49 protein-coding genes (1 of these 49 running past the window's edge) are annotated in these 57,671 nt (G+C 55.5%); 28 read left to right on the plus strand and 21 right to left on the minus strand.

What is annotated here, in order from left to right:
* Nucleotides 1-154: 154 nt before the first annotated feature.
* The 4 genes from dnaA to gyrB all read left to right on the plus strand — a co-directional run bounded on the left by dnaA (nucleotide 155) and on the right by gyrB (nucleotide 6,833).
* The gene (gene dnaA, locus CSC3H3_RS00005) at nucleotides 155-1,648 is read left to right on the plus strand and encodes a chromosomal replication initiator protein DnaA (RefSeq protein ID WP_215907535.1); all 1,494 of its coding nucleotides are present in this window, start codon (nucleotides 155-157) and stop codon (nucleotides 1,646-1,648) included.
* A gap of 360 nt (nucleotides 1,649-2,008) precedes the next feature.
* A complete protein-coding gene (gene dnaN / locus CSC3H3_RS00010) occupies nucleotides 2,009-3,127 on the plus strand; it encodes a DNA polymerase III subunit beta (protein ID WP_101267606.1) in 1,119 nt (372 codons plus the stop codon).
* Nucleotides 3,128-3,189: 62 nt separating this feature from the next.
* Nucleotides 3,190-4,347: a DNA replication/repair protein RecF gene (recF, locus tag CSC3H3_RS00015; protein WP_101282894.1), complete on the plus strand. Its 1,158-nt coding sequence runs from the start codon at nucleotides 3,190-3,192 to the stop codon at nucleotides 4,345-4,347.
* Between the two features lie 26 nt (nucleotides 4,348-4,373).
* The gene (gyrB, locus tag CSC3H3_RS00020) at nucleotides 4,374-6,833 is read left to right on the plus strand and encodes a DNA topoisomerase (ATP-hydrolyzing) subunit B (RefSeq protein WP_101282896.1); all 2,460 of its coding nucleotides are present in this window, start codon (nucleotides 4,374-4,376) and stop codon (nucleotides 6,831-6,833) included.
* A gap of 64 nt (nucleotides 6,834-6,897) precedes the next feature.
* On the opposite strand, the gene CSC3H3_RS00025 is transcribed toward gyrB, so the two are convergent.
* On the minus strand, nucleotides 6,898-8,562 hold the full coding sequence (locus CSC3H3_RS00025) for a thiamine pyrophosphate-binding protein (protein ID WP_101282898.1): 1,665 nt from the start codon (nucleotides 8,560-8,562) through the stop codon (nucleotides 6,898-6,900).
* A 59-nt stretch (nucleotides 8,563-8,621) separates the two neighbouring features.
* A complete protein-coding gene (locus CSC3H3_RS00030; protein ID WP_157831774.1) occupies nucleotides 8,622-9,356 on the minus strand; it encodes a FadR/GntR family transcriptional regulator in 735 nt (244 codons plus the stop codon).
* A gap of 199 nt (nucleotides 9,357-9,555) precedes the next feature.
* Between CSC3H3_RS00030 and CSC3H3_RS00035 the strand changes: the two genes are divergently transcribed.
* The 5 genes from CSC3H3_RS00035 to CSC3H3_RS00055 all read left to right on the plus strand — a co-directional run bounded on the left by CSC3H3_RS00035 (nucleotide 9,556) and on the right by CSC3H3_RS00055 (nucleotide 13,789).
* Nucleotides 9,556-10,467 carry an NAD(P)-dependent oxidoreductase gene (locus CSC3H3_RS00035; RefSeq protein WP_101282902.1) on the plus strand — a complete coding sequence of 304 codons (912 nt, stop codon included), beginning with the start codon at nucleotides 9,556-9,558 and terminating at the stop codon, nucleotides 10,465-10,467.
* 89 nt (nucleotides 10,468-10,556) lie between these two features.
* Entirely contained in the window at nucleotides 10,557-11,549 is a 993-nt protein-coding gene (locus CSC3H3_RS00040) for a TRAP transporter substrate-binding protein (RefSeq protein WP_215907536.1), read from the plus strand.
* 100 nt (nucleotides 11,550-11,649) lie between these two features.
* Nucleotides 11,650-12,942 (plus strand): TRAP transporter large permease, encoded by a 1,293-nt coding sequence (locus CSC3H3_RS00045; RefSeq protein ID WP_101267590.1) that lies wholly within the window; start codon nucleotides 11,650-11,652, stop codon nucleotides 12,940-12,942.
* Nucleotides 12,939-13,442 (plus strand): TRAP transporter small permease, encoded by a 504-nt coding sequence (locus CSC3H3_RS00050; protein WP_101267588.1) that lies wholly within the window; start codon nucleotides 12,939-12,941, stop codon nucleotides 13,440-13,442. Before CSC3H3_RS00045 ends, CSC3H3_RS00050 begins: the two co-directional genes overlap by 4 nt.
* 26 nt (nucleotides 13,443-13,468) lie before the next feature.
* Nucleotides 13,469-13,789, plus strand: a complete 321-nt coding sequence (locus tag CSC3H3_RS00055) for an NIPSNAP family protein (RefSeq protein WP_101267584.1) — start codon at nucleotides 13,469-13,471, stop codon at nucleotides 13,787-13,789.
* Between the two features lie 140 nt (nucleotides 13,790-13,929).
* Here CSC3H3_RS00055 and CSC3H3_RS00060 read toward each other — a convergent pair whose 3' ends face one another.
* Both CSC3H3_RS00060 and CSC3H3_RS00065 read right to left on the minus strand, forming a co-directional pair.
* On the minus strand, nucleotides 13,930-14,688 hold the full coding sequence (locus CSC3H3_RS00060) for an SDR family oxidoreductase (RefSeq protein WP_101282904.1): 759 nt from the start codon (nucleotides 14,686-14,688) through the stop codon (nucleotides 13,930-13,932).
* A gap of 92 nt (nucleotides 14,689-14,780) precedes the next feature.
* Complete coding sequence (locus CSC3H3_RS00065) at nucleotides 14,781-15,584, minus strand: SDR family NAD(P)-dependent oxidoreductase (RefSeq protein ID WP_101282906.1); 804 nt, start codon at nucleotides 15,582-15,584, stop codon at nucleotides 14,781-14,783.
* A gap of 188 nt (nucleotides 15,585-15,772) precedes the next feature.
* On the opposite strand from CSC3H3_RS00065, the gene CSC3H3_RS00070 reads away from it, so the two are divergent.
* Nucleotides 15,773-16,729: a GlxA family transcriptional regulator gene (locus tag CSC3H3_RS00070; protein ID WP_101282908.1), complete on the plus strand. Its 957-nt coding sequence runs from the start codon at nucleotides 15,773-15,775 to the stop codon at nucleotides 16,727-16,729.
* A 120-nt stretch (nucleotides 16,730-16,849) separates the two neighbouring features.
* Here CSC3H3_RS00070 and CSC3H3_RS00075 read toward each other — a convergent pair whose 3' ends face one another.
* Nucleotides 16,850-18,040: an arabinose transporter gene (locus tag CSC3H3_RS00075; RefSeq protein WP_245881209.1), complete on the minus strand. Its 1,191-nt coding sequence runs from the start codon at nucleotides 18,038-18,040 to the stop codon at nucleotides 16,850-16,852.
* A 273-nt stretch (nucleotides 18,041-18,313) separates the two neighbouring features.
* On the minus strand, nucleotides 18,314-18,988 hold the full coding sequence (locus CSC3H3_RS00080; RefSeq protein ID WP_215907537.1) for an O-methyltransferase: 675 nt from the start codon (nucleotides 18,986-18,988) through the stop codon (nucleotides 18,314-18,316).
* A 93-nt stretch (nucleotides 18,989-19,081) separates the two neighbouring features.
* Between CSC3H3_RS00080 and CSC3H3_RS00085 the strand changes: the two genes are divergently transcribed.
* From CSC3H3_RS00085 to CSC3H3_RS00095, 3 genes are all read left to right on the plus strand, one after another.
* On the plus strand, nucleotides 19,082-19,726 hold the full coding sequence (locus CSC3H3_RS00085) for a TetR/AcrR family transcriptional regulator (RefSeq protein WP_101282912.1): 645 nt from the start codon (nucleotides 19,082-19,084) through the stop codon (nucleotides 19,724-19,726).
* Nucleotides 19,727-19,870: 144 nt separating this feature from the next.
* A complete protein-coding gene (locus tag CSC3H3_RS00090; protein WP_101282914.1) occupies nucleotides 19,871-21,805 on the plus strand; it encodes a transglycosylase domain-containing protein in 1,935 nt (644 codons plus the stop codon).
* A gap of 482 nt (nucleotides 21,806-22,287) precedes the next feature.
* Entirely contained in the window at nucleotides 22,288-24,294 is a 2,007-nt protein-coding gene (locus CSC3H3_RS00095; RefSeq protein WP_245881210.1) for a transglycosylase domain-containing protein, read from the plus strand.
* Between the two features lie 222 nt (nucleotides 24,295-24,516).
* Here CSC3H3_RS00095 and argE read toward each other — a convergent pair whose 3' ends face one another.
* Genes argE through CSC3H3_RS00115 form a run of 4 tightly spaced genes read right to left on the minus strand, consistent with a single transcriptional unit; the run spans nucleotide 24,517 to nucleotide 28,777 of the window.
* Nucleotides 24,517-25,701, minus strand: a complete 1,185-nt coding sequence (argE, locus tag CSC3H3_RS00100; RefSeq protein ID WP_101282918.1) for an acetylornithine deacetylase — start codon at nucleotides 25,699-25,701, stop codon at nucleotides 24,517-24,519.
* A gap of 23 nt (nucleotides 25,702-25,724) precedes the next feature.
* Entirely contained in the window at nucleotides 25,725-27,215 is a 1,491-nt protein-coding gene (locus tag CSC3H3_RS00105) for a tripartite tricarboxylate transporter permease (RefSeq protein WP_101267567.1), read from the minus strand.
* Between the two features lie 12 nt (nucleotides 27,216-27,227).
* The gene (locus CSC3H3_RS00110) at nucleotides 27,228-27,752 is read right to left on the minus strand and encodes a tripartite tricarboxylate transporter TctB family protein (protein WP_101267565.1); all 525 of its coding nucleotides are present in this window, start codon (nucleotides 27,750-27,752) and stop codon (nucleotides 27,228-27,230) included.
* 35 nt (nucleotides 27,753-27,787) lie between these two features.
* Entirely contained in the window at nucleotides 27,788-28,777 is a 990-nt protein-coding gene (locus CSC3H3_RS00115) for a Bug family tripartite tricarboxylate transporter substrate binding protein (protein WP_101267686.1), read from the minus strand.
* A gap of 148 nt (nucleotides 28,778-28,925) precedes the next feature.
* Between CSC3H3_RS00115 and CSC3H3_RS00120 the strand changes: the two genes are divergently transcribed.
* On the plus strand, nucleotides 28,926-29,831 hold the full coding sequence (locus tag CSC3H3_RS00120; RefSeq protein ID WP_101267563.1) for a LysR family transcriptional regulator: 906 nt from the start codon (nucleotides 28,926-28,928) through the stop codon (nucleotides 29,829-29,831).
* A 16-nt stretch (nucleotides 29,832-29,847) separates the two neighbouring features.
* Here CSC3H3_RS00120 and CSC3H3_RS00125 read toward each other — a convergent pair whose 3' ends face one another.
* Both CSC3H3_RS00125 and CSC3H3_RS00130 read right to left on the minus strand, forming a co-directional pair.
* Nucleotides 29,848-30,582, minus strand: coding sequence for a LysE family translocator (locus CSC3H3_RS00125; protein ID WP_245881211.1), 735 nt, complete (start codon nucleotides 30,580-30,582; stop codon nucleotides 29,848-29,850).
* Nucleotides 30,583-30,602: 20 nt separating this feature from the next.
* Nucleotides 30,603-31,319 (minus strand): M48 family metallopeptidase, encoded by a 717-nt coding sequence (locus CSC3H3_RS00130; protein ID WP_101267558.1) that lies wholly within the window; start codon nucleotides 31,317-31,319, stop codon nucleotides 30,603-30,605.
* 257 nt (nucleotides 31,320-31,576) lie between these two features.
* Here CSC3H3_RS00130 and CSC3H3_RS00135 point away from each other — a divergent pair, with 257 nt between their 5' ends.
* The 5 genes from CSC3H3_RS00135 (at nucleotide 31,577) to CSC3H3_RS00155 (ending at nucleotide 37,476) form a co-directional block, all read left to right on the plus strand.
* Complete coding sequence (locus CSC3H3_RS00135) at nucleotides 31,577-32,797, plus strand: argininosuccinate synthase (RefSeq protein WP_101267555.1); 1,221 nt, start codon at nucleotides 31,577-31,579, stop codon at nucleotides 32,795-32,797.
* A gap of 81 nt (nucleotides 32,798-32,878) precedes the next feature.
* On the plus strand, nucleotides 32,879-33,619 hold the full coding sequence (gene truA, locus CSC3H3_RS00140) for a tRNA pseudouridine(38-40) synthase TruA (protein ID WP_101282922.1): 741 nt from the start codon (nucleotides 32,879-32,881) through the stop codon (nucleotides 33,617-33,619).
* A gap of 258 nt (nucleotides 33,620-33,877) precedes the next feature.
* On the plus strand, nucleotides 33,878-35,581 hold the full coding sequence (locus CSC3H3_RS00145) for a methyl-accepting chemotaxis protein (RefSeq protein ID WP_101282924.1): 1,704 nt from the start codon (nucleotides 33,878-33,880) through the stop codon (nucleotides 35,579-35,581).
* A 192-nt stretch (nucleotides 35,582-35,773) separates the two neighbouring features.
* Nucleotides 35,774-36,739, plus strand: coding sequence for an SPFH domain-containing protein (locus tag CSC3H3_RS00150; RefSeq protein WP_101282926.1), 966 nt, complete (start codon nucleotides 35,774-35,776; stop codon nucleotides 36,737-36,739).
* A gap of 257 nt (nucleotides 36,740-36,996) precedes the next feature.
* On the plus strand, nucleotides 36,997-37,476 hold the full coding sequence (locus CSC3H3_RS00155; protein ID WP_101282928.1) for an NfeD family protein: 480 nt from the start codon (nucleotides 36,997-36,999) through the stop codon (nucleotides 37,474-37,476).
* 112 nt (nucleotides 37,477-37,588) lie between these two features.
* Here the strand turns inward: CSC3H3_RS00155 and CSC3H3_RS00160 are convergent, their stop codons facing one another.
* From CSC3H3_RS00160 to CSC3H3_RS00180, 5 genes are all read right to left on the minus strand, one after another.
* Nucleotides 37,589-38,314, minus strand: a complete 726-nt coding sequence (locus CSC3H3_RS00160) for an LrgB family protein (RefSeq protein WP_101267544.1) — start codon at nucleotides 38,312-38,314, stop codon at nucleotides 37,589-37,591.
* On the minus strand, nucleotides 38,314-38,691 hold the full coding sequence (locus tag CSC3H3_RS00165) for a CidA/LrgA family protein (RefSeq protein WP_101282930.1): 378 nt from the start codon (nucleotides 38,689-38,691) through the stop codon (nucleotides 38,314-38,316). Before CSC3H3_RS00165 ends, CSC3H3_RS00160 begins: the two co-directional genes overlap by 1 nt.
* Before the next feature lie 210 nt (nucleotides 38,692-38,901).
* The gene (locus CSC3H3_RS00170; RefSeq protein ID WP_101282932.1) at nucleotides 38,902-40,083 is read right to left on the minus strand and encodes a DUF3500 domain-containing protein; all 1,182 of its coding nucleotides are present in this window, start codon (nucleotides 40,081-40,083) and stop codon (nucleotides 38,902-38,904) included.
* Between the two features lie 355 nt (nucleotides 40,084-40,438).
* A complete protein-coding gene (arsC, locus tag CSC3H3_RS00175) occupies nucleotides 40,439-40,774 on the minus strand; it encodes an arsenate reductase (glutaredoxin) (RefSeq protein ID WP_101286028.1) in 336 nt (111 codons plus the stop codon).
* Between the two features lie 109 nt (nucleotides 40,775-40,883).
* Nucleotides 40,884-41,615: a regulatory protein RecX gene (locus CSC3H3_RS00180; RefSeq protein ID WP_101282934.1), complete on the minus strand. Its 732-nt coding sequence runs from the start codon at nucleotides 41,613-41,615 to the stop codon at nucleotides 40,884-40,886.
* An 84-nt stretch (nucleotides 41,616-41,699) separates the two neighbouring features.
* Between CSC3H3_RS00180 and CSC3H3_RS00185 the strand changes: the two genes are divergently transcribed.
* The 9 genes from CSC3H3_RS00185 (at nucleotide 41,700) to CSC3H3_RS00225 (ending at nucleotide 50,506) form a co-directional block, all read left to right on the plus strand.
* The gene (locus CSC3H3_RS00185) at nucleotides 41,700-42,494 is read left to right on the plus strand and encodes an ABC transporter permease (RefSeq protein ID WP_165791855.1); all 795 of its coding nucleotides are present in this window, start codon (nucleotides 41,700-41,702) and stop codon (nucleotides 42,492-42,494) included.
* A gap of 218 nt (nucleotides 42,495-42,712) precedes the next feature.
* Nucleotides 42,713-43,885, plus strand: coding sequence for an aspartate aminotransferase family protein (locus tag CSC3H3_RS00190; RefSeq protein WP_302476020.1), 1,173 nt, complete (start codon nucleotides 42,713-42,715; stop codon nucleotides 43,883-43,885).
* A gap of 11 nt (nucleotides 43,886-43,896) precedes the next feature.
* Nucleotides 43,897-44,814 (plus strand): ornithine carbamoyltransferase, encoded by a 918-nt coding sequence (argF, locus tag CSC3H3_RS00195; protein ID WP_101267529.1) that lies wholly within the window; start codon nucleotides 43,897-43,899, stop codon nucleotides 44,812-44,814.
* 95 nt (nucleotides 44,815-44,909) lie between these two features.
* Nucleotides 44,910-45,878: an Hsp33 family molecular chaperone HslO gene (hslO, locus tag CSC3H3_RS00200; protein ID WP_101282936.1), complete on the plus strand. Its 969-nt coding sequence runs from the start codon at nucleotides 44,910-44,912 to the stop codon at nucleotides 45,876-45,878.
* Between the two features lie 148 nt (nucleotides 45,879-46,026).
* Nucleotides 46,027-46,623, plus strand: a complete 597-nt coding sequence (locus CSC3H3_RS00205; protein WP_101267524.1) for a hypothetical protein — start codon at nucleotides 46,027-46,029, stop codon at nucleotides 46,621-46,623.
* Between the two features lie 278 nt (nucleotides 46,624-46,901).
* Nucleotides 46,902-47,405, plus strand: coding sequence for a DUF305 domain-containing protein (locus CSC3H3_RS00210; protein WP_101282938.1), 504 nt, complete (start codon nucleotides 46,902-46,904; stop codon nucleotides 47,403-47,405).
* A 155-nt stretch (nucleotides 47,406-47,560) separates the two neighbouring features.
* Complete coding sequence (locus tag CSC3H3_RS00215; protein ID WP_101282940.1) at nucleotides 47,561-49,021, plus strand: YncE family protein; 1,461 nt, start codon at nucleotides 47,561-47,563, stop codon at nucleotides 49,019-49,021.
* Nucleotides 49,022-49,040: 19 nt separating this feature from the next.
* Nucleotides 49,041-49,688, plus strand: a complete 648-nt coding sequence (locus CSC3H3_RS00220) for a sigma-70 family RNA polymerase sigma factor (RefSeq protein WP_245881212.1) — start codon at nucleotides 49,041-49,043, stop codon at nucleotides 49,686-49,688.
* Nucleotides 49,685-50,506 (plus strand): anti-sigma factor family protein, encoded by an 822-nt coding sequence (locus CSC3H3_RS00225; RefSeq protein ID WP_101282942.1) that lies wholly within the window; start codon nucleotides 49,685-49,687, stop codon nucleotides 50,504-50,506. The genes CSC3H3_RS00220 and CSC3H3_RS00225 overlap by 4 nt, the downstream gene beginning before the upstream one ends.
* 88 nt (nucleotides 50,507-50,594) lie before the next feature.
* Here CSC3H3_RS00225 and CSC3H3_RS00230 read toward each other — a convergent pair whose 3' ends face one another.
* The 4 genes from CSC3H3_RS00230 to acs form a co-directional block, all read right to left on the minus strand.
* Nucleotides 50,595-51,449 (minus strand): universal stress protein, encoded by an 855-nt coding sequence (locus CSC3H3_RS00230; RefSeq protein ID WP_101282944.1) that lies wholly within the window; start codon nucleotides 51,447-51,449, stop codon nucleotides 50,595-50,597.
* Between the two features lie 17 nt (nucleotides 51,450-51,466).
* Nucleotides 51,467-52,957, minus strand: a complete 1,491-nt coding sequence (locus tag CSC3H3_RS00235; RefSeq protein ID WP_101282946.1) for a SulP family inorganic anion transporter — start codon at nucleotides 52,955-52,957, stop codon at nucleotides 51,467-51,469.
* 403 nt (nucleotides 52,958-53,360) lie between these two features.
* Complete coding sequence (locus CSC3H3_RS00240; protein WP_101282948.1) at nucleotides 53,361-55,496, minus strand: methyl-accepting chemotaxis protein; 2,136 nt, start codon at nucleotides 55,494-55,496, stop codon at nucleotides 53,361-53,363.
* Nucleotides 55,497-55,915: 419 nt separating this feature from the next.
* Nucleotides 55,916-57,671, minus strand: partial view of an acetate--CoA ligase gene (gene acs / locus CSC3H3_RS00245; protein ID WP_101282950.1) — the 3' portion only. It continues 188 nt past the right edge of the window; only the last 1,756 of its 1,944 coding nucleotides appear in the window; the start codon falls outside the window, past its right edge — the gene reads right to left on this strand; the stop codon is at nucleotides 55,916-55,918.

Raw genomic sequence — 57,671 nt, forward strand, 5'->3', positions numbered from 1 at the left:
TTGTCTTGTCACCGGGTCACGGTGCCGGGTTTTAGGTTAACAGCGGGGAAAGGTCTTGAAAGTGCAGCATGCCGTAAGGGGAGCGCAGTTTGATGCCGGGAACTCTGATGAGGGAACGCCCGGACGCCAGCAGGCAGCACTCGAAGATCATGTAATGACGACCTGGAAGATTGTTCGCGAAAAACTGCGCAGTGAATTTGGCGCAACGGCATATCGTTACTGGCTGGATCCGGTTGCCTTGATTACGGTCGAGGCGGGGGTTGCCCGTCTGGGTGCGCCCAACCGTGCCATGCGTGACTGGGTGTCACAGCATTACCTGGACCGTATCCAGGCCTTTTGGCATGCCGAAGATCCCAATGTTCATTTTGTTGAAGTGGTGGTTGCTGCCCCGGATTCCGCATCCGACTCCGGCGCTGGTTCTGCCGCGCGGCCGGCGGTTTCTGCCGGGGGGAATCATACCCCTTCCTATAATGAACCGGCCAAACAGAACCCGCGTTACACCGCCGATAATTACGATGCACCGGGCAGCCGCAAGGCGCCGTGCCATCCTGCCCCGGTTTCAACCGGGTTTCAGACGGCTTCTGCTGCCGGGCGGGGTGCCATTGGCAGCATGTCTGATGATGGTATCAGTGCGGCACTTGATCCGCGTTACACATTCGATAATTTCGTCATCGGCAAGCCGAACGAATTTGCATATGCCGCTGCCCGCCGTTTGGCCGAGGCCGAGTCTGTCCCGTTTAATCCGCTGTTTTTGTATGGTGGCGTTGGTTTGGGTAAAACCCACCTGATGCACGCCATTGCTTGGCATATCCGCCGGACCCAGCCGCACCGCACGGTGATCTATCTGTCGGCTGAAAAGTTCATGTACCGGTTTATCCGGGCGCTGCGCGATAAAAACACCGTCGATTTCAAAGACCAGTTCCGTTCGGTCGATGTGCTGATGGTCGATGACGTGCAGTTCATTTCCGGCAAGGATTCCACCCAGGAAGAATTCTTCCACACCTTCAATGCGCTGGTGGATCAGGGGCGGCAGATCATTGTTTCGGCGGATAAATCACCGTCTGACCTTGAAGATATCGAAGAACGCCTGCGGTCGCGCCTTGGTTCGGGCCTGGTGGCGGATATCCATGCCACCACCTATGAACTGCGTCTGGGCATTCTCGAATCCAAGGCCGAGCGCCAGCGTGTTGAGCTGCCGCAGCGGGTGATGGAATTTCTGGCCCACAAGATCACGGCGAACGTTCGTGAACTTGAAGGGGCGCTGAACCGTGTGATCGCGCATTCTCAGCTTGTTGGTCGCGAGATTGGCCTGGAAATGGTGCAGGACGTTTTGCACGATGTGCTGCGCGCATCCGAACGCCGTGTGACCATCGAGGAAATTCAGAAACGCGTTGCCGAGCATTTCAACATCAAGGTTTCGGACATGCATTCGGCCCGCCGGGCCCGTGCAGTTGCCCGTCCGCGCCAGGTGGCAATGTATCTGTCCAAGCAGCTGACCACCCATTCACTGCCGGAAATCGGCCGTAAATTTGGCGGGCGTGACCACACCACCGTCATGCATGCGGTGCGCAAGGTGGAAGAACTGCATAAAACCGATCCGTCCCTGTCCGAGGATATCGATCTGCTGCGCCGTATGCTCGAAAGCTGAGGCATCATCGGCCATGTGAATTCCCAAAACGGCGATTGCCCCGCACCGGGTTGGTCGCCGTTTTCATTTGTGCCATTGCCGATGGATTTTTGTCGCCCTGACAGGTGCCAATGGCCGGGTGTGTGGTGCAAAAACAGTGATTTTGGCGCTGAAAACCGCAGAAAACCGGGGCTGTGATTTCGGGGCAATTTTAATGGCTCGACTCCGTTCATTCGCTTGGTTTTTTGCGCTAAAAATCCTTCGGTTTTGGGGCTGCCATGTTATAATGCGGCCAACCCAGCCAAAAGGGGTGGGGGTAAGTCGAAAAAATGAATAAAAATCAATTCATTATATAACTGCAGACAGACGGATAGGACGGGCATGAAGCTGACCATCGAACGCGCGGCTCTGTTAAAATCTCTCACACATGTTCAAAGTGTGGTCGAACGGCGCAACACCATTCCGATTCTGTCCAATATCCTGCTGCGGGCCGAAGAAAATACCCTGTCGCTCACCGCAACCGATATGGACCTGGAAGTCATCGAAACCACCACGGCGGAAGTTTCCGAAGCCGGTGCAACGACGACGCCTGCGCATACGCTCTATGAAATCGTGCGTAAACTGCCTGAAGGCTCCCAGGTGCAGATCGTGCTGGAACCTGGTGCAGGCCGCCTGACCCTGTCGGCTGGCCGTTCAAAATTTAACCTCGCGGTTCTGCCGGTTGATGATTTCCCGGTCATGTCGGGTGGTGACCTTCCGGTCAGCTTTGGTCTGGCAGCAGCAGAATTGCGCGGCCTGATCGACCGTGCCGAATTTGCCATTTCCACGGAAGAAACCCGTTATTACCTGAACGGTATTTACTTCCATGCGGCTGATGCCGAAGGCACCAAGATTTTGCGCGCGGTTGCCACCGATGGCCACCGTCTGGCCCGCATCGAAGCCCCGCTGCCCGATGGCGCGGAAAACATGCCGGGCGTGATTGTGCCGCGCAAAACCGTTGGTGAATTGCGCAAGCTGATCGATGAAACCGGCGAAGCCGTTGATATCGCCATGTCGGATACCAAAATCCGCTTTGGTTTTGGCAAGGCCGTTCTGACCTCCAAGCTGATCGACGGCACCTTCCCGGATTACGAACGAGTTATTCCGGCGGGCAATGACAAAAGCCTGGATCTGGAATGCAAGCCGTTTGCCGATGCGGTTGACCGTGTTTCGGCCATTTCGATTGAAAAGTCCCGTGCGGTCAAAGTTGTCATTTCCGGCAATACCCTGACCCTGTCGGCTTCCAGCCCGGAACATGGAACGGCATCTGAAGAACTCGAAATCAATTACGATTCGGATGATATCGAAATCGGTTTCAACTCCCGCTACCTTCTCGACATTGCCAAGCAGGTCAAGGGCGATACCCTTAATCTTCTGATGTCTGATGGCCAGTCGCCGACCATTCTGCGCGATACCGATGATCTGTCGGCATTGTATGTCCTGATGCCAATGCGCGTCTGACCCGCGATTTCCTTGTTGTGGCTTTCCTTGCCCATAATCATGACATGCAAGACGGTGCGATGATGAGCAACCGTCTTGCAGTTTCCCGTCTCGACCTTGGCGATTTTCGCTGTTACGACCGGCTGCGCCTTGATATCGAAGCCGGACCGGTGGTTTTGACCGGGCCAAACGGGGCCGGGAAAACCAACCTTCTGGAGGCGGTATCGTTGTTGGCGCCGGGAACCGGGTTGCGGCGGGCGAAACTGGGGGAAATCAGCCGTAATGTACCGGCCACCGATGATGGCACCCTGCGGGCTTGGGCGGTTAGTGCGCAGCTTGATACCCCCGATGGGCAATATCAGGTTGGATCGGGGCTGGACCCGCTGGCGTTGCGCCAGGGACGTGAACGCCGTGCCGTCAAGATTGATGGCGAAGCCCAGCGCGGGCAGGCGGCCCTTGGCCGGGTTTGTGCAGCGGTTTGGTTGACACCGCAAATGGACCGCCTGTTTTTGGATGGGCCATCGGCGCGCCGGCGTTTTCTGGATCGGCTGGTGTACGGGCTAGACCCGGAACATAGCAGCCGTGTCGCTGCCTTCGAGCATGGCCTGCGCAGCCGCGCCAAGCTTTTGAAGGCGGGCAAGGCCGATGATAAATGGTTAAACGCCATCGAGGATTCGATGGTACGCCACGGCATTGCCGTTGTGGTCGCCCGGGCCGATTTGCTCGAACGTCTGGTACGGGCCGGGACAATGGCAGTCGGGGCATTTCCGGCGGCGCGTCTGGCGCTGGCGGGGGACCTTGAAAACTGGCTGGAAAAATTTCCGGCCATCGAGGTCGAAGACCGCATGCGGGCCGCCCTTCGCGACGGGCGGGAACGCGATGCGCTGTATGGAGGTGCCGCCGTTGGACCGCAAAGAAGCGATCTGATGGTATGGCACGAAGCGAAAAATCAGCCCGCGGCGCAATGCTCGACGGGTGAACAAAAGGCGCTGCTGTTATCCATCGTGATGGCAAATACGCGCCTGCAAAGCCGGGCCCGGGGTGCGGGACCGCTTTTGCTGCTGGATGAAGTGGTTGCCCATCTCGATGCCGAAAGGCGGGCCGACCTCTTTGACGAAATCGTGGCGCTTGGCGTTCAGGCCTGGATGACAGGTACGGACCGGGCGCTTTTTAATGGTCTGATCGGGCGTGCGCAGTTTTTCAGGGTCGAAGAGGCCCGCGTAAGCCCCGATGAGATCTGATCTGTGACTGCCGAGGTTGTGACGCTATGACCAACGAAACAGAAGCCCCGATTGCTGCCGGAGTAAACCCGGAGGAATACGGTGCCGAATCCATTAAGGTCCTGAGAGGCCTGGAAGCGGTGCGCAAGCGGCCGGGGATGTATATCGGTGATACCGATGACGGAACCGGTCTGCATCACATGATCTATGAGGTGGTCGATAACGCCATCGACGAAGCGCTGGCCGGTCATTGTGACACGGTGCTGGTGCAGCTTAATGGTGATGGTTCGGCAACGATCCGCGACAATGGCCGTGGCATTCCGACCGATATCCACAAGGAAGAAGGCGTTTCCGCCGCCGAGGTCATCATGACCCAGCTTCATGCTGGCGGCAAATTCGACCAGAATTCCTATAAGGTTTCCGGTGGTCTGCACGGCGTGGGCATTTCGGTGGTGAACGCCCTGTCAACCTTGCTGAAATTGCGCATCTGGCGCAACGGCAAGGAACATTACATGGAATTTTCCGGTGGCGATGCTGTCAAACCGCTTGAAGTTATTGGCGATGCCCCGATTACCGAAAGTGGCAAGCCTCTGACCGGTACGGAAGTGACCTTCTATCCCGATGGCGAGATTTTCACCAAAACCGAATTCAGCCTGTCAACACTCGAACATCGTTTGCGCGAACTGGCATTTTTGAATTCCGGCGTAATCCTGACCCTGCGTGATGAGCGCAGCAGTGACCCGGTGGATACCAAACTGCATTATGAAGGCGGTATCCGCGCGTTTGTCGAATACCTGGACCGTTCCAAAACCCGCCAGATCGAAGAGCCGATCACTATTGAAGGCGAAAAAGACGGCATCACCGTTGAAGTCGCCCTGCAATGGAATGACAGCTACCACGAAACCACGCTGTGCTTTACCAACAACATTCCTCAGCGTGATGGCGGGACTCACATGGCCGGTTTCCGTGCCGCGCTGACCCGTCAGATTAACAATTACGCCCAGGAAAGCGGTATCGCCAAAAAGGAAAAGGTTGCCCTTTCCGGCGATGATGCGCGTGAAGGCCTGACCTGCGTTATTTCTGTTAAGGTGCCTGATCCCAAATTCTCGTCCCAGACCAAGGACAAGCTGGTATCGTCGGAAGTGCGCCCGGTTGTGGAAAATGTCGTTAATGACAAGCTTTCACAATGGCTGGAAGAACATCCGCAGGATGCCCGCAAGATTGTCAGCAAGGTTGTCGAAGCGGCAACCGCCCGCGAAGCGGCCCGTAAGGCCCGCGAACTGACCCGCCGTAAAGGTGCGCTCGATATTTCGTCCCTTCCTGGTAAACTTGCCGACTGCCAGGAACGCGATGCGTCCAAAGCCGAACTGTTCATCGTGGAAGGTGACTCCGCAGGTGGGTCGGCAAAGCAGGGCCGAGAACGCGGTTTCCAGGCAATTTTGCCGCTGCGTGGTAAGATCCTGAACGTCGAACGTGCCCGTTTTGATAAAATGCTTTCCAGCCAGGAAATCGGCACGCTGATTACCGCCCTGGGTACGGGCATTGGCCGTGATGATTTTAATATCGATAAAATCCGTTATCACAAAATCATCATCATGACGGACGCCGACGTCGACGGTGCGCATATTCGTACGCTGCTGTTGACCTTCTTCTACCGTCAGATGCCCGAGCTGATCGAACGTGGCTATCTTTACATTGCCCAGCCGCCGCTTTATCGCGCGAAACGTGGTAATTCTGTCCAGTATCTCAAGGGTGACCGCGAGATGGAACAGTATCTGACCGCACAGGGCACCGAAGATGCCGTGCTGACCCTTGCCAATGGCACGCAATATGCGGGTGCGGACCTTATTCGTATTGTCGAAATGGCGCGCAAGGCGAAATCACTGCTTGAACCGCTGTCGCTTAAGCTGCCGATTTCGGTTCTGGAACAGGCCGTGCTGGCTGGTGCCTTGAACCCGGCACTGCTTGATGACAATCAGAAGCGCCTTGAAGCCGCCCAGACCCTGGCGACCCACCTTGATACCCTTGCCGAAGATTTTGATCGTGGCTGGCAGGGCGAGGCACCGCTGGACCAGTTGATGGTCTGGCGTATGCTGCGCGGTGTTGAAGAACGTTACGTGATTGATGCCCATATCCTGCGCTCGGCCGAAAGCCGTGCTTTGGCCGGCCTGATTGGCGATCTGCGCGAAATTTTCGAGGAAGGGTCGGAATTTGGCGCCAAGGACAAGGTCTGGAAAATCCATGGCCCGGTCGATCTGGTCAATGCGGTGATGGAATATGGCCGTCGTGGCATTGCCGTTCAGCGTTATAAAGGTCTGGGTGAAATGAACCCCGATCAGCTTTGGGAAACCACGCTGGACCCGAATGTCCGTTCGCTTCTGCAGGTGAAAGTCGAACATGCCGACGAGGCCGAAGAGGTCTTTTCGACGCTGATGGGCGACATTGTCGAACCCCGTCGCGACTTCATCCAGACCAACGCCCTTAAGGTTGCCAATCTCGACGTTTGATCGGGAATTTACGACCAGAAAACAAAACCCGGGATCATTGCTGGTCCCGGGTTTTTTGTTGGCGTTATTTGGCGCTGGCGCGAATCTCGCTTAGGGAATTACGCGGTGTCAGGTCTTCGGGATCGGTAATAATTTCAATGATGCCCGATTTACCCGATGCCCTGATGGTTTCAAAGGCATCGGCGAACTGGCCGGTTTCCTCGACCCCGGCGACTTCCAGGCCATAGGCCTTTGCCAGTGCGACAAAATCGGGGTTGGCAATGTCGGTGCCGCTGACGCGATAGGGATAATTCTTTTCCTGATGCATACGGATGGTTCCGTAAATGCCGTTATTACACAGCATCACAATCACCCGCGCACCAAACTGCTGGGCTGTTGCCAGTTCCTGCAATGTCATTTGAAAACAGCCATCACCGGCAAAACAGATGCTTAGCCGGTCCGGGTGGCGCAGGCTGGCGGCGATGGCAGCAGGCAGGCCATATCCCATGGTGCCCGATGTTGGTGCGACCTGGGTTCGGAATTTACGGTGTTTGTAAAACCGGTGCACCCAAACGGTGTAGTTGCCCGCGCCATTGGTCAGAATCGCATCATCGGGCAGGGTATTGTTTAGATGATCCATGATCAGGGCCAGGTTGACCGGGCCATGCGATGCCGGATTTGGCGTTGACCATTTCAGGTAATCTTCGCGCGCCGATGCTGTCCAGGGTGCCCATTTTACGCCATCGGTTGGTGCAACCAAGCCGGCCATTGCCGCCAGCATGTTTTTCATGCCCGAACAAATACCCAGTTCCGGGGCATAAACCCGGCCGATTTCTTCGGGGTCGGGGTGAATGTGGATCAGTTTTTGGGCGCTGACGGGTACTTCAAGCAGGGTATAGCCCGATGTCGTGCAATCCCCCATGCGCGCACCAAGCACCAGGATCACGTCGGCCTGGCGAATACGTTTGGCAAGGTCCGGGTTAATGCCAAGTCCTGCATCGCCAATATAATTGGCATGTAAGGCCGAAAGGCGGTCCTGGCTGCGGAAGCTACAGGCGACGGGCAGGTTCCATTCGCTGCTGAATTTGGCAAGGTCGGCGCAGGCGGCTTCGTCCCATGTTTCACCACCGGCAATGATCAGGGGTGTATTGGCCTTGGCAAGAAGGGTGGCTAGTTTGTCAAGTTCCGCCGGGGCCGGGGCGGCCTGCACGGCAGTTGTGCAGGCAGGAAGTTTGGCATCGTCAATAACATCGCGCAGCATGTCTTCGGGCAGGCCCAGAACAACCGGGCCGGGGCGGCCCGATGTCGCAACCTGAAAGGCGCGGGTTAGCAGCTCCGGGATGCGCGCGGCATCATTGATGACGGCGGTCCATTTGGTTTGGGTGCCGAAAATTGCTTTAAGGTCAAATTCCTGAAAAGCCTCGCGTTCGGTATCGTCGCGGCCGATCAGCCCCACCAGCATGATCAGCGGTGTTGAATCCTGATAGGCGACATGAATGCCAGCATAGGCATTTGAGGCACCGGGACCACGGGTTACCAGTACAATGCCGGGGCGCCCGGTCAATTTGCCATCGGCATCCGCCATGAAGGCCGCCGAACCTTCGTGCTTGGCGGTGATAAATTCGATTTCGGGTCTATCGACGATGGCATCCAGAACAGCGAGAAAACTTTCGCCTGGTACGCCGAAAATTCGGTCTGCGCCCTGTTGAATCAAGACGTCAGTTATCAGTTGACCTCCCGTGCGTTGCATCGGTGCCTCCTCCGGATTTTGTCATTTTTGCGTGATGGGTGCGGGTCTACCGCACGGCTTTACGTGTCGGCCAGATCGGCACGGTCCGCCAATCGTTGTGCCGCATAGGTGTAATGGTGGCGAACTGCCTGTGATGCCGCGTCTTCGTTCTGATCGCGAATCGCCTCAAGAACGGCTTTGTGTTCGGTCAGAACATCTGCATTCCATTCGGTAACGCGGGCGTTTTTGATCGCGACCGATCGCAATTCCATATCAATCCGGGCATCAAGCATTGAAAGGAATTCAAGAATATACTGGTTGCCCGATGCTTCTGCGATCCGGCGATAAAATGTGCGTTCCGCCAGCACATGCTTTTCCGCGCTGTCATCGCCCAGGCGAAGGGAGCTTTCCATATCGCGGTATGCCTGCTCCATGAAATCGATATCTTCCTGGCTGCGGGCACGTGCGGCAAGGCTTGCGGCCTCGGACGTGATGCCGGTGCGCAATTGCAGAATTTCCAGCAGTTTTTGGCGTTTTTCAAAGCAGGCGGGGCTGATGCGAAAGGCGCTTCTGGCACTTGGTTCCGCGACAAAGGCGCCAACACCCTGGCGGGAATCGACCAGGCCATCGTGTTTCAGGCGCGAAACGGCTTCGCGGATGACGGTTCTGGCAACGCCGAAGCTTTCGGCCAGGTTTTGTTCGGTTGGAAGCTGTTCACCGGCAGCCAGATCACCCTCGAGGATCATGCGCGAGAGTTTCTGCGAAATATCGTCTGTCAGGCTGGGCCGCCTGTTTAGTCGAGTGAAAGAATCCACGAGCCAAATGCCTTTTTGCCAATAACCGCCCAACACACCGGTTGGACCTTACCTTTCCGGTTTATGTAAGCCGGGGCCATCTTTTGTCAACAGAAAAACAGGTTGTCAGACAACAAGGGGACATGTTATGTGGACAAATTATGAAATCACACCACGCCAAAAACCAATAATGGCGGGGACATAAACAGAGGAGGACAACGTGGCGTTTGAAAAAACCGTGGGTTTTGTCGGTTTGGGGGGAATGGGCAGTGGCCTGGTCAAGAACATGCTGCTTAAGGGCGTTAGTGTTCAGGTCCTGGATCTTGACGCCGAAAAAGTAAAGCTGGCCGAAAGCCGGGGTGCCAAAGTGGCCGCGTCGGTTTCGGACATGGCAAAAAGCTGCGATGTGCTGGCATTTTGCATTGGCCGCGCTGAAGATGTTCAAAAGCTGACGATTGATGCCGAAAGTGGCTGCCTTGCCAATATGCGCCCGGGTCAGGTCATTCTGGATCACACTACCACCAGCCCCGACCATGTTGATTTGATGAGTGCGGCCTGCGCAAAGGCGGGTATTCGTTATTGCGAAGCCCCGATGACCCGCACACCGATGCATGCCGATCAGGGATGCGTGAATGTGTTGTATGGTGGGGATTCGGACCTGCTTGAAGACCTGCGCCCGCTATTTGATACCTATGCCGAAAACATTTTTCATGTCGGCCCCAGCGGCCATGCCATCCGCCTGAAGCTGATCCATAACTTCATTGCTTTTGCCAATGTCGCCTCGTTCTGCGAGGGCTTTGCCCTGGCGGCGAAGGAAGGCCTGGATATGACCAAGGTCATCGACATCATTTCGGCCGCCGGTGGCAAAAGCGGCATGATGGACCTTTATGGCCGTAAAACCCTTGAACGCGACTTTACCCCGCATATGGCCCTGGAATGGGCCGAAAAGGACGTTGGCTATTATGTGCGCTGGCTGGAAAAGGCCGGTTTGCCAGGCTTTCTGGCCGGGTCGGTTCACCAGACATATGCGCTGGCATCAATCATGGGACATGGCAGCGAAGGCTGTACGGCCGTGATCAAGGCTTATGAAAAGCTTTCGGGCGTCGAAGCCGCATTTCCCAAAAATTCCTGAAGCAGTTGCTGTTTCTTTGGGCCGCATTTTTGCGGCCCCAAAAACACAAAGCGCGCAAAGCGCATTCACATTCCAATGGAGGAAACATCTTGAAAAATCAAAAACTGGGCAAGGCCGTATTGTCGGTCCTTGCAACCGTTCTGTCTGTCACAACGTTACATAGCGTACAGGCAGCAACCGAATTGCGTTTGGCGCATTTTGCCGCAGAAGACCACCCGGCGCAGATTGCGGCACTACAGTTCAAAAAGAATGTTGAAGCCCGCACAAACGGTGAAGTTGTTGTTGAACTTTATCCCGCAAACGAACTGGGAAGCCCGCCCGAACAGCTTGAACAGACCGTTCTTGGCGTGGTTGACATGAACCTGCCGACCCAGGGCGCGCTTGATAAATATGTCAAAGCCTTCGCCACCGTGATGACCCCGTTTGCGTTCAAATCCTATGACGAAGCCCATCAGGTTCTTGATGGTCCGTTCATGGATTGGGTCGCCCCCCAACTTGAAGAAAAAGGGCTGGTGATGCTGTCAAACTGGGAATATGGCTTCCGTAACGTGACCAATTCGGTCCGTCCGATCAATTCACCGGAAGACATGGCCGGTCTGAAGCTGCGCACCCCGCCAGAAGTCCAGATCGTTGCTTCCCTTGAGGCACTTGGCGCGCAAACCACACAGATCGCCTTTCCCGAACTGCCCGGCGCACTGACGGCCGGTGTTGTTGATGGTCAGGAAAACCCGATCAGCGTGATTTACCACAACAAACTTTATGAATTGCAGCACAACCTCGCGCTGACGCATCACGTTTACAATTCGATGGTGCATGTCATCAACAAGGACAAATGGGATTCGCTAAGTGCGGATGAACAGAAAATTGTCCGCGAGGAAAGTGTCTCTGCGGGCAACCTGATGCGCAAGCTGGTGCAGGACGAAGAAGCATCTGACCTGGCCAAGATCAAGGCGGCGGGTGTTGAAGTAACCGAACCGGACCTTGCGCAATTCAAGGCCAAGATGGGCCCGGCATATGAGCGGGTGAAAGCCTATGCCGGCGAAGAAAACATGAAAACCTTCATGAGCTTTCTCGGGAAGTAATCATCGGCCCGGCCTGTTGGGGTCGGGCCGACACCTTGGCGAAGAGGTTGGATATGCCTCTTCGCATTTCCGCTCCCATCTTTTCTGAAAGTCCGAGACCATGCTCTCCCTGTTTGTGCTTCTCGCACTTGTTGGATTGATCGTTTTTGGCGTTCCCATTGCTGTTGCGCTCGCGGTTACGGCAGTTGGCACCTATCTGGCGCTTGGCGAAACATCAATTCTGACCATGTTGCCGCAGCGCATGTATTCGGCCACGACATCCTTTACGCTGCTGGCCATTCCGTTTTTTATTCTGGCCGGAAACCTGATGAATACCGGTGGTGTGACCGAACGTATTTTCCGGTTCGCTGCCGCCCTTGTCGGGCATATTCGTGGGGGGTTGGGCCAGGTTAACGTATTTGCCAGCCTGATTTTTTCGGGAATGTCGGGTGCGGCTGTTGCCGATGCGGCCGGCCTTGGCCAGGTCGAATTCAAATCCATGCGCGATCGTGGCTATGACGAACGCTTTTCCGCGGCCATTACGGCGGCATCCTCGACCATTGGTCCGGTTTTTCCGCCCAGTATTCCCTTTGTGATTTTCGCCAGTTTGACGGGCACATCGGTTGTGCGGCTGTTTCTGGCTGGTGTTGTGCCCGGTGTCCTGATGGCGATTGCCCTGATGGTGGCGGTTTATGTGGTGGCATTAATTCGCAAATTCCCGCGTGAAATGCGCGCCAGCTACCGCGAAATCTGGCAATCCTTCAAGGGCGCGTTTCTACCACTTGGCACGCCCTTCATTATCATTGCCGGTATTTTAAGTGGCCTTTTCACCCCGACCGAAGCCGGTGTAACCGCCAGTTTTTATGCGGCCTTTCTGGGGCTGTTTGTTTATCGCGAAATTACTGTGCAGGATTTGCCCCGTATTTTGTGGGATACGCTGCTTCATACCGTGCGCGTGCTGTTTGTCATTGCTGCTGCCGGGTTTTTTGGCTGGCTTCTGATCCATCAGCGTGTGCCCAATACCGTGATCAATCTGCTGCTGTCGCTATCAGACAGCCCGGCGGTGATCATGTCGATTATCGTGCTGGTTTTGCTGGTGCTGGGCATGTTCCTTGAAGGTATTGCCGTTCTGGTCATTACCGTTCCGATCTTTATGCCGATCATGCAGACCTTGGGTGTCGACCCCATCCAGTTTGGCGTGATCATGATCATGTGTTCGATGGTCGGGCTGCTGACCCCGCCGGTCGGGATGGTGCTGTTTGCTGTTTCAAGCGTTACCAATGTGGCGATTGCCCCGCTTGTCAAAGAACTTTGGCCCTATCTGATCGGGATCATGGTTGTGCTGTTGCTGGTTGTTTGTGTGCCCGCAGTATCAACCTGGTTGCCCTCCCTGGTGATGGGGGGCGGGCAATGATGCAAACCCTTCATTCAATTGACCGTATTGTTGGCTTTATCCTGCGTACCGTTGCCATTACCTGCCTTGTGATCCTGATGTTCATTCTGGGCGGTAACGTTATTGCCCGGTTTACCAACTGGTTCTCGCTGGGGTGGTATGACGAGATCATCCAGCTCAGCTTTGCCTGGATGGTGTTTTTTGGGGCAGCCGAATTGTGGCGGGAAAACCAGCATTTCCGCATCGACTGGCTGTTCTACACATTGCCGCGCGCCAAGCGGCGTGTTCACACCTTTATCGTCGCCCTCTTCAACATCCTGTTTCTGTCCTTCCTGATGTATGAGGGGACATATCTTGCGCAGAAAAGCTCGGCATTGACGCCGATTCTGGGGCTGCCTGTCGCCCTGCTTTACAGCTGCGTTCCAATCAGTGCCGCGATCATGCTGGTCTATGCCATTGCCGATCTGTTCCGGCATTCGCCTCGCCATGCCGACGAGGTTCACGTCATCGACGATCTTTGATCTTTCAAACCAAAGGGATTTTCACAATGATTTACGATCATCGCACCTATACGTGCCGTCCGGGCACCATCGCCAAGCACCTGAAACTGTATGAAGACAGCGGCTGGCAGATTCAGAAAAAACATCTGGGTGATCCGGCTGTTTATGCTGCCACCGAAACCGGCGATGTGAATTCATATATTCATATCTGGGTTTACGAAAGTGCGGCTGACCGCGCCGCAAAACGCGCCAACCTCAAGGCCGATCCCGAATGGCAGGAATATCTGAAAAAATCGGCAGATGCGGGTTATCTGATCAGCCAGGTCAATAAAATCCTGACACCGACTGGCTTCTTCCAGAAGCTTTAAGCGATTACCGCGATCAAGGTTCCCGGCATGTTCAAAGCCGGTATTACCGCAAAAACAAAACATAACGGCACCCCGACTGGTTTGGGGTGCCGTTATGCTGTTTGGGGGATGTTGTGATCAATGGCTGGTCAGCCGGTCATTCATACCGGCAGGGGGTTATCGGCAAGGGACGCGTTAAAACCATCAATCAGGGCATGTTCATTCGCGCCGGGATTTTCGCGAAATGGCTTTGCCCCTTCGACAACGATTTCAGGTGCGTCACCAGCCAGGCCCTGCATGGTTTCGGTGATGAAGGCATCAAGCGGCATGGCGCGGGGATCGTCGCTTTTTTTGATCAGATCGGTATTGACCCAGGGCGGGGCAATTTCATGCACGGTGACCGAACTTCCCTGTAACAGGAAACGCTGCGACAGCGTATAGGAATGCAGGGCAGCCTTCGATGCCGAATAAACTGCCGTAATGGCCAGCGGTACATAGGCCAGAACGGATGTATTATTGATGATGGTGGCACGCGGCTGCTGTTTTAAATGGTTGATCAGCGCCGATGTCATGCGGATCGGCCCTAACAGGTTGGTGACCAGGATCTGCTGGCTGACTGCGTCATCGACCACGCCTGCGGCATCGTCAAAGGGCATGATGCCGGCATTATTGATCAAAACATTAAGTTTCGGGAAATCGGCAATCAGTTGAGTCGCTGCATTTTCAATGCTTTGCGGGTCGGTAATGTCCAGTTCAATGCTGGCCATACCGGGATTGGCGGCTGTGACTTCGTCTAACAGGGCCTTGCGGCGCCCGGCAATAATCACCTGGTTGCCCAGTTTGTGAAAGGCTTCGGCAAGGCCGCGACCAATGCCCGAAGTCCCCCCGGTGATAAAGATGGTGTTATCTGTCATCTGCATGGAAATGTTCCTTAATGGTGCCAGCCGGTTTTTGGCCGGCAGCAGGGATGTGATGTATCCGGATTGTGATAAAGGGGGTGTTGTGCCCGCGATCAGTTGGCGGGCAGATAGCGCGCGCCGGGGGTTGAATGGGCAAATTGCTGCGATAATGCGCGCCGTGATGCCTCGTAACTGTTCCAGGCGTCACCATCATGCAGCGGCGGAATGGTGACTGTTTCACCCAGGTCAAAACCGGCAAGGGCGGCATCAACCATGATGTCGGAATGCATCACCATGCTTTCGGGCAGGTTGGAATGGTGCATGCCGGAAATTTCCCAGAATTCGGTGGCGGTGGCACCGGGTAACACGGCCTGAACCCGCAAACCTTTGTTGGCCAGTTCATGATGCAGGGATTGGGTCAATGCCAGGACATAAGCTTTGCTGGCGCCGTAAACGCCGTTCAAAATTTCCGGCCCGATGGCAACGATCGAGGCGATATTGATGATATTGCCCTGTCCACGTTCGACAAAGGCCGGGGCGGCGGCATAGGTCAAACGGGTTAATGCCGTGACATTTAACGTGATCATGTCTTCCATTTTGTCGATATCGGCCTGCAAAAGCGGGGCGACCGAACCAAAACCGGCATTATTGACCAGGGTTGTAATTGAACTGTCGGTGCGCAGAATATTTTCCACACGGGCAAGGTCATCTTTGTTGCCAAGATCGGCGACCACGACATGAACGTAACGGCCGGTTTCCGCCGTGATTTTTTTGGCAACATCATCAAGGCGCGCCTTGTTGCGGGCGACAAGAATAAGGTCATGGCCGCGACGTGCCAGGCGGTCGGCGTAAATTGCGCCAATGCCGCTTGATGCGCCAGTAATCAGGGCTGTGCCTCTGGGGGATGAATTCGTCATGGTTATGTCCTTCAAAATGCGGTTGTTTTCCGGCGCTGGCCGGTTTGCCTGATGAAGGAACGATAGGGCAAAGATGTTGTGTCTTGAATGTCATATAGACGTCATTTAAGGACATTTCTTGACTTATTTTATAAATATCCGACAATTTAAGACGTTTCATGGATCGCAATGCCAGAAGGGCCGGTCAGATGCTTAGTGTTGGTTTTATTCTTCATCCCGCTTTTTCCCCGATGGGCCTTGCCGCGTTAACGGCCTTTGATATTGCCAATACCCATGCAGGCGCGGTGCTTTATGATGTGAAGCTGCTTTCGGCGCGGGGTGGGCCGGTGCGTGGCTCCATGGGTTTTTCGATTGAGACCGAAACGCTGTCTGACCGCTATTTCGACCTGCTGATCATTGGCGGTTCCATGGGGGAAACCGGCGATGAGGTGGTCGAATTTGTGCGCGATGCACCACGCTTTTGCCGCCGGATCGCATCGATCTGTACCGGGGCCTTTGTGTTGGCGGCGGCCGGGCTGCTTGATGGGCGACGGGCCACCACGCATTGGGCCTATGCCCGCGAGATGGAACAGAAATACCCCAAAATAAAGGTCGAGGAAGACCGTATCTTCATTAAAGACGGCCCGGTTTGGACATCGGCGGGCATGACTGCGGGCATTGATCTGGCCCTGGCCTTTATCGAAGAAGATTTTGGCTCTGATATTGCCCGCACCGTTGCCCGCAAGCTGGTGGTTTATCACCGGCGTACTGGCGGTCAGACCCAGTTTTCCACACTTCTGGAACTTGAACCGAAATCCGACCGGATTCAAAAAGTGCTGACCTATGCCCGCCGCAACCTGACCAACCGGCTGGATGTGGATGAACTGGCGGGCATCGCCAGCCTGAGCCCCCGCCAGTTCAGCCGGGCGTTTCGCACGGAAACCGGGCAGTCGCCTGCCCGGGCGATTGAAAACCTGCGCCTGGAAGTCGCGCGCGGCATGATGGAAGATACCAACCATTCCATTGATAGCGTCGCCCTGCAAACCGGTTTTGCCGACCGGGACCGAATGCGCCGTGCCTTTTTACGCGCCTATGGGCAACCACCCCAAACCATTCGCCGGGCGACACGGGCAGCGATGGGGGAACCCGACCATATCGATGCCTGATTAAGGGAAAAGGGGTTTAATTAAAGGGAAAAGGCCGGATCGCCAAATGGGCGGCCCGGCCTTTTCGTTTGGGTGCAACAGGCAGGTTTGCGCTGTTGCGGGTGTTTTTGTTTAGAGGTGTCAGGCAATTGCCTGTTGCCGGGCAACGCGGTGGGCCTTGAAGGCAACCCACAACCCCAGCGTTGCGGCCAGACCACCAATCAGAAATACCGGGGCATAACCGGAACGATCCGCGATCAGGCCAACAACCGGGCCGGTTGCGCCATAGGCAAGGTCCTGAAAGGCGGCAAACCCGCCAACCGCCGTGCCGCGCAAATGCGGCGGCACCAGTTTGACCACCTCGGACCCCATGGCGGGAAACACCATGGAACAGCCAATGCCGGTAAGAAGCGCGCCCAGCAGGGCCAGTTCCGGCGTGGGGGCAAGCCACAAAAGGTACTGGCCGATGGCCTCAACCCCAAGGGATGCCATGGCAACGGGGGTGCCGCCAATCCGGTCGGGCAGATGGCCACAAAACAGGCGCATCAAGACAAACCCACTGCCAAAAAATGTCAGCCCCAGCCCGGCATAGGGCCAGCCAAGGCTGATGAAATATAGCGAGAAGAAAGCACCCAGCGCAGCAAAGCCAATGCCCTGCAGGCCAACCGTGGCACCGGGGCGCCAGATGCGGCCAATAATTTTCCAGAACGATTCGCGTTTGCCAGGATGCGGGGCAACTGCAGGCAGCCAGTTGACCATCAAAATACCCAGCAGTGGCAACAGGGTGCAAACGCCCATCAACCCGGTAAAACCAATACGGTCCAGAAGAAGCAGCCCCAGCGGGCCACCTGCCGCAAACGACCCGTAAATCCCCATGCCGACCAGTGCAATCACCCGCCCGGAACGATGATGTCCCATAAGGCCAATGGCCCAGTTGATCATGCCGACCATGGCAAGGCTTTCACCCAGCCCCAGCAGCAAACGGCCAATGATCAGAATGCCATAAGCAGCAAAAGCAGGGATTTGCCCCAAACCGGAAATCACACCGACAATGCCGGCAACCGCATAAATAACCAGCCCGCGCTGCATACAGATTTTACCGCCCAGCCGGTCCGAACTGGCACCGGCACGACCGCGGGTTAAAATGGTTGAAAGAAAGGCAATACCCACGGCAAGCCCGCCATAGGTGTTATTCATGCCAAGCCCGTTCAGCACGTGGATAGGCACGGCCGGCAGCGACATGGCAACAGAAAGATAGGATAAAAAAAGTGCGCCGGTCAGGGCCAGAACATGGCGATAGGCCTGATCGGGACGGGTTTCGGTATTGGTCACAAAACACTCCATTCTTTAAAAAACAAGGTGCCACCAGCCTTGATCGCAGCCCGATTGCATGGGGCGTTGGTCGCAGCACAGTGGCAGGAGCGTTGATTGACGTTAACGCTTACGGCCAGGGCGCAGACAGTTGCGCCATGGCAGGGGGGGGGGGACGGGGAACGCTTGGCGCGGTTTATTATTACGAACCGTGCCGGTTAAAATGATCGGGACGGGGCTTGTGCAGGGCGGAGGCGAAACCGTGATCCCTGCCAGTGCCGGCCATCCCCGCGATCAGCCAAGCCTTACGGAAAGCTCGACATCTTCGTCGAAAGGCAGCGACATATAGCCCTGTGCGGGGGAACGCACGATTTCAAGGTAATCCGGGCAATAATCGACATTATCGGCGAAAATTAGGGCACCCGGTGCCAGGTGTTTTTCCACCAGCGCCAGGATCTCGGAGTAAATGGCCTTGGCCCCATCAAGCAGCAACAGGTCAATGGATTCCGGCAATTCGTCAGCCAGGGTTTGCAGTGCATCACCCTGGCGGATTTCAACCAGGTCAAGCAGGCCTGCTTCGGCAAGATTGTCGCGTGCACGGACCAGTTTGGATGGTTCAAATTCTGTCGTCAGCAGGTGTCCGCCGCCATTATCGCGCAGCGCCGATGCCAGATGGATGGTTGAAATGCCAAAGGATGTGCCAAATTCAACAATCGTTTTTGCCCCTGAACTACGTGCCAGCATGTAAAGCAGGATGCCGGTCTGGCGCGAAACGGGCAGTGCCAGGTTTTTAAGCTGGCCGTATAAATCCAGATATTCGGTTTTGCTGCGCATCAGGCGTTCGCGTTCGTCCGTTCCCATCGTCGCAACGGCCGGGTCCGCCGATGGACGGGCATCTGCCGCTTCGGCAAACAGCCTGTCTAACAGCGGCGCAACGGGTGCGCTGGTCAGGGTGTTTATCGTCGTCATTCATTTCTCCGGTTTGTTCGGGCGCGGTTTTGCGCTAGAAATAAAAATACGACGGATTATTCACATTTCATATTCGCATTGGCAGACCCACCTATGAGCAAACCCGAAAAAGCCCGGATTTCCTTGCGTAAGCAGCCCCAGCAGGCTCGATCAGCCGACCTTGTTGCCACCATTCTGGAGGCGGCTACTCAGGTTTTGGCGCAGGAGGGCGCGCAGCGTTTTACAACCGCACGGGTTGCTGAAAAGGCCGGTGTCAGCATCGGGTCGCTTTATCAGTATTTTCCCAACAAGGCGGCAATCCTGTTTCGCCTGCAAAGTGACGAGTGGCAGCAAACCCATGGCCTGTTGCTTGATATCCTGAAAGATACCGGCCAGGCACCCTTGGCGCGGTTGCGTGCGCTGGTGCATGCCTTTGTCATTTCCGAATGCGAGGAAGCCGACATGCGCGTGGCACTAAGCGATGCCGCACCGCTTTACCGCGATGCCCCCGAAGCACACGAGGCGCGCGCCAAGGGAAGCCGGGCGATGATGGAATTTCTGGCCGAAATCCTGCCTGATTGCCCGGTAAAAACCCGTGAACTGGCAAGTGGCCTGATTTCAACAACACTCAGTTCGGTGGGGAAAAGCTTTTCGGAAACACCGCGCAGTGTGGATGAAATTCAAACCTATGCCGATGCCCTTGCCGATATGCTGTGCGGCTATGTTGCAAGCCTTGCCATTCGCGTTGAATGGGATTGATCCCGTAAAACGCGAAGATACGCACCAATACGCAGGGTTGGCCGGAAGAATGGCGGGGCGGAAACGGTTTTGCTACTATTTGTTAAGCCATTGAGCGTTTACTCACAAAAGCAAAATAAACCTGCGATATGAGCGGATTGGGACGTGGACGAAAATAACCAGACCAGAAAAAGCGGCGCCGTTGCGGCACAGGCCGCGCTGCAGGAAATTGAAGAACGCCGTTTGCGCGAAATCCGCCGGCGCAAAAGGCGCATCCGGCTGGCAATTGCGTCGGTCGTTTTGCTGGTTCTGGGAACCATATCCACCGTTGTCACCCTGTCCATTCAGACGCAGCTTGATTTCAGCCGCAAGGCAGACCGCAGCCCCGATGTGCAGATTGCCGGTTTTGACGGCACCATCATCAAGAATGTTCAGGGCCATTACAGTCAGGATGTATCGTTAATAACGTTTCCGAAACGTTTGCAGGGTGTGTTCATTGCCGCATCTGACCCCGGTTTTTATCACCACTTTGGCGCAAGCCTGGGCGATGTAACGCGCATTTTTTCTGGCACGGACGTTCCCGGTTCGACCATCACCATGAAGGTGGCGCGCAGTTTCTTTCAGGTGCCTGATAGTGGCACAGTGCGTAACCTTGAAGAATTGCTGGTCGCCTTATGGCTGGAAGCCCGGTTTGATAAGGACACCATCCTGCGGTCCTATCTGGAGCGCGCCTATGTCGGATCGGGTATATTTGGCATTACGGCGGCATCACGCATTTTATATGGTGTTCCCGCCCATGAAATGACGCTGCATCAGGCCGCCGTTCTGGCCGCAGCAATGAATGATCCGATCAATCTTAATCCGTTGCATTTTCCAACCGCATCGGCCCATGCGGCCAATATTGTGCTTCAGGAAATGGCAACGTTAAAAATGATCGAGCCGGAACAGATTTCGGCCCTGTCGCGTACCGTGCCGCAACTCGCCCCGCGCATTCGCGAAGATGGCTATTCGCAATATGTGATCGACCTTGTAATGGATGAAGTCGCACGGCGCGTTGGCTATACCAGTAAGGATTTGCGCGTTGTTACCAGCATTGATACCCGGCTTCAATCCATGGCGGAAGACGCGGTAAGCGAGGTTAGCCGCCTGCGCCTGAAACCGCGCGGCGCCGACCAGGCCGCGTTACTGTCGATCAGCCCGGATGGCCGGGTACGGGCAATGGTTGGCGGCACACAATATGACCCGATGTCACGAAACCGTGCCTGGAATGTGCGCCATTATCCGGGCCGTATGATCAAGATCCTGCCCTATTATTACGCCCTGAACGAAAACCCGGACCCTGCCCAGTGGGTGCCCGATACCCGCAAGGAAGTCGAAGGCTGGAAACCGGTTAACCCGGACCGGCAATATCGCGGCCAGGTGTCGCTGCGCGATGCCTTTGCCCGCGATGTAAACACGGTGCCTGTCGAACTGACCCATAAATTCGGGTTGGATAACATGCGCGATTTTGCCGAAAATATTGGCATTGAAAGCCCGCTTTCCGACGATATCCGCACCGTGGTTGGCCTTGATGCCGTGACCTTGCCCGATATTGCGCGCCTGCATGTGCTTTCGCTAAATGGTGGCATTTCACCTGATGTAACGCTGATCAATGCCATCCGTTCAACGGGCGAAGGCCAGCCGCTGCTTTATCAGCGGGTGGTGCGCGAACAGGAAAAAATGCTGACTGATGAAGCCATGCTGGCCGTAAACAGCATGCTGGCCGGTGTGACCGACCCGCAGGTGCGCCTGGACCGGCCCTTTGTCGGTTTTGGGGCCCTGGCCGGGCGTGGCAGTGATGCATGGTTTGCGGGTTTTACCGCCGATCTTTACACCGTTGTCTGGGTGGGAAATGACGATAAAAGCCGCGCGCCCGCCATTCGCCCGGATGTCGAGGTGGCGTCGCTTTGGCGGTTATTCATGCTTGATGCATCGCAGGGTTTTTCGATCCGTTCGGTCGCACGGGGAACAAGCCAGCGTCTGGTTGAACAGGATGGCGTAACCGACATGTGGAAACGCAACTGGATTGACCCGAACCCGCCGTTGCAAAACGCGCAATAAGGCATTAGCGGGCGGCAACAGGCGGGCTTTGCAAATGACGCCCCGGGCCTTCCCGTTGCTGACCGCCTTGGGATTGCAAAGGGAGAAATACACTTCGGGGTTTAATTATTCAAAATTTTGATCATCTTTCGGGCGTGTGTGCTAAGCTGACCCGGTTTTGGGGGCGAGGGGTACTGTGCCGGGCGCTGCACATCAATGTGATGACGCTGGCCTGTCTGGGCAGTAAATATCTTCAAGACATCGAAAGGTGATTGTGCGATGAAGGCCATCCGGTTTTCGGCGCAGAAACCAGCCTGCAATTTTTCACGGCCCGGCGCGTGGTTGTGGTGACTTGCACCTGTGGCTGATGCCCTTTATGCGGGGTGTTGGCAGTGGCTGGTGATGTGTTGCCCAGATTATTGCATTTGCCACCTTTGGGATTTCCCGTATCGGCGAGCTTTTTTCATGCCCGTTTGCGATGAATTCAGGTTTTGAGGACGATTTTGGCCAAGCGACCCACCCGTAACAGTTCCACGCCAGCCCGACGCCGGGCACCGCGTAAAACCGGTGGGCGTACACCTTCGCGCGGGCGCCGTCGCGGCGGGCAGAAACGCTCCTTTGGGGCCATGTTGCTGGCCCTGGTGCCGCGCCCGATGATGATTGCGCGCATCATGGTGGTGCTGGCGATATGGTCGGTGGTGCTGTGTGGTGGTCTGGTGGCCTATTATGGCTATGATTTAACCAGCAAAATCGATTTTGATGTTGCCACCCAGCGCAAGCCGCTGGTGCGGATCATGAGTGTTGATGGTGTCAACCTTGCCAATTACGGCGACCGTTACGGAAGCCCGGTTGAAGTGGGTGATTTGCCCGATTATGTCGGCCAGGCATTTGTATCGATTGAAGATCGCCGCTTTTACCAGCATTTTGGCATTGATGTGATCGGCATTGCCCGGGCCTTTGTTAAAAATATCTGGCGGGGGCGCATTGCCGAAGGCGGCAGCACGATTACCCAGCAGCTTGCCAAAAACCTGTTTCTTTCGCCCGAACGCAGCTATGGCCGCAAGGTCGAGGAAGTTTTGCTGTCGCTGTGGCTGGAAATCAAATTCAGCAAACGGCAAATCCTGTCGCTGTATTTGAACCGCATTTATTTTGGTTCTGGCGTGTATGGCATTGATGCTGCGGCGCGCCAGTATTTTGGCGTCGACCCAAGGCGCCTGTCACTATATCAGGCGGCGGTGCTTGCTGGCCTGCCCAAGGCGCCAAGCCGCTATAACCCGCTGGTGTCCCCCAGCGAGGCGGCAAAACGTGCCAATCAGGTTATTGTCGCCATGCGCGATACCGGGGTTATTACCCGCCAGCAGGCCGAGGCCAACCAGTTTGATACGGTTTCGACATCATCGGCCGCAGCGCGCGGCGGGCCGAATGTGCGTTATTTCACCGACTGGATATTGGACCGCGTGACCGATTATGTTGGCTATCACGACCAGGATATGGTGGTTTACACCACGCTTGATTCCAACCTGCAGGCATCGGCAGAGGATGCCGTAAAGCGTGTACTGGGTAGCAAGGAAGCAAGCCGCCGTCGTGTATCGCAGGGCGCACTGGTTGCCATGACACCCGACGGATCGGTGCGGGCTATGGTTGGCGGCAAGAATTTCTTCCAAAGCCAGTATAACCGCGTTACCCAGGCAAAACGCCAGCCGGGGTCGGTGTTCAAGCTGTTTGTGTATCTGGCCGCACTTGAAGATGACATGCGCGCCGATGACTGGATGCGCGATGAACCCTATAGCGTGAATGGCTGGAGCCCGCGCAACTTTGACCGCCAGCATCACGGCACCATGTCGCTGCGTGATGCGGTGGCGTCGTCCAATAACGTGATTGCCGTTGAAGTCGCGATGAAAACCGGTTTGGACCATGTCATCGATATGGCCCACAAACTTGGCGTGTCATCCAATCTGCCTGCTGAACCCAGCCTGGCGCTGGGCACCAGCGAAGTGACCTTGCTGGAAATGACCAATGCCTATGCGGTGGTGTCCAATGGTGGCTTTAACATTATCCCTCATGCGATTTCCAAAATCGTCGGCCAGGATGGCAAGGTTCTTTATGAACGCGAAGGCGGTTATCTGACGCGGGTTTTAAACCCGGTTACTGCTGGCGAAATGAACAATATGCTCGCAGCCGTAATGGCAAAGGGCACGGGTAAAAATGCCCTGCTGGACCGCCCGGCGGCGGGTAAAACCGGCACCACATCGGATTACCGCGATGCTTGGTTTGTTGGCTATACCGCCGATCTGGTGGCCGGGGTATGGATGGGCAATGACAATGGTTCCCCGATGGAGGAAGTCACCGGGGGTGGCCTGCCTGCGGAAATGTGGAAATCCTTTATGCTGCATGCCCATCAGGATATGCCGGTGCGCTCGCTCGGCAAGGCGGCATTGATGCGCGCCATTCGCATGGGCGAGGATGACAGCTGGAAAAAGTTCAATTCCGGCTTTAGCGGCGGGCGTTAAAAGCACTGCCTTTTAAAGGGCTTTGCCCTGTTTTGAAATTCCCCCGCCCTAAAAAAAAGGGCCGGATGCCATAAAGGGCGATCCGGCCAAGGAAGGCAATGCCGGTTCCAGAAGGGAGTTGTCTGGAACCGGTAGGAAGGCCTTGACGGTGCTTTGATCTGGGGTGGACGCGGGGAGGTGTCGTGAATCAGATCAAGGGGGTGTCACTATGTCAAAGCCCCGTCAGGACGGTTGGGCAACCGCCTGACTGCCCAGCTTCTCCAGGAAAGCCAGGCATTCGTCGAGTTGGGAGATCTCGACAAATTCGTTGCGTTTGTGGGCCTGCGCGATCGAGCCGGGACCACAGATGATCGAGGGGATATTGCCCTGCTTTTCAAAGATCCCGCCTTCGGAACCATAGGAAACCTTGCCCGAAACATCGGCGATGATGTTTTTGACAAAGGCAAAGCTGTCCGCACCCGTGCAGTCACCCATGCCCGGATAATGAAAGATTTCTTCCCATTCAAAGCCGGTATCGGCTTCGCGGGCTTTCATTTCGCTTTCCAGCGTTTCGGTCACGCGCGCCTTGATCTGTTCGATCACGCTGGCGGCGTCATGGTCGGGCAGGTGGCGAATTTCAAAGGTGAATTCGCATTGATCGGGCGTCACATTGGTTGCCGTGCCGCCGGAAATGGTGGTGGTCAGCATGGTGCTGTGGGGCACGGTGAAATCATGGTCAAACGGGCCATTGGTTTCAAATTCGCGGGCGACATCGGAAATGATGGCAATGGCGCGCGATGCATATTCAATGGCATTGACGTGATGGGGCGCAAAGGACGAATGCCCGGCGGTACCCGTGACGGTCACACGCATGGAATATTTGCCCTTCTGGCCATTGATGACCTTCATTTCGGTCGGCTCGCCAATAACGGCCAGACGCGGCGGATGATCGAGTTTTGCCAGATGATCCACCATGCTGCCAACACCAAGGCACCCCACTTCTTCGTCATAGGAAAGGCACAGGTGGAACGGAACCGCCAGGTCCTGTTTGACCAGTTCGGGCACCAGGGCAAGCACGCAGGCGGCAAAGCCTTTCATATCGGCCGTGCCACGGCCAAACAGCTTGCCGTCGCGTTCCGTCATATCAAAAGCCGGGCTTTGCCAGCCTTTTTCCAGGGCCGGCACCACATCGGTATGACCGGAAAGGACAATACCTGGCACATCCTTGGGGCCAATGGTGGCCAAAAGGTTGGCCTTTTCGCCTGTTTCATCGTGAAACAGGGTCGTTTCGATATCGTATTGTGCCAGGTAATCCTGCACATATGCGATCAGGGCGAGATTCGAGTTCTTGCTGGTCGTGTCAAACGCCACCAGCTTGCCGAGGATATCAATGGCAAGATGCAGGCGGGACATGTTGGTTTGCGTCATTTTTCAGCTTCTTGTGTCTCGAATTAATTGGCGGCGCGGCTTGTGCTGCGCCATTTTTGCCATTCGCGGCGAATGGTCAGGGCCACGAACAGAATGGTCAGGGCAAAGAAGCCCCATGAAATCCAGGACTGGAAAAACACACCCAGATCACCGCGCGAAATCGCCAGCGACCGGCGCATATTGTCTTCAAACATCGGCCCAAGGATGAAGGCGATCAGGAAGGGAGCTGCGGGAATGTTCAGCACCATCATGACAAAGCCGACAATCCCCATCACCAGCAGCACGGCGACATCAAACGGGCTGGAAGCCACCGAATAAATGCCAAACACGCACAGAATAACGATACAGGGCAGCAGTACCTGCTGGGGAATACGCGAAATCTTGGCAAAGCCGCTGGCGGTAAGTTTGCCTGCGACAAACAGGAACAGCGAGCTGAACAGCATGCCGATAAACAGCGAATAAACTTCGCCGATATTGTTCTGGAACAGAAGCGGGCCGGGCGTAAGACCGTGGATCATGAAGGCACCCAGCATGACACCCGTAATCACGTCACCCGGAACACCAAGGGCGAGAAGCGGGATCATGGTGGCACCGCAGCAGCCATTATTGGCCGATTCCGATGCTGCAACGCCTTCAAGTTCGCCTTCGCCAAAGCGATCCCCGTTTTTCGAGGTGCGGCGCGCTTCGCTATAGGAGAAAAAGGCTGCGGTCGACGGGCCGATACCGGGGATAGCCCCCAGAACAACGCCAATCAGGCTGCCGCGAATGATCGATTTCAGGCTGCCGCGAAATTCCGACATGGTCAGCCGGTTATCACCCAGTTTCATCGCCTGGGTGTTTTCTTCGGGCCGGAAAACCGCCAGCTTGATCATTTCAGGCAGGGCAAACAGGCCAATCAGCACCGGGACAACGCCAAGGCCGCTTTTCATATCTTCGCTAAGGGCAAAGCGGAACGAGCCATACATGTCCTCGCCAACGGTTGCCAGCAACAGACCAAGACAGGCCGAAACAATACCAAGCAGCAGCGAACGGCCGGAAATGCTGGCAACGATGGTCAGCGAAAAGGCCATCAGCATGAAATATTCCGGTGGGCCGACACGCAGGGCAAACATCGCCAGTGGGGCCGCCAGAAAGATCAGCGAAATGTTGGAAATAAAGTCGCCAATGCAGCTTGAAACCAGCGCCATATTCAGCGCCTTGCCGCCTTTGCCTTCACGGGCAAGCGGATAACCATCGAGAACCGTACAGGCCGCCGATGCGGTGCCTGGCGTTTTGATCAGAATGGCCGAAATTGACCCGCCATAGGTTGACCCCTTGTAAAGGGCAACCAGCAGCAGCAGGCTGGTGACAGGCGGCAGGTAAAAGGTAAAGGGCAGCGCCAGGGTGACAGCCATTGTGCCGGTCATGCCGGGGATGGCGCCGATAATGACCCCACCCCAGATCCCGGCGGCCATGGCGATGAAATTGGGCAGTGTCGCAACGGCGGCAAAGGCGCCTAGCAATTCATTCCACATGGTATGTTCTCGTCAGATCAGATGCAGCAGACGGGCAAGGGAAAACCATTTGCCGTGCGGGAAGGGGGTGTGGGTGATTTCGGTGAAAATCACATAAAGGAAAATCGGGAAAAGAATGGTCAGGCCAATCATCCATGCCCGTTTGGAAAAATCACCGGTCATGATGAACAGAAAGGCCAGAAGCGCCATGGTTGCGGTCAGGAAGCCGATCTTGGGCATCAGATAAACAAAGACGGCAAAGCCCACGATCATCCAGACAAAGCGATAGGTGAAAATGCGGTTGGCACGCAAATAGGCGCCAACGGTTTCAACCTTTTCGCCGGTGCTGCGGCGCATTTTCGGCACCGCAAGCGCCAGGGCCAGCACCCCCATGACAAGACCGACCCACGCAATGATGCGCGGCCACATGTCAGGGGGTGGGGCAAACCCCGGAATGAAGGACGGAACCCGAACGTAAACCGGGATCAAAACAAACAGAACAATGGCAAAAAATGCCGTTGCCACCAGTCCGGTGTAAAAATCGCGGTTCGGGGTCATGGTTCCGCCTCGCATCCTAAATTCGGGGTAAAATCTTACTGGATGTAGCCAAATTTCTTGGCCAGACCATGATACAGGTCGAACTGGGATTTGACATAGGCAGACGGGTCTTCATCACCGATAACCGAGATGGAACCGCGTTTTGCCGCCAGATCAAGCCACTGTTCGTTGGTGGCAACTTTGCCCAGGATGTCTTTCCATTTGGCAACGACATCATCAGGCAGGCCTTTGGGGGCGTAAAGGCCGCTCCAGCCGCCAACCTGTGCGGCGGTGGCATAACCCAGTTCCTTTGCGGTCGGAACGTCGGGCAGGTCAGCCATACGTTTCGGCGCATAAACCATCAGCGGGCGCATTTTGCCAGCCTGGATATGGGGCATCAGCGAACCAGCGGAAATTGCCAGGAAGTCAACATGGCCACCCAGCAGGGCAGCTGCCAGTTCCCCGCCGCCCTTATAGGGGACCAGGGTCGATGCGCTCAGCGGGTCAAGGCCGGCATCAGCAAGCAGGGCCTGCACCGAGAAACCGTCAATTGCGGTCGGGCCGGATGCGGCATAGGTGGTTGCGCCATTGCTTTCCTTGATCTTGGCGATCAGGTCATCAACGGATTTGATGTCGGATTCGGCATTGACTGCCAGGATCATCGGGGTTGCTTCGAGAATACCGAGGAAGGTGTAGTCATCCCAGGCAACCGGGCTGTCGGAATAAACGGCCGGGTACAGGGCCATACCTACGCGCGAAAGCAGCAGGGTGTAACCATCGGCGTCGGATTCGGTCACAAAGCGGGCACCGTTCATGCCGCCATTGCCGGTTTTGTTGACCACAACAACCGGCTGGCCGTCGGTGTAGTTGCGCGCGGTTTCAGCAAGCGCACGGCCAGCAAGGTCCGAGGCGCCGCCTGCGCCATAGGGAACAACAAGGGTAATGGCTTTTTCAGGATAGGCGTCAGCCTGTGCCGAGGATGCAAAGGCAGTTGCCGCTGCAAGGGCTGCAACACCCAGTGCAGCTTTCTTCAGATGACGAAACATTTTCATGTCTCCCTGGAGGTGGTGGCGTTATTGCCAAGTCGATACTTCTTGTTTTGTGGCTGAATCATGGCAAACTATAACTATAGAAGCAAAAATTTAATTTCAGTATTACTTATGTAAATACTGGGCCAAAAGCAGCGAGGAAGGCGTGAATCTGCGCGAGCTGGAAAGCTTCAATGCTTTCATGACATATGGCACGGTCAGCAAGGCCGCCGAGGCAATGAATATCAGCCAGCCTATGGTAAGCCGCATGCTGGCGAATCTGGAGAAATCGGTGGGTTTTGCGCTGTTTATTCGCAAGCGCAACCAGCTTGTCGCGACCGAGGAAGCCGTGCAGTTCCATTACACGGTCCTGCGGACCCTTAACGGGTTTCGTGACCTTGAAAGCAGTGCGCGCGCCATTGCCAACCAGCAGCTTGGCAGCATTCGCATTGCCGCCCAGCCGATCTATGTGGACACCTATCTTCTGGATGTTATTGCCAAATTCAAGGCACAGCACCCCAATGTGTCGGTCAGTATTACCGACTCCGGCATGGAAGGTGTGCTGGAAATGGTCACAACACGTGACTGCGACCTGGGCATTGGCATTACCCTGGACCTGATGGACCGCGACGTGGCCATGACCCGCCTTGCCCAATGCCAGGCGGTGTGTTTGGTGCCGCGCGATCACCGGCTGGCCGGGTTTGAAACCATTGATATCGATTTGCTGCGCGGTGAAAAATTTGTCGAGCTGACCATTGGCAGCCCGCTGCGCACCAAGGTTGACTATATCTTTCAGATCGCGGGCCGCCTGCGCCACATCGCGGTAGAGGCCCGCACAGTTCGCACCATTTCGCGGCTGGTGGAACGTGGCGTTGGTATCGCGATTAGCGACCCGTTTGCCGCCTTGCTGGTCGACCATGACCGGGTTGTTGCCCGGCCATTGACCCCGGAAATTTCATGGGATGTGGCGGTGTTTCACACCAATCGCGAATTATCCAACGTGCAACGCAGTTTCCTTGCCTTTTTGCGCGATGAAATCCCGCATCTGCGCGCGGCAGGCTGCGTTTTATAACTGCGTTTTGTGATGACTATGCTTTCTGATCAAAGGCCAGTTTGGCTGCAAGGGCCAGGAATACGCAGCCGGTAAAAAGCTGAAAGGCGCGGGCAATTCTGGCCGACCTCGCCAGAAACCGCCCCAACTGCCCGGCAAAGGCACCGACCAGACAATTGATGATGGTGCCGCCAATATTTAAAATCACACCCAGCAGCAGAAATTGCAGCAAAACCGACCCCCGGCTGGGGTCCACAAATTGCGGCAGAAACGCCAGCACAAAGACGATGATTTTGGGGTTTAGCAGGTTCACAACGATTCCGTCCCGCCACGCCCTGAATGCCGAACCCCGACGGGTTTCAGTGGCTGAAAATTTTTCGTTTCTGCTGCGAAAAGCCTGGATTGCCAGCCACACCAGATAGGATATCCCCGCCCAGCGCAAAACCTGAAATGCCACCGGGTGGGCCGCCAGCAGGGCTGCCAGCCCCAAACCGGCCAGCAGCGTGTGAATAAGCGCACCGGTCGAAATGCCAAAACTGGCCGCCAGCCCGGCCCGTGGCCCCGATTTGATCCCCTGTCCCAGACAAAACAGCATGTCATTGCCCGGCGTCATGTTCAGGGCCAGCGCCGTGGGGACAAAAATCAGCAATGTTTCATAGGGAATGATCATGGCGTGGCTGCTCTTGGATGGGGCTGTGACAATGTCAGGAACCAGAAGCGGAACCTGACGATAATGTATCGGCACAATGACGGTAAATGGTGGCTTTGCCAACGGGGATCGGGCAATGGGTTTTAGCTATCCGCGCCAAACCGGTGCAGGCCGGACCCGTTGCGTTTTAACCAGTGTTGTTGGCGCGATGAAGGGCCATACAGGTCTTCAACCACCTTCCAGAAACGCGCACTGTGGTTGAGTTCCTGCAAATGCGCCACTTCATGGGCGACGACATAATCAAGCACATCTTCGGGGGCAAGGATCAGCCGCCAACTGAATGAAAGATTGCCCCCGGATGAACAACTGCCCCAGCGCGTGCGGGTATCCTTGATCGAGATACGGTTGATCTTTTTGCCGATTTCCTGGGCATAGGCATGGGCGCGCGGGGCGATTTCCAGTTTGGCCTGTTTTTTCAGCCAGTCAGCGACTCGCCGGTTGCTGTGTTCGGCCGATCCTGAAACCCAGATCACGCCGGCTTCGGCCCAAACGCCGCGTTTGGCATCGGGCACGGCGCGAATGGCATGTTCATTGCCCAGAAGCGGCACCCAGGCACCGGGCACAAACAAAACCCGGTCGGGCAGGCGTGATAGGTGCGCCTCGATCCAGTCGGTATGCTGGCGCAGCATGGAAAGGGCGGCCTTGCGCGATATGCCTTCGGGCATCACTACTTCGACGCCATCAAAACCCGGATCGATCCGCAATTTAAGCCGCGACGCGCGCGCACTGCTGCGCAGGCGCACGGGAACGGGCCCCAGACGCGGCAGGTCGATTTCGGTTTCTTCGATGTTATTTGCCATATTGCGGTGAATAATCGCCGAATCTGTTAAAAAAGCAGCAAGAATTTACGCGTTTTTACCGGCAGGTGCATCTTGGCCCTTGCCCGCCTCATGGGTTTTCCTATACTCCGCGCGCAAGGTCCAGGGTCCAGACCTATTAAAATGGCTACACTGGGGCCTGTTTGATGAATGTTTCGTTTTGGTCCCCGTGATGACACGGGATGACGGCGAAACCACGCTGCCCCGGCATAACATCGGAAGAAGAAAGGCGTCACAGCATGAGCGATCCGGTCAAAAAGGTGGTGCTTGCCTATTCGGGCGGGCTGGATACCTCCATTATCCTGAAATGGCTGCGCGAACAGTATAATTGCGAAGTCGTTACATTTACCGCCGACCTCGGCCAGGGCGAGGAACTGGAACCTGCCCGCAAAAAAGCCGAAATGTTTGGCGTGAAGGAAATTTTCATCGAGGATCTGCGCGAAGAATTCGTTCGCGATTACGTGTTCCCGATGTTCCGCGCCAATGCCCATTATGAAGGTGTTTACCTGCTGGGTACCTCGATCGCGCGTCCGCTGATTGCCAAACGCCAGATCGAAATTGCCGAAATGGTGGGTGCCGATGCGGTTTCGCATGGTGCAACCGGCAAGGGTAACGACCAGGTTCGTTTCGAACTGGGCTATTACGCCCTGAAACCGGACGTAAAGGTGATTGCCCCCTGGCGTGAATGGGATCTGAATTCCCGTACCATGCTGCTGGACTTCGCCAAGAAGCACCAGATTCCGATCTCGGCAGACAAAATGGGCGGCGATGAGCCCCCCTATTCGACCGATGCCAACCTTCTGCACATTTCCTATGAAGGCAAGGCACTGGAAGATCCGTGGGTAAAACCGGATGAGAAAATGTTCATCCGTACCGTTTCGCCGCAGAATGCACCCGATGAAATCACCACCATCGAAATTGAATTCGAACAGGGTGACCCGGTTGCGATCAATGGCGAACGTATGAGCCCGGCAACCCTGCTGACCAAGCTGAATGAAATTGCCGGTAAAAACGGCATTGGCCGCCTTGATCTGGTGGAAAACCGTTATGTCGGCATGAAATCGCGCGGCATTTACGAAACCCCGGGTGGCACCATTCTGGCAACCGCGCATCGCGCCATGGAATCGATCACGCTGGACCGTAATGCGGGCCACCTGAAAGACGAACTGATGCCGCGTTACGCCGAAATGATCTATAACGGCTACTGGTGGTCGCCGGAACGTCAGGCCATTCAGCGCCTGATCGACGAAACCCAGAAAACCGTTAACGGCACCGTTCGCCTTGACCTGTATAAGGGCAATGTCACGGTTACCGGTCGTAAGTCGCCGAATTCGATCTATTCGGAAGCCCATGTGACCTTTGAAGCCGACACCGTTTACAACCAGCGCGATGCCGAAGGCTTCATCAAATTGAACGCCCTGCGCCTGCGCCTTGGTTTTGATCGCAACAGTGTTAAATAAACGCCTGCTGCGGTAATATGGCTTTGTGGACGAGGGGTGTTTTGCACCCCTCGTTCTGTTTTAATTCCCCGGATACAGATGATGCAAAGATACAAATGCACAGTCGAATATGATGGGCGCCCCTATCATGGTTGGCAGTATCAGGACGAAGTCATTTCGGTTCAGCAGGTGTTTGAAACGGCACTGGAAAAGCTGGCGAAAACCTTTGTGCGTGTGCATGTTTCCGGGCGGACCGATGCCGGGGTCCATGCCCTGGGCCAGGTCGTGCATTTTGACCTGGAAAAGCCCTATCCGGGCGAAGTGGTGATGAATGCGCTAAACCATTATTTGCAGCCGGACCCCGTTGCCGTTGTGAATGCTGAGATGGTTGATCAGGATTTTCACGCCCGGTTTGCTTCCAAAAAACGCTTTTATATGTATCGGATTATCAATCGCCGCCCGCCACTGACATTCGAGGCCGGGCTGGCATGGGGGGTGTATAAACCCCTTGATATTCCGGCCATGAACGAAGCCGCGCAGTACCTGCTGGGCACGCACGATTTTACGACCTTTCGTGCGACCGAATGCCAGGCAAAAAGCCCGATCAAAACCCTGGAACGGCTGGAAGTTATTGCCGCCGAAGGCCAGGAAGTGCGCATTTACGCCGAAAGCCGGTCCTTTTTGCATCACCAGGTGCGCAATATGGTCGGAACGCTGGTTCTGGTCGGCAAGGGTAACTGGAAACCCGAAGACGTAAAAACCGCGCTTGAAGCCCAAATGCGTAGTGCCGGCGGGCCAACAGCACCTGCCGATGGTCTTTATTTCGTGCGTGTCGATTACTAGACACCGCAGAAAAATCGGCTTTTTTCCCCCATTTTTGCAGCGATTGCGAATTGGACCTTCTCTAGTTTGGAATGGTAATCATTTGAAATTGAGAAGTTTTTTACGCTTATCGCGCTTTACGTGTGTAAAATTTTTTGCCTCTCTTGTATTGTGATTACCCCGCCTGATCCCAATAGGTAAGAAACCCGGGCAATTTGCTTCGTCGTCTTTCCGCGAGGATCCTTGTCAGGGGATGCGAATGGGAGAGAGACATCCAAAATGAAAAACAGCATTGTTTTTAAGGTCACTGCCGCGTCCGTTGCGATCCTGATTGTGGGGATTGCGTTGCTGGGCGGTGTGATCATGCAGCGCGTTCAGCAGCAGGTCCATGAAACCAGCCTGCAGTCACAGAAGCTGAATTTGCGTGTGGCGGCGATGATCTTTCAGAACCAGTATCCGGACCTGAAAGCCACCATCGACAAATCGGGGGAAACGACCCGCCTGGTCATCCCGGAAATTCCCGACCTGTCATCCCACGCCATGATCGATAAAATCGGCTTGGCAACGGGTGAAACCGCCACGGTGTTCCAGTGGGTGCCTGACAAAAAGGATTTCATCCGCGTTTCGACCAACATCATCAAGGGCGATGGCACCCGTGCGGTGGGAACGTTCCTTGGCAATGGCAGTGCCGCCTATGAACCGGTAACGTCGGGCAAGACCTTCCGTGGGGAAGCCGTTATTCTTGGCAAGGAATATGTCACGCAATATACGCCGATTTTTAATCCGGCGGGGACGGTGCAGGGCATTTTGTATGTCGGGATCGAAAAGGCAAAGGTTGCCGCGGTTTCGGGCGCAATTGGCATGCGCATTGTTATCGCCGGTATCATCGTTGCCATTCTGGCGGCTATTTTGCTGGCTGTTCTGTTGCGTCGCCAGCTTGGCCCGCTGCATGACCTTGGCGATACCATCGAACATTTTGTGGATCGCGATTTTTCGGCCGATGTGCCCCATGCAGACCGCAGCGACGAAGTTGGCGTGATTGCCAAGGGCCTGATGCGCTGGCGTGAAGCCGCACAGCGGATTGGTGATGCCGAAGAAGCCAAACTTCTGGCCGAACGCAAGGCATCGCAGGAACGCAGCGAACAGCGCAATGTGCTGGCATCCGAACTGGATGCATCGGTTGGCGAAATCATCGCGTCGGTACGCAAGGCAACCGAAGGCATGGTGCGGTCCGCCCATCAGATGAGCGAATCTGCTAATCATTCTATCGCGCAAAGCCGCAATGTCAGCAATGCCGCCACTGATGCCGCCCGTAACGTTCAAACCGTCGCCTCCGCGACCGAGGAACTTTCGGCATCGATCAACAATATTGGCGGGCAGGTCGAGGAATCGACCGCAATTGCGACAACCGCCGTGGATGAAGCATCACGCGCCAATGAAATGGTCAGCGGCCTTGCCGTTGCGGCCGAACGTATTGGTGAAGTTGTCAGCCTGATTAACGAAATTGCCGCACAAACCAACCTTCTGGCCCTGAACGCCACCATCGAGGCTGCCCGCGCGGGCGAGGCCGGCAAGGGCTTTGCGGTTGTGGCACAGGAAGTCAAAAACCTTGCCAATCAGACGGCCAAGGCCACCGATGAAATTGCCCAGCAGATTGGTTCGATCCAAAGTGAAACACGCCTGACGGTCGAAGCAATTGAAAAGGTAACCCGCACCATTGCCTCGATCAGCGGCATTACCGACGGGATCGCATCGGCGGTGGCCGAACAGAATGCCGCAGTTAATGAAATTGCATCGAGCGCGCAAAATGCCTCAAGCGGGTCGACCGAAGTTGTCGATACGATTGATGCGGTTTTGCACGCTGCCAGCGATGGCGGGGCGGCAGCAGCCGAACTTGAACATTCCATGTCGGATCTTTCTGGCCGCATTGAAATGCTTCAGGGCAAGATTGGTGAATTCCTTTCTCGTCTGCGCAAGGAATAACCGCACCGACACAAGGTGCATGATCACATCAGGCCGGCAGCATGTGTTGCCGGCCTTTTTCGTGCGCGCATCAGGCTTGATGAACAATTGGTGGCAAGTGTTGGCCGCAGGGCAAATAACAGTTGTGGATGGTGTGGGGCGGTTTTATTCCTGTTTGGGCGAGGGACATAAACATTGCAGGGAAACACCCACATGCCGTTCGATTTTCCGATTTTTGCCGGTATCGTCGCGATATTGGCGATTTTCATCATTCTGCAGGCCGTTAAAATCGTGCCGCAGGGCTATCAATATACGCTGGAGCGTTTTGGCCGCTTTACCCGCAGTCTGACCCCCGGTTTGCATATTATCGTCCCGCTGATCGATCGTGTCGGTCGTAAAATGAACATGATGGAAAGCGTTCTTGATGTGCCATCACAGGAAGTGATTACATCGGACAACGCCATGGTCACGGTTGATGGTGTGGTGTTTTACCAGGTGATTGATGCCGCTCGTGCGGCATACGAGGTGAACCGCCTTGAAATTGCGATTTTGAACCTGACCATGACCAATGTGCGTACCGTCGTTGGTTCGATGGATCTGGACCAGTTATTGTCCCAGCGCGATTTGATCAATGAACGGCTGTTATCTGTTGTGGATACCGCGACCGATGCCTGGGGCCTGAAGGTTACCCGCGTCGAGATCAAGGATATTTCCCCGCCGACCGACCTTGTGGATTCCATGGCGCGCCAGATGAAGGCGGAACGTGAAAAACGTGCGCAAATTCTGGAAGCACAGGGTGCCCGCGAAGCCGCCATTTTGCGTGCCGAAGGTGAAAAACAGTCGAAAATCCTGGAGGCCGAAGGCCGCCGCGAAGCCGCTTTCCGTGATGCCGAAGCCCGCGAACGTGCCGCCCAGGCCGAAGCCGAAGCAACCATGGTGGTGTCCAAGGCTATTGCCGAAGGGGACATTAATGCGATCAACTATTTCGTTGCGCAGAAATATGTCGATTCCCTCGGCAATATTGCCAGCAGCTCCAACAGCAAGCTGGTTTTCATGCCGCTTGATGCAACCGGTGTTGTCAGCTCGATCGGGGGTGTGACCGAACTGATCCGCAATCTTGGCGGCGATGGCAAGGAAGGCGGCGTGTCTTCCGGCCGTGGCCCGTGGGGTGGCAAGTAACACGCCCCCGCATTAATGGCCGATGAACCGGGTAGTATTGCGGCCCGGTTCGGGGCTGGTTTGATGACTGGCTGGTTTTTTGGGCGATCCCGTTTCATCTATCGGCATGGTCATTGGGGTGCTTGCGGATGCTGATGCGCCATATAACCGCACCCCGGCCATGTCGGGTTGATATCGTTTTAACTGAAATGCAGCCTGAAATACGATGATACGGATAACGGGTTGGTTGGAATTCTTGGGGTGAAAGGCCAGATCAGGTGGATTTTCTGTTTTCAGAAGGCATGACCTATTGGCACTGGTGGAGCCTGGCGGCAATTTTGCTGGTGCTTGAAGTGATGGCGCCTGGTGTTTTCTTTTTGTGGCTGGCCTTTGCTGCGGCGGTTACCGGCTTTGCCAAGCTGCTGGTTGTCACGATGGGCATTGAAATCCAGCTTCTGGTTTTTGCCCTGTGCGGCATCCTGGCGACCTTTGCCGGGCGGCGCTGGCTGGTCCGCAAGCCAGGTGAAACACCCGATGATGCCGACAGCGACGCACCCGGCCTTAACCAGCGTGAAGCCCAGCTTCGGGGCCGCGTCATTACGCTGGCCGAGGATGTAACAGGCGGGGAAACAAGGGTGATGCTGGATGGCACCACTTGGCGTTTGCAGGTTGCAGGCCCGCTTTTGGCCGGGCAGCAGGTACGCATTACCGCCATTAAAGGCACGGTCTTGCAGGGCGAAGCTGTAAACGCCCAGTAGGCGGCTTTTGGTTTTGCCGCGAAGCCAGGGTCTTTGAGTACCCGATTTGCAATGATTATTCCGGGCGGGCAAGCGGTACAACATGGCCACTTGCCCGCCGGGTTTGGATGTTTCAGCCAAACAGCCAGTGCCACAAAAACGGAACCGTCAGGGCGGTGGCAATGGTGTTTAACCCCATCGACAGGCCGGAAAAGGCCCCTGCCGTTTGATTGACCTGAAAGGCACGCGCCGTACCAATGCCGTGTGCGCCTACACCCATGGCAAAGCCGCGTGCGCGCCAGTCTGTCAGGCCAACAAGGTTCATCACGGCCGGGCCAAGGGTGGCACCGACAATCCCCGTGACAATCACGCAAACCGCGGTCAGGGCGGGCACACCGCCAATTTCCTTGGCAATGCCCATCGCAACCGGGGTTGTCACCGATTTTGGCGCAAGGGATGCCAGGGTTTCGGTACTGGCACCCAGAAAATGGGCAATGGCAACGGTGCTGACGGTCGCCATAAGCGAGCCAAACAGAACGCCAAAAACAATGACCGGCAATGCACGTTTAAGGGTTTCCATCTGCCGAAACAGCGGCACGGCCAGTGCGACGGTCGCCGGACCCAGCAGGAAGTGCACAAACTGCGCCCCGTCGAAATAAACCGAATAGGGGGTGCCGGTGAAATGCAGGATCGCGGCAATGATGGCGATGGCAATTACCACCGGGTTGCAAACCGGGTTACGGTTGCTTTTCTGATACAGCCAAAATCCAATCGCATAGGCGACCAGTGTAATGGTCAGCCCGGTTAGCGGTTTGGTCGAAAGATAGACCCATAATTGTGTCAGATCGGCCGGTTCCATCATTTCGCCCCTTCATTGCTGGTATCTGTGGGGTTTGCAGGTGCCTTTGGCAGCAGCTTGGACATCAAAAACGCGGTGGCCGCGATGGTCAGCAGGGTGGAAATAACCAGGGATGCCACAATCGGCAGCCAGTCGCTTTTGACACGGTCGATCTGGGTGATCACGCCAACACCGGCAGGCACAAATAACAGCGAAAAATGCATCAGCAGGTTATCGGCAGCGTCGGTCAGTTCCTTGGGGGGCTTGCGCTTGATCAGCAGGCCAATAAACATCAAACCCAGCCCGATGACAGGGCCTGGCACTGGCAGGCTGAAAAGTTCGGATATCACCTCGCCAAATAGCTGGCAGACAAGGATCAGGGCGAAAGCAGCAATCATTATGGCCTCCCGAAAGGTCGTTTTTTGTGATCGCGGTCACGTTTTTCAATTTCTTACTGTGACATACCCTGCTTTGCCGCCGTTAACTTTTATTAATTACGAAAAACGCCCGTGCACGTTTGGCACAGGCGTTTTTTGTGCCGCGCTGGCACAAATGAAGCGGCTTACATTGATGCGATTTGGGCAATCAGCATTGCCAATTTGCCGCGATCAGGGGTGTAACCCGCCATAATCCCGGTATTTGTCCCGCCAGACACTGTGGGGATGGGCAATGTCAAAGTTAAACGGGCTATCCATATAAAGTTCGATCCAGACAGACGGCCCATCAATGCGGACATAATTACCTGTTTGCGACAGGGAAATGTCGCCCGAATATGCCACATAGGTATCGTCAAGCTGGCTTTCATAGTGCGCCATAATCAGGTCAGCATTGGCATCGTTGATATCATCGACATAACCGGCAATCACGGCGCGCAGAAGGGCGCGTTGCCGGGTATCAAGGGCGGTGGCGGGGATGCCCTTTGCCTGTTTGGGAAATTCCCAATCCTTGCCATATCGCAGCATGACATCGCCAAAATGATCGTTCAGGCGCGCATCCTTGCGCTGCCTGCCATCAAGCGATGCCAGCAAGGCCTTGAAAGCATCCATTTCCTGCTGTTGTGGGGCATTTTCGATGTTGTGGTAGGTAAAGGGGCGGTTGGGTTCGATCCCGCGAAAGGATGGCGTGGCACCAGTGAGGATGCCGTTATGATAGGTGTTTGACAGTGCGAAATGGTGGCCGCCAAATTGCAATTGCCACAGCCCGGTTTCGCTGGGTTCGCCCAGAAAGGCGATGTAAAAATCACCCCGGCCATAGGCATCCCCCTTGCCGGCATCGTGCAAATAATCATCGGCATTCAGGTGTTGCTGTATTTCATCAAAGCCTTCATTGCGCCCGGTGCCGGTTGCTGCCTTTAACAAGGCATTTAACGCCTGCCATTGATCATCCGATAATGTTTCCAGCCGCAGGCCAATACGGGGCCGGTCAAACACATTCCAGGGACGATTTAAATACCATTGCGGATACGTGTGCCAGCGCGCGGCATTTTCAAAATTATAGGCCTGCATCAGATCGTTTCTTTGGCCATCCGACAGGGATTTGGCAAATGCTCGCGCATTGGCCAGAACGGCACGATAGGCCTTTTGGGTATCATTACTGGCAATAAAGGCGTTGGTGGTTTCGGCGTTGGTTTCATCGCGTTCTGCGGTGGCGGCGAGGGCGGGCGCACAGCCCAGCAAAAACAGGGTGCCACCGATGAACGCGCCAAAACGGGCAGGGTAACGCAGCCGCTTATGTGTGTTATCGAATGTGCTGGAAATGGCAGGGAATTGTGAATTTGGTGCAGGGGGCATGTCGCTAACCTTTTTAGGATGTGGCACGCAAGCAGACCAATGTTGATGTCATGAAATATCGATCCCCGGTTTCGGGGTGTTCTTGCGATATCAAAGACATAGGACGCAGCTATTGCGTTTGGTAATCGCATTTTCCGGGTTGGGCGTGCTGGCGGGCAGCACCTTGATGTTGTTTGGCAAAGCAGGCCGGTTGCTTTGGTTTTGGGCAAATATTGGCTATCGCAACCAGTTGCTATTCAGGTTTTGCAAGGAACGCCCGGCAGGACGGCACGATAAAAAACGCCCGCGCGGTGGCACGGGCGTTTGCATGGGTGGTTGCGGCGTCGCTGAGGCTGTCGCCGAGCGCCTGGATGGCTTACAGAATTGCCAGAACATCCTCTGGCGGGCGGCCAAGGGCGGCTTTGTCACCATTCACCACAATCGGTCGTTCGATGGCACGGGGATGGGCGCACAGGGCACTTATCAGGTCATCCCCGGTTAAATCAGCAATGCCTTCCTCGCGGGCTTCTTTCTTGCGAACGATCAGATCCGGGCTTTTACCCAGCTTTGCCAGAATATCGCTTAGTTCTGCCGGGCTGGGCGGGTTGTTCAGATAATCGATAATGGTTGGCGTAATGCCCTTTTCCTCGATCAGGGCCAGGGTCTGGCGCGATTTTGAACAGCGCGGATTATGATAGATGGTGACGCTCATATCTGTGTCCTGTTTTGGGGTGGTTTTGCTTGCTGCGTGATCCCGGATCAGGGGATGGCTGGATAATGTGATGCGAAAAATCGCAAAGGCCACTCGCTAGCATGGGGCCTTACAGCCCATCAATGATTTGCAAAAGGTCTTCCAGTTCATCCGGGTCGGCATCAATGATGCGAAGGGCAATGTCATAGGAAAAGCCCTGGCGCGCCAATGCCGCCAGATCCTTGTCACGTTTTTCATCGCGCAGGTCGGGGCGGCGAAACGGGCCAAGGCGACGGCGGCGTGCATAGGCCGCGGCTGCGGCCCGGTTCGGGTCGGTACCGCGCATATCGTTGCGTGCGGCATCGTCGGCTTCGCTGCGCAGGCTGACGATGGTGTCATCCACCAGTTGCGATGAAATGCCGCGTGCATTCAAATCCGCCCCAATCACGCGAATGGCTTTGCCCTTGCGCATCATCGATCGCGCCCGGCCAAGGGCATAGGCCTCGTCATTGATAAAACCGGCCTTTTCGCAGGCATTTAAAACGCTTTTCATCCAGTCTTCGGCTTCTTGCGGGTCGGTGCCATATTCCGCAATTGAAAGCCGGATTTTACCGCGCATCAGTTTTTCAAGCCGTGCGCGTGATGCGGTAAAACGTTCCAGATACCAGGTGGCATAATTCATTAAATAGTCACGCGTGACCCGGCGGGGTTTTTTCGGCCCCTGTTGGGCATCACGCTTTTTGCCAAAGCCTTTGGGCTTTTGCTGTTTTGCCGGGGTGGGGGCAAAGGCATCTGCCGCGTTCGCATCATTCTGCGCGCGTGTTTGGGGCGGGGGCTGAGAAGAAAGTTTTGCGTCTGACATAATCTCTTTGCCGGCCGGACTTGCGTTTTACGGGTAACTATCCCTATTTTACCGGCAATTGTCTGTGAATTTCGAGGAAAACCAATGCAAGAGCTTGCTCCGCGTCCGATGGGCGCGATCAACTGGCTCGGCCTGTGGACGCTTTATGCCAAGGAAGTGCGGCGTTTTTTGAACGTGCATCTGCAAACCGTTGGCGCGCCGGTGGTCACCAGTCTTCTGTTTCTGGCGGTGTTCCTTCTGGCCCTGGGTCGGGCTGTTGAAACCGTTAATGGCGTTTCTTTCGCCACATTTCTTGCGCCGGGTCTGGTGATGATGACCATGGCACAAAACTCCTTTGCCAATACATCCAGTTCGATTCTGATTTCCAAGGTACAGGGAAATATTGTCGATGTTTTGATGCCGCCGCTTTCCGCCTTTGAACTGGTGGCCGGGTTTGCGCTGGGGGCCGTTACGCGCGGTATTATGGTGGGCTGTGCTACCATCATTGCCATGGCGTTTTTTGTCGATGTGCAAATCCATAATATCTGGGCCATTCTGTATTTTGGCATTTCCGCATCGCTGATGCTGTCGCTGCTTGGTATTGCGGGCGGTGTCTGGTCCGAAAAATTTGACCATATCGCCGTTGTGACCAACTTTGTCATTACGCCGTTATCTTTTCTGTCGGGCACATTCTACAGTGCTGAACACCTGCCCGAAGCGGGCCGGGTGCTGGCACATTTCAACCCGTTTTTCTACATGATCGATGGTTTCCGTTATGGTTTCATCGGCATGTCTGACGGGTCGGTGACCACCGGTGTTTTTGTGCTGTTGGGCGTGAATATCTTTTTGTCGATCCTGTGCTATCGCATGATCAAAACCGGCTACAAACTGAAAGCCTGAAGCGGTCCCAAAGGACTGATTTCAGCATTAAATTCCGTTTTCGGGCAGCATTCGGCATTGGATGCTGCCCGTTTTATTTGTGCGGCGCATCGAAAACCGTATTTTGCCGCATTGACAGGGGGCGGGAATCTCTTGATACTCCGCAGCTTTCCGGTATTCTGCCGGTGCTGACCATGTGGTCAGGAATGTGATTTTACCCATAATCGAGGAAATAAACTGTGATTACACCCGTCATGCCGACTTATGCGCGGGCCGATTTGGCCTTTGAGAAAGGTGAAGGACCTTATCTCTATGCGCAGGATGGCCGACGATTCCTCGATTTTGGGTCTGGTGTTGCCGTAAACTGCCTGGGTCATGCCCATCCGCATCTGGTTGAGGCCATTACCGAGCAGGCGAAAAAGGTTTGGCATACGTCGAATCTGTACCGGGTACCCGGCCAGGAAAAACTGGCAAAACGGTTTGTTGAACATACCTTTGCCGACACCGTGTTTTTCTGCAATTCCGGGGCCGAAGCCAACGAAGCCGGCCTTAAAATGCTGCGCCGTTACCAGTATGTGAACGGCCATGCCGAAAAGAACCGCATTCTGGTTGCCAGCAATGCCTTCCACGGCAGAACCATCGGGACGCTCACGGCAGGGGCCAGCGACAAATACCGCGAAGGTTTTGGTCCGATGCCCGAAGGGTTCGACCGGGTTGCTTTTGGCAATCTGAACGAACTGCGTAATGCCATTACCGAAAAGACAGCTGGCATTCTGGTCGAACCGATCCAGGGTGAAGGTGGCATCATGCCCGCACCGGAAGGCTACCTTGAAGGTTTGCGCAAAGCAGCCGATGAATATGGCCTGCTGGTTATGTTTGACGAGGTTCAGACCGGTATTGGCCGTACGGGCAAACTGTTTGCCTATGAATGGACCAATATGGTGCCTGATATCATTTCGTCGGCAAAAGGTCTGGGCGGGGGCTTCCCTGTTGGTGCCCTGCTTGCAAATGAAAAGGCAGCAGCAGCCCTGACACCGGGTATGCATGGTTCGACCTTTGGTGGCAACCCGCTGGCAATGGCGGCGGCCAATGCCGTGCTGGACGAAGTTTTGAAGCCGGGATTTTTTGATAACGTTCTGGCCATGAGCAAACTGATCCGTGATGGACTGGCAGCAATTTCTGCCAAACATCCCGGTTTCATTGACGAAGTGCGTGGCACTGGTCTGCTGATGGGCATGAAGATGATCCCGAACAATGGTGATGTGGTGGTCAAACTGCGCGAACAGAACCTGCTGACCGTTCCGGCAGGGGACAATGTCGTGCGTCTGTTGCCGCCGCTTAACATCACAAAAACCCAGGTCGACGAGGCGCTGAGCGCAATTGACGCGGTTGCGGCTGCCTTTACCTCGTAAGGAATGAATTAATGACGGATATCAGACATTTTCTGGATATCGAGGGCATGTCCGCCGAGGCATTGCACGATATCCTTTCATTGGGGGACAATGAAAAGGCGGGCAAGGCCCCCTTTGGTGCCAAACCGCTGGCAGGCAAAACCCTGGCCCTGATTTTTGAAAAACCCTCGACCCGAACCCGCGTTTCCTTTGAAGTGGGCATGCGCCAGCTTGGCGGGGATGTTGTGGTTCTGGATTCAGCCAGCAGCCAGCTTGGCCGCGGGGAAACGATTGCCGATACCGCGCGCGTACTTTCGCGCTATGTCGATGCCATCATGATCCGTACGACCGATGAATCAAAACTGCTGGAACTGGCCGAATATGCCACCGTTCCCGTGATCAACGGCCTGACCGATCAAAGCCACCCCTGCCAGATCATGGCCGACCTGATGACGGTGCGTGAACACAAGGGCAAGCTTGACGGGCTGAAATTTGCCTGGGTTGGCGATGGCAACAATGTGTCGACATCCATGATTCACGCGACGTCGAAATTTGGTTTCTCGCTTGATATGGCCTGCCCGGTGGGTTATCGCCCGCAGCAGGGCCTGATCGAGGCGGCAAATTCCGCTGGTGGCAAGGTCCGCCTGGCTGAATTTGACGATGCCCTTTCAGGTGCCGATGTGGTGGTAACCGATTGCTGGGTTTCGATGGGTGATAAAGACCACGATGCCCGTATGGCAGCGCTTGCGCCCTATCAGGTCAATGCGGCGGCCATGGCAAAGGCCAACAGGGATGCGCTTTTCATGCATTGCCTGCCTGCACACCGTAATGAAGAAGTCACCGATGACGTGATCGATGGTCCGCAGTCGGTGGTCTTTGACGAAGCGGAAAATCGCCTGCATGCGCAGAAGGGCATTCTGCTATACTGTTTTAATGGCTTGCCTGCGTAAAAATTCTGCCTAGATTAGGGTCAGATTTTTGGGGCGAACAGCAATGTTCGCCCCTTTGGTATTTGAACCGAAATTGCAACCATCGGAAGCTGATCATGCAAGTTGCTGTCGATTTTTGTCAGCCCTTTACGCTGGAACATTCCAACATCCGTGGCCGCTTCACGCGCCTTGGGCCGACCGTGCAAACCATTGTCGGGCAGCATAACTATCCGCCCCTGGCAAATGACCTGCTGGCTGAAATCATTGCGCTGGCGGTTCTGCTGTCTTCGGCCCTGAAATATGAAGGCCTTTTCACCCTTCAGACATCGTCTGACGGGCCGATCAGCATGCTGGTGGTGGATGTCGATAGCGATGGTAATATCCGCGCCTGTTTGCGTGTTGATGAAGACCGCCTGAATGCCATGATCGCGGCTGAAGAAGGCGGCGAAGAAGCCCTGCGCGGCAAGGTTCATAAACTGATGGGCCATGGCCATATCGCCTTTACCGTTGATCAGGGCGATGATCATGAACGCTATCAGGGCATTGTCTCGCTGGAAGGGGAAACCCTTTCGGAATGTGCCGAAGCCTATTTCCGCCAGTCCGAACAGCTTGAAACCGCTTTCAAGATCGAGGTTCATCGTGGTGAAACCGAACGCGACTGGTGGGTTGGTGGCATGTTTGTCCAGCGTCTGCCGGGCAGTGCATCGGGCGATGCCTTAACGCCCGAACAGGATGCCGAATGGCAGGATAACTGGCGTCGGGCAAAAATCCTGATGGGCAGTGCCACTGCGAACGAACTGGTTGATATTTCGCTGGGGGCGCAGGATCTGATCTGGCGTCTGTTCCATGATGAAGAACCGCGTGTTTTCGATCAGGACCAGTTGCAGTTCAAATGCCGCTGTTCCCGCCAGAAAATCGAAGGTGCGCTTGCCGCTTATCCGCTTGAAGAGTTGCTGGATATGCGCGAATCCCATACCGGTGAAGTCGGTGTGACCTGCCAGTTCTGCAACACGCATTATGGTTTTAACGAAGCCGACCTGCGTGCGCTGAAGGCCGATGACGCACAGCCGGGCGAAACTGCATAAGTCTGCGGCCAAAAGCTGATAAGCCCTTGATGCCAATAAGAACGTCACAGGCTTGCCTTAATCATTATTCATCGTCACGATGACAGTTAGTGGAGCCGGGGCCGTGCCCCGGTTCGCATCGTGATAAAATGTTCAGGAGAACGGGGTAATGATGGGGTTGTCTATGCGTGGCATCAGCCTGGCAGTGGCAGGGGGAATGGCAATGATGGTGGCGGCTTGTACAAGCGCACCCGTGCAAACATACCCGGATGTGACATGGCGTCACCTTTCTCCGATTGAATTTTCGGCAGGCCCGGTTGAAAAGGTCGCGGCCTATGGGGTGCCAGCCGCCAATGACCTGCAGCCTGATCTGCCGTTTGATCTGGGCCGCATGGCAATGAACTGGCCCGATGACCGCCTTGAAACCGCGGGTACCAACGATATTTTGCGTTATAGCGTTACCGATGCCTCCATCACCACTGCAAGCCTTGAAACCAAGGGCGGTATCAAGGGCATGTTCACCGATGACCAGTCGCAGAAGGTGGATTTGAAGGTTGGTGCGAAGCTTGAACTTCTGACCGAAGATGGCACCCAGAAAGGCGAAGTTGCCGCCGTTGTTGAACGCAGCCGCACACTTTCGGAATCGATGTCGGTGGCGGAACGTGAAAAGGCGATCTATGACGAAACCGCTGCCCTGTTGATGGATCTGGATCGCGAGCTTGATAAGCAGATCCATAAAAATCTGGGTCGTTTCCTTTTGAACTAACGCCCTTGGGTGCTGCTGTGCATTGGCCTTTGGGCATTTGCGCAGTCATAAAAACATGAACGGCAGGTTTTCCCTGTATTTTTTGTCCATATCGCAAAATGGATGGAAATATCGGGTAACCTGCCGTTTTTATTTGGGTTTTGGGCTGGTTTTCCCGGTGCGCTTCTGCATTTTCAGGGCGAAAAATGATGCGGGATTAAAAAAATAGCACGGGCCGGGGAATAAACCGGCTGCTCGCCTGTCTTGTTATTATCACCTTCAAGACAGGAGCCGACCCCATGAGCCATCTGCGAAACTTCCTGCACCAGGCAGGCCGCCATATTGCCGGTAGCGCCATATGTTTTGCACTGCTGGGCGGTGGTGCTGCCCTGGCCCATAATGGCGTGGACCATAATGCGCCAAATGCTACCGGTCATGCAGCAGGCCAGCAGGGCGATCCTGCCCAACCTGCCAAAGCAGGTGCCAGTGACGCTGCCAATAATGCCGCCGCATTGGCGCATGAACAGCCCTTTCTGGATGGCAATGCGAATGCAATGGCAAAGATGATGTCGGCCATGCATGTAGCGCCCACCGGCGATATTGACCGCGATTTCGTCACCATGATGGCCCCGCATCATCAGGGCGCAATTGATATGTGCGTGGCATTTTTGCCCTATGCCACCAACCCGCAGCTAAAACGCCTGTGTCAGGAAATCATCGTGACGCAGCAGCAGGAAATTGCCGCCATGTATCTGGCCATTGGCAAGGCACTGCCACCTTCCACCCCGGCACCCACCCACTGATTTTCAGTTTTCTGGCCGTTTGGCAGGGGTTCTTTCCACCCTGCTTGCGGTTTGCGAAGGCGGCTGTCTTTCGCCAAAGGGTCCGTTTTTCACCCGTTTCCCGTCTTTCCCTTGTCCCGTCTTTCATTCCCCAACATTTTAATGTCAGGAAACCCATGAAACGTTTACTTGCCTCAACCTTTTTGACCTGCGGGCTGTTTGTGGCTGCGGGTTCGGCCATGGCCGGGCAGGCGCCGCTGGCGGCATCCACCCCCGACATTCCGATCAGCCACCAGGACCGCGTTTATGCCGCCGAACAGTTTTCCAACACCGTTTCGGTGGTGGACCCGGCCAGCAACACTCTTTTGGGGGTTATCCGCCTGGGCGACCCGCAACCGCGCAATCTCAGCCCGCTTTATCGGGGTCAGGTGCTGGTGCATGGCATGGGTTTTTCACCAGATCATAAAACCATTGCTGTTGTGGCTGTGGGTAGCAATTCGGTGTCGTTTATCGATACTGCAACCAACAGCGTCAAACACACGACCTATCTGGGCCGTTCCCCACACGAGGCATTCTATACCCCCGATGGCAAGGAAGTCTGGATCACCATTCGTGGTGAGGATTATGTGTCCGTCATCGATGCGACGACCTTTGAAGAAAAAACCCGCATCAAAACCCCGGCTGGGCCGGGCATGCAGATTTTTTCGCCCGATGGCAAATATGGTTATATCTGTTCATCCTTTAACCCGGAAACACTGGTGGTTTCGGTTGCTGATCATAAAATTGTCGGCAAGGTCAAACAGGCCAGTCCGTTTTGCCCCAACATTGCCGCCAGCCCCGATGGCAGCCAGGTTTGGCTGACCCTGAAGGATGTGGGCAAGGTGCAGGTATTTGATGCCAAACCACCTTTTGACGTGATCAAAACCATTGATACCGGCCCCATCACCAACCACGTAAATATCGTCAATAATGCCAAGGGGACCTTTGCCTATGTCACCATTGGCGGTCTGAACCAGGTTAAGGTTTTTAACGCCAAAACGTTTGAACAGGTGGCAACCGTGCCGGTTGGCAAGCTGCCCCATGGTTTGTGGCCGTCTGGCGATGGCAGCCGGGTTTATGTTGGTCTTGAAAATGACGATGCCCTGGCCGCCATCGATACCCTGACCAACAAGGTTGTTGCCACCATTCCGATCGGGCAGGCACCCCAGGCGGTGAATTATGTGTCCGGTGCTGTCACATCTGGTGATGGCACGGCAAACCTGCAGGCGCTGGGCGAAACCGACCACGCGGTTCAGTTTGTTTTGCACCCTGTTGGTAATGCCAGCGAACAGTCCACCAGTGTGTCGCTGTTTGACCAGGGTTTGACACAGGTTGTCCAGGCATCGGTTAGCGGGCTTGAGGCCAAAAAGGATTATGTCCTGGCCCTGTCAAACAAGGCTGATGGCAGCGGCCCGTTACAGGCCATTGCCAGCTTTAAGGCCAACCCGGCGGGTGCGGGCATCGTCAATGCGCTTGGCCCCATTCGCCAGCTTGTGCAGGGCGAAGAAGGCATTGCCAAACGTTACCTTGTTATTGCCAGCGGCACGCTTGGCAATATCGGTAAACCGGTTCAGATCCAGGCGATGACCCAGGATTGATTGGACGTGATGTTCCCCGGTGCCCGATGGTGCCGGGGAACGCAACTGGATAAACCGCGATGCGAGAAAACATAAAGCACGCAATGACCAGCAGATCAGACAGGCCAGCATGATGCGTGACGATGATATGATCGGGCGGATCGAACCGTTAATCCCGGCGTTGCGCCGGTATGCACGCGCGCTGATGAAAAACGCCAGTGCGGCCGATGATCTGGTGCAGGATTGCCTGGAACGCGCGATCAGCCGCTGGCATCAACGCCATAATGATGGCAATACCCGGCGCTGGATGTTTACAATTTTGCATAATCTGGCGGTTAATCGCTGGCAGCAGGCACGCGCCCGTGGGGTTCATGTGGCGATCGAGGATGCAGGTGATGCGGTATTTTCACACCCGCCCCGCCAGGATGAAAACCTGCATTTCAATGATGTTATGGCCGCCCTTGAAAAACTGCCCGATGACCAGCGCAGTGTGGTTTTGCTGGTATCGGTCGAAGATCTGTCCTATGCGGATGCGGCAAAGGTTCTTGATATTCCGGTGGGTACGGTGATGTCGCGGCTGTCGCGCGGGCGTGAAAGGCTGGCGCAAATACTGGCAAATCCCGAACGCGAAACGGCACGCGATGATGAAACCCCTGGCATGTCCCCGGTTCTGCGGAGAGTGAAATGAGCAACAGACCCATCAGCGAAGATGATCTGCATGCCTATATTGACCAGGCACTTGATGCCACCCGCCAGGCCGAGGTGGAAGCCTATCTGGCGCAGCACGAAGATGTTGCCGCCCGGGTGGCGGGTTATCGCCGGGATCGCGACCTGTTGCGCAATGCCTTTGCCAAAGTCGCCGAGGAACCCGTTCCGTCGCGATTGAATGTCGAACATATTGCTGCGCGCCAGCGTAGCGCGAAACGTCAGCCCTTGTGGCAAATGGCAGCAGCGGCGATGGTGTTGCTGGTGGCCGGTGGGGCCGGTGGCTGGGTGTTGCATGGCCAAATGCAGGGCAGTGAGGCGACGGCGGCGCAGTTAACGCCAGCCGGGGCCAGCGGTATTGTCGCCCTCGCCAGCGAGGCAGCGGACAGTTATCAGGTTTTTGCCCTTGATCATTTTCGCCCGGTGGAAATGCGTGCCGATGATGGTGATAGTGGCGCGGCCTTTGTCCGCTGGGCGTCAGATCGTCTTGCCCATCCCGTTCAGGTGCCCGACCTTGCGACATCGGGATATCGTTTTATGGGCGGGCGCATTGTCGCAACGGCGCATGGCCCGGCTGCTATGCTGATGTATGACGATGATAAAGGCGTTCGCCTTGTCGTGTTGACCCGCCCGATGAAGGTGGATCAGAACACGTCCATGACCGGCAGCCATCGGGGTGATCTGGGTGGTTATAGCTGGGCGGACAAGGGCCTTGGCTACAGCGTGGTTGCGCCATTGGATGATCAGGTTTTACACCCGTTGGCCGATGAAATCCGCCGCCAGCTTGGCAGTGATGCCTAACATATCAGTCAGAACACAAAAGGCGCGCAAATTGCCGGTTTTGGCAGGTTGCACGCCTTTTTTAATGGGTTCTGTTTGCTTGACTGGTTTAGCGGAACAGCAAAACCGGCACATGGCAGGACCGGACCATTTCGGTCGTGGTGCTGCCAATGATCAGGTTGCGAATGCGTGAATGGCCGTATGCACCCATCACCAGCAGATCGAACTTGTCATTTTCAATGCGGGTTTTGATCACGGTTTCCGCATCGCCCTTTTCAATCGCGCTTTCGGCGTTGATTCCGGCATTGTTCAGAATGGCAACCGCATCATCAAGCGACTGGCGGGCATCGCTGCCCGGTTCGCCCGCGGCAAGCAACAGGCAGGACAGGCCGTTAAACAGTTTGCTTTGGGCAATATGGTTAATGGCTTTCATCACGCTGGGGCCGCCATCAAAGGCGATGACGAATTTTTCAATCGGCTGAAAGGCGCGCGATGTAACCAGCACGGGTTTTGTTGCCCCGCGCACGACCCGTTCCAGGTTGGACCCCAAATGCAGCTTGGCAAAATCGGCGGCTTCTCCGCGTTTGCCAATAATGATCAGGTCGGCATCCTGTTCAAATTCTTCGATGGCTTCGATCAGGTCGCCATGGCGCAGTTTGGTTTCCGCCTCGATCCCGCTTTTTTCGCGGATATGCTCGCTGGCTTCAGCCAGCAACAGGCGGCCATGCTGCAGGGCCAGTTTGCCTTTTTGCGCATCAAGGTCGGCCAGTTCCTTCAACAGGGCACTGCGGGCGCCCAGTTTCAGGTTGCCCGAAAAATCCGCCTGTTCGCCAGTCGCATGGCGACGGCCCAGCACATGCACCAGCGATACTGATGCCGCTGTGCGTTCCGCAATCCAGGCGGCATGGTCACAAACGCTGTTGGAATAGATCGACCCATCGATCAGGGCGATAAGCTTGGTCATGATGGTTGCCTCTTCCCCTAGTGGCCCGCAAGGCGTTCAAACGCGCCCGGCTTGTCATGGATTGCAAGCTTGTCGACGATTGTTTCGCTTGCTTCATTGAGGCCGATCAATTCAACCTCGGCACCTTCACGGCGGAATTTCATCACCACCATGTCCAACGCTGAAACACTGGAAATATCCCAGATATGGGCGTGGGTGACATCGATAACGACTTTATCAAGGGCTTCGCGGAAGTCAAAAGCCTTGGAAAAACGCTCCACCGAGGCAAAAAAGATCTGACCTTCAATGTGATAGGTGCGGGTGGTGCCGTCGCCCGAAAGTTCGCTGCGCACACGGAAAATCTGCGAGATTTTCCAGGCAAAGAAAATACCCGACAGCAGCACACCGACCAGAACACCAATCGCCAGGTTATGGGTGGCGACCACCACAACAACCGTTGCCAGCATCACGACAGACGAGCTGCGCGGATGGGTTTTCAGGCTTTTGATCGAGGACCAGCTAAAGGTGCCGATGGACACCATGATCATGATGGCAACAAGCGCTGCCATCGGAATGATACGGACAAAATCACCCAGAACCACCACCAGGATCAGCAGGAAGATACCGGCCAGCAGGGTGGAAAGGCGGGTACGACCGCCCGATTTGATATTGATGACCGACTGGCCAATCATGGCGCAACCCGCCATGCCGCCGATAAAGCCGGTGCAGAAATTGGCAATGCCCTGGCCGTAACATTCGCGAATGCGGTTTGACGATGTGTCGGTCAAATCATCAACGATGGATGCCGTCATCAGTGATTCCAGCAGGCCAACAGCCGCAACCCCGGCTGAATAGGGCAGAATGATCAGCAAGGTATCGAGGCTGAACGGCACATTGGGAATGGCAAAGGCCGGGAAGGCATCGGGCAATGCGCCCATATCGCCAACGGTGTGGAAATCGGCATCAATGAACAGCGAAATCGTTGTCAGAACAATGATCGATACCAGCGGCGAGGGGATGGCTTTGGTAATGCGCGGGAACAGGTAAATAATGGCAAGGCCCCCTGCCACCATCACATAGGTTACCCACGGCACATTGATCAGTTCGGGCAACTGGGCCATGAAAATCAGGATCGCAAGGGCGTTTACAAACCCTGTCATCACCGATTTCGATACAAATTGCATCAGGTTGCCTAACCGCAGCAACCCCGCAATCATTTGCAGGATACCGGCCAGCACCGTGGCAGCCAGCAGGTAATCCAGCCCGTGTTCGCGCACAAGCGAGCCCATCAAAACAGCAGTGGCTGCCGTTGCCGCCGAAATCATACCGGGGCGGCCGCCAAAAACGGCGGTGATCACGGCAATCGAAAAAGATGCAAAAAGGCCGACCTTCGGATCGACACCGGCAATGATCGAAAAGGCGATGGCTTCGGGAATAAGTGCAAGGCCAACAACCATGGCCGACAATACGTCATTGCGAATATTGCCCAGCCATTCGGCGCGCAATTTCGGAAGGAAATCTGTGTTCACAGGAATATCTCCAGTCGTCCCCAATCCCGCAGCGAATGGCGCGGGCCGTCTTTTATCGGAATTTTCGAAAATCTTGAATGATCGGTCGATCAGGTGCCATGAAGCCCACAATGGAACATGCGCCAGGAAAGCAGGTCTCCGTCGCACTTATGGGGCAGTCATTAAAAGGCACACCTTACATCGGACCAAAATCCATAATTATTCAAATCACATGCTGCGTCGCAGCGGATTGTACCTACCCCAATTTCGGCCAAAACACAACCTTGCCACCCGCAAGGGCGCGGGTAACAGGCATGCATGCAAAAGCGCCCCTTCGTTTGCCAAAGGGGCGCTTTTGGTGTGCTGCGCGGTTGTTTCAAACCCTATGCAGGCCGTATTTGCCGTAAGGCTGGCAAAGGCTGCGTTATTTGCTGTCCTGAATTTCTCCCAGGAAAATATCAATCTCGCGGCGCAGGTTATCAGCCTGGCGGGCAAGGCTGTCGGCGGCACTGGTAACATCGGCGGTGGCGGTTTCGCTGCGTTTGGCGGCGTCACTGACCCCGGCAATATTGCGGGTAACTTCGTCTGTACCCTGTGCGCTTTGTTGTGTGTTGCGGGCAATATCGCGGGTGGCGGCACCCTGTTGTTCGACCGATGCGGCAATGGTGGTGCCAATGGTGTTGATGTCGCCAATCACGTTGGAAATGGCCTGCATCGACAGCACGGCTTCGTGGGTTGCTGTCTGGATGGTGACGATCTGATCGCTGATTTCGCTGGTTGCCCGGCTGGTTTGTGCGGCCAGCGATTTTACCTCGCCCGCGACCACGGCAAATCCCTTGCCGGCATCGCCGGCGCGTGCGGCCTCGATAGTGGCATTCAGGGCCAGAAGGTTGGTCTGCCCGGCAATATCATTGATCAGGGTAACAACCTCGCCAATGCGATCGGCACTTTGGGCCAGGGTTTGCACCAGCTTGTTGCTTTCATTGGTGCGGCTAACGGCACCCTGGGCAATATCGCTGGATTTCTGGGCCTGTTCGCTGATTTCCAGGATTGATGCGGATAATTGTTCGGCTGCGGTTGCAACCGATTTCACATTGCCCGATGCTTGGCGCGCCGCCGCCACGACATTGTTGCTTAAAAGGTTGGTCTGCGAAACGGTTTCACCCATGACAGTGGCACTGCTGCGCATCGAATTCGATGCCTGTTGAACGGCCTGCAGGGCCTCGTCACTGCGATTGCGGAACTTGTCGATCGACCGGCGGATTTCCTCCGCACGGTCAAGTTTGCGCTGGCTTTCGGCTTCGCGCTCGGCGGTCAGGCGGGCATTTTCACGCAAATTACCCTGAAACAGGTTAAGGGTTTCAAAAATGCGGCCAACGGCATTTCGGCTTTGTGCTTTGGGGATGGCAACATCAAGTTCGCCATGCGCCAGCCGTTCCATCAGGGAAACGGCCTGTGTCAGCGGCCGGGTAATCCCACGGCCCAGCGACAGCCCAACCAGCACGGCAATTGCGGCAACACCGGCCAGCAACATCAGCGAGAAATTGCGCATCCAAATCGCCGGGGCAAAGATTTCGTCGCTGTCAATTTCGGCAACCATCGCCCATTTGGTATCGGCAAATGACATGGGCACATAGGATGACACAACGCTGTCGTCACGGTAATTCAGGTCTTCCATGGTGCCGGTTTTACCCGCCAGGGCATCGCGGACCTGTTTGGTGTCAATCCGGCGCTGCAGGCTGGTATGGGCATCACCCATGCGGCTGTCATTGCGCATCAGCAAATCCTGGCCAACAAGGTAAACTTCGCCGGTTTTGCCCAGCCCGTCATTGCGCTGCAGGATATCATTAACCCGGGCAATGGGGACTTCGACGGCAAAAACACCCATGCGCGTTGTGCCATCATCGGCAAATACCGGTGTCGCCAAAAAGGCATTGCTGCTGCCTGCCGCCGGGCCATACAGGGTGAAATCGGCAAAGGCTACATTGCCAGCCTGGGCATTGCTGGCTTCGTTAAACACGCGGGCCAGGCCGGTTTTTGCCAGTTCCGGGTCGCCAAGGCGGGCGGCAAAATCATCGCGTTTCGCCTCGGAATACAGAATATCGCCATCCTGGCTGATCAGGAAAATGTCGGCATAGCCGCGGGCATGTAACAGCTTTTCCATCCACGGATGATACTGGTGATGGATATCGGACCAGGTAGAACCATCCTTTGCCTGCAATAACTGGTCGCGCTTGTCGGCCGGGTTCGGGTTTTGCGCGATGTAAAAATTTTGCAGGGTCTTTTCCGGGCTGCTGCCCAGATCCGACCAGGCAAAACCAAACAGTTTCATTGCCTGGCGAATGGCAGGGCTGTCGGCCTGAATGACCAGATCTTCGCGCACCGAAACCAGATATTGGTTAAGCTCGCTTTGGCGTGAACTGGCAAGGGCAAACAGTTTGTCGGTGGCCCCTTCATTCAGGGCATCGCGGGCGATGACATAGCTTGAGATCGCCGTGACAGCGGTAGCCACGATCGCGATCAGGGCGATAACGGCGGGAATGACCCGTCTTAATGACATTCTGGCTAAAAAACCCACGATGCTTATTCCAGTCTTTTTCGATGCCGGTGATAGAACCGGCACCTATTATTGAATTTATACCTGTGGTTTTATCTATGGGGCTTCGCCGGATTGGGGAAATCAAATGAATGTGCTGGCGTGGTGATATAAATGTGAACGATCATTCCAGAATTTTGCTTGCAAAGCTGGATTTTGCTGCCAGATATATTGCGGCCTGTCGGGATTTTGCCGCTATTGCGGGCTGTTAGCGCCAAATCCACGCGCGCGCGCGGGTAACCGGCGCAATCGCAACGCGTGTGTGTTGCTGGGTTTATGCCGCCCTTTTGCGGATCATAGGGCCTTTATCACCCGGGAAATTACAGGCACAAAAAAGGCGGCATCACGAAGACGCCGCCTTTGAATTATGCCATCAGCCCGGTTTAGCGGTTCTGACGGTTATCAATCAGATCATCAACCACGCCCGGATCGGCCAGGGTCGAAGTATCGCCTAGCTGGTCATATTCGTTCGCAGCAATTTTGCGCAGGATACGGCGCATGATCTTGCCCGAACGGGTTTTCGGCAGGCCCGGCGACCACTGGATATAATCGGGGCTGGCAATCGGGCCGATTTCCTTGCGCACCCATTTCACCAGTTCACCACGCAGCTCGTCGCTGGGTTCTTCATCGGCATTAAGGGTGACATAGGCATAAATGCCCTGGCCTTTAATGTCGTGCGGAACACCCACAACGGCGGCTTCGGCCACCTTGGGATGGGCAACCAGCGCGCTTTCAACTTCGGCCGTACCCATACGGTGGCCCGAAACGTTGATCACGTCATCGACACGGCCGGTAATCCAGTAATAGCCATCTTCATCGCGACGTGCGCCGTCACCCGTGGTGTAAACCCCGGCAAAGGTCGAGAAATAGGTCTGGATAAAGCGTTCATGATCGCCATAAACCGTGCGCATCTGGCCCGGCCAGCTATATTTGATCACCAGGCTGCCTTCGGTCGCGCCTTCCAGTTCATTGCCTTCATGGTCCAGTAGTGCCGGTTCAACACCAAAGAACGGCAGGGTGGCCGAACCCGGTTTCAAATCGGTCGCGCCGGGCAGCGGCGTAATCAGGATGCCGCCGGTTTCGGTCTGCCACCAGGTATCCACAATCGGGCATTTTCGTTTGCCAACATGCTCGTGATACCATTCCCAGGCTTCCGGGTTGATCGGTTCACCGACCGACCCCAGAATGCGCAGCGATGACAGGTCGGCTTTTTCCACCCATTCGGCACCTTCGCGCATCAGGGCGCGAATGGCGGTCGGTGCGGTATAGAAAATATTGACCTTGTGCTTTTCACACACTTTCCAGAAACGCGAAGCATCCGGATAGCTGGGCACGCCTTCAAACATCAGGGTCGTGGCGCCGTTGGCCAGCGGGCCATAAACGATATAGCTATGTCCCGTGACCCAGCCCACATCGGCCGTGCACCAGTAAACATCGCCATCATGGTAATCGAACACATATTGATGCGTCATTGACGCATAAACCAGATAACCGCCCGATGTATGCAAAACACCCTTCGGTTTGCCGGTTGAACCCGATGTGTAAAGCACGAAAAGCGGGTCTTCGGCATTGACCTCGGTCGGGGGGCAGTCGGGTGATGCGGCATCGCAAATGTCCTGGTACCAGACATCGCGCGCGTCATTCCAGGGAATGTCCTTGCCGGTATGTTTTACCACGACCAGCTTTTCAACCGACTTCACACCGGGATGGGACAGGGCCTCGTCGGCATTGCGTTTCAGGGCAACACCACGGCCACCCCGCAGGCCTTCATCGGCGGTAATCACGACCTTGGCGCCGCAATCTTCGATGCGACCGGCAAGGGCCTCGGGCGAGAAGCCACCAAAAACGATGGAATGGATCGCGCCGATGCGCGCACAGGCCAGCATCGATACTGCTGCTGCCGGGATCATCGGCAGGTAAATGACAACGCGGTCGCCCTTGTTCACACCCATGGTTTTAAGGGCATTGGCAAAGCGCGATACGCGTTCATGCAGGTCTTTATAGGTGATGTGTTCGGAAACTGACGGGTCGTCACCCTCAAAAATGATCGCGGTCTGGTCGCCGCGCGTCGCAAGGTGACGGTCCAGGCAGTTGGCCGAAACGTTCAGCGTGCCGTCTTCATACCATTTGATATAAAGG

Source organism: Thalassospira marina, from assembly GCF_002844375.1.
Taxonomy (GTDB): Bacteria; Pseudomonadota; Alphaproteobacteria; order Rhodospirillales; family Thalassospiraceae; genus Thalassospira; species Thalassospira marina.

Coding starts and splice junctions, on each gene's coding strand:
- gyrB (WP_101282896.1), top strand. CDS start 4,374: ATGACCAACGAAACAGAAGCCCCGATTGCTGCCGGAGTAAACCCGGAG.
- CSC3H3_RS00180 (WP_101282934.1), bottom strand. CDS start 41,615: ATGTCAGACGCAAAACTTTCTTCTCAGCCCCCGCCCCAAACACGCGCG.
- CSC3H3_RS00185 (WP_165791855.1), top strand. CDS start 41,700: ATGCAAGAGCTTGCTCCGCGTCCGATGGGCGCGATCAACTGGCTCGGC.
- CSC3H3_RS00165 (WP_101282930.1), bottom strand. CDS start 38,691: ATGATTGCTGCTTTCGCCCTGATCCTTGTCTGCCAGCTATTTGGCGAG.
- CSC3H3_RS00215 (WP_101282940.1), top strand. CDS start 47,561: ATGAAACGTTTACTTGCCTCAACCTTTTTGACCTGCGGGCTGTTTGTG.
- CSC3H3_RS00225 (WP_101282942.1), top strand. CDS start 49,685: ATGAGCAACAGACCCATCAGCGAAGATGATCTGCATGCCTATATTGAC.
- CSC3H3_RS00205 (WP_101267524.1), top strand. CDS start 46,027: ATGATGGGGTTGTCTATGCGTGGCATCAGCCTGGCAGTGGCAGGGGGA.
- recF (WP_101282894.1), top strand. CDS start 3,190: ATGAGCAACCGTCTTGCAGTTTCCCGTCTCGACCTTGGCGATTTTCGC.
- argF (WP_101267529.1), top strand. CDS start 43,897: ATGACGGATATCAGACATTTTCTGGATATCGAGGGCATGTCCGCCGAG.
- hslO (WP_101282936.1), top strand. CDS start 44,910: ATGCAAGTTGCTGTCGATTTTTGTCAGCCCTTTACGCTGGAACATTCC.
- CSC3H3_RS00170 (WP_101282932.1), bottom strand. CDS start 40,083: ATGCCCCCTGCACCAAATTCACAATTCCCTGCCATTTCCAGCACATTC.
- CSC3H3_RS00105 (WP_101267567.1), bottom strand. CDS start 27,215: ATGTGGAATGAATTGCTAGGCGCCTTTGCCGCCGTTGCGACACTGCCC.
- CSC3H3_RS00070 (WP_101282908.1), top strand. CDS start 15,773: ATGCTTAGTGTTGGTTTTATTCTTCATCCCGCTTTTTCCCCGATGGGC.
- CSC3H3_RS00085 (WP_101282912.1), top strand. CDS start 19,082: ATGAGCAAACCCGAAAAAGCCCGGATTTCCTTGCGTAAGCAGCCCCAG.
- CSC3H3_RS00240 (WP_101282948.1), bottom strand. CDS start 55,496: ATGTCATTAAGACGGGTCATTCCCGCCGTTATCGCCCTGATCGCGATC.
- arsC (WP_101286028.1), bottom strand. CDS start 40,774: ATGAGCGTCACCATCTATCATAATCCGCGCTGTTCAAAATCGCGCCAG.
- argE (WP_101282918.1), bottom strand. CDS start 25,701: ATGACGCAAACCAACATGTCCCGCCTGCATCTTGCCATTGATATCCTC.
- CSC3H3_RS00150 (WP_101282926.1), top strand. CDS start 35,774: ATGCCGTTCGATTTTCCGATTTTTGCCGGTATCGTCGCGATATTGGCG.
- CSC3H3_RS00050 (WP_101267588.1), top strand. CDS start 12,939: ATGATGCAAACCCTTCATTCAATTGACCGTATTGTTGGCTTTATCCTG.
- CSC3H3_RS00080 (WP_215907537.1), bottom strand. CDS start 18,988: ATGACGACGATAAACACCCTGACCAGCGCACCCGTTGCGCCGCTGTTA.
- CSC3H3_RS00115 (WP_101267686.1), bottom strand. CDS start 28,777: ATGTTTCGTCATCTGAAGAAAGCTGCACTGGGTGTTGCAGCCCTTGCA.
- CSC3H3_RS00025 (WP_101282898.1), bottom strand. CDS start 8,562: ATGCAACGCACGGGAGGTCAACTGATAACTGACGTCTTGATTCAACAG.
- CSC3H3_RS00060 (WP_101282904.1), bottom strand. CDS start 14,688: ATGCAGATGACAGATAACACCATCTTTATCACCGGGGGGACTTCGGGC.
- CSC3H3_RS00045 (WP_101267590.1), top strand. CDS start 11,650: ATGCTCTCCCTGTTTGTGCTTCTCGCACTTGTTGGATTGATCGTTTTT.
- CSC3H3_RS00210 (WP_101282938.1), top strand. CDS start 46,902: ATGAGCCATCTGCGAAACTTCCTGCACCAGGCAGGCCGCCATATTGCC.
- CSC3H3_RS00135 (WP_101267555.1), top strand. CDS start 31,577: ATGAGCGATCCGGTCAAAAAGGTGGTGCTTGCCTATTCGGGCGGGCTG.
- CSC3H3_RS00230 (WP_101282944.1), bottom strand. CDS start 51,449: ATGACCAAGCTTATCGCCCTGATCGATGGGTCGATCTATTCCAACAGC.
- dnaA (WP_215907535.1), top strand. CDS start 155: ATGACGACCTGGAAGATTGTTCGCGAAAAACTGCGCAGTGAATTTGGC.
- dnaN (WP_101267606.1), top strand. CDS start 2,009: ATGAAGCTGACCATCGAACGCGCGGCTCTGTTAAAATCTCTCACACAT.
- CSC3H3_RS00055 (WP_101267584.1), top strand. CDS start 13,469: ATGATTTACGATCATCGCACCTATACGTGCCGTCCGGGCACCATCGCC.
- truA (WP_101282922.1), top strand. CDS start 32,879: ATGCAAAGATACAAATGCACAGTCGAATATGATGGGCGCCCCTATCAT.
- CSC3H3_RS00065 (WP_101282906.1), bottom strand. CDS start 15,584: ATGACGAATTCATCCCCCAGAGGCACAGCCCTGATTACTGGCGCATCA.
- CSC3H3_RS00110 (WP_101267565.1), bottom strand. CDS start 27,752: ATGACCCCGAACCGCGATTTTTACACCGGACTGGTGGCAACGGCATTT.
- CSC3H3_RS00145 (WP_101282924.1), top strand. CDS start 33,878: ATGAAAAACAGCATTGTTTTTAAGGTCACTGCCGCGTCCGTTGCGATC.
- CSC3H3_RS00130 (WP_101267558.1), bottom strand. CDS start 31,319: ATGGCAAATAACATCGAAGAAACCGAAATCGACCTGCCGCGTCTGGGG.
- CSC3H3_RS00160 (WP_101267544.1), bottom strand. CDS start 38,314: ATGGAACCGGCCGATCTGACACAATTATGGGTCTATCTTTCGACCAAA.